The organism is Gordonia marina (genome assembly GCF_052036135.1).
Taxonomy (GTDB): Bacteria; Actinomycetota; Actinomycetes; order Mycobacteriales; family Mycobacteriaceae; genus Gordonia.
The window spans coordinates 115344-170783 of the sequence record NZ_JBPSDN010000008.1 but is presented as its reverse complement, the minus strand read 5'-3'; the positions used below and the strand labels follow the sequence as shown (position 1 = coordinate 170783).

55 protein-coding genes and 1 riboswitch (2 of these 56 running past the window's edge) are annotated in these 55440 nt (G+C 70.1%); of the genes, 15 read left to right on the top strand and 40 right to left on the bottom strand.

Annotated elements, in window-relative coordinates; genetic code table 11:
• The 6 genes from hpt to dacB all read right to left on the bottom strand — a co-directional run.
• Positions 1-23, bottom strand: partial view of a hypoxanthine phosphoribosyltransferase gene (gene hpt / locus ACSEEN_RS07305; RefSeq protein WP_440712786.1) — the beginning only. It extends 556 nt beyond the left edge of the window; 23 of the gene's 579 nt are visible here — the first part of the coding sequence; it begins with the start codon at positions 21-23; its stop codon lies off the left edge, out of view.
• Entirely contained in the window at positions 10-495 is a 486-nt protein-coding gene (locus ACSEEN_RS07300) for a hypothetical protein (RefSeq protein ID WP_440712785.1), read from the bottom strand. Before ACSEEN_RS07300 ends, hpt begins: the two co-directional genes overlap by 14 nt.
• Positions 492-1115 (bottom strand): nucleotidyltransferase domain-containing protein, encoded by a 624-nt coding sequence (locus ACSEEN_RS07295; RefSeq protein WP_440712784.1) that lies wholly within the window; start codon positions 1113-1115, stop codon positions 492-494. The genes ACSEEN_RS07300 and ACSEEN_RS07295 overlap by 4 nt, the downstream gene beginning before the upstream one ends.
• A gap of 114 nt (positions 1116-1229) precedes the next feature.
• The gene (gene tilS / locus ACSEEN_RS07290; RefSeq protein ID WP_440712783.1) at positions 1230-2198 is read right to left on the bottom strand and encodes a tRNA lysidine(34) synthetase TilS; all 969 of its coding nucleotides are present in this window, start codon (positions 2196-2198) and stop codon (positions 1230-1232) included.
• 59 nt (positions 2199-2257) lie between these two features.
• Complete coding sequence (locus ACSEEN_RS07285; protein WP_440712782.1) at positions 2258-3334, bottom strand: zinc-dependent metalloprotease; 1077 nt, start codon at positions 3332-3334, stop codon at positions 2258-2260.
• Positions 3335-3396: 62 nt separating this feature from the next.
• A complete protein-coding gene (dacB, locus tag ACSEEN_RS07280) occupies positions 3397-4779 on the bottom strand; it encodes a D-alanyl-D-alanine carboxypeptidase/D-alanyl-D-alanine endopeptidase (protein WP_298443655.1) in 1383 nt (460 codons plus the stop codon).
• 92 nt (positions 4780-4871) lie between these two features.
• Here dacB and ACSEEN_RS07275 point away from each other — a divergent pair, with 92 nt between their 5' ends.
• The gene (locus ACSEEN_RS07275) at positions 4872-5351 is read left to right on the top strand and encodes an inorganic diphosphatase (RefSeq protein WP_247866163.1); all 480 of its coding nucleotides are present in this window, start codon (positions 4872-4874) and stop codon (positions 5349-5351) included.
• 148 nt (positions 5352-5499) lie between these two features.
• On the opposite strand, the gene ACSEEN_RS07270 is transcribed toward ACSEEN_RS07275, so the two are convergent.
• The 3 genes from ACSEEN_RS07270 to ACSEEN_RS07260 all read right to left on the bottom strand — a co-directional run bounded on the left by ACSEEN_RS07270 (position 5500) and on the right by ACSEEN_RS07260 (position 9229).
• Complete coding sequence (locus ACSEEN_RS07270; RefSeq protein WP_440712781.1) at positions 5500-7236, bottom strand: MDR family MFS transporter; 1737 nt, start codon at positions 7234-7236, stop codon at positions 5500-5502.
• Positions 7233-7709, bottom strand: coding sequence for a MarR family winged helix-turn-helix transcriptional regulator (locus ACSEEN_RS07265; RefSeq protein ID WP_247866161.1), 477 nt, complete (start codon positions 7707-7709; stop codon positions 7233-7235). Before ACSEEN_RS07265 ends, ACSEEN_RS07270 begins: the two co-directional genes overlap by 4 nt.
• Positions 7710-7945: 236 nt before the next feature.
• Positions 7946-9229 carry an aminotransferase class V-fold PLP-dependent enzyme gene (locus ACSEEN_RS07260; RefSeq protein ID WP_440712780.1) on the bottom strand — a complete coding sequence of 428 codons (1284 nt, stop codon included), beginning with the start codon at positions 9227-9229 and terminating at the stop codon, positions 7946-7948.
• A gap of 18 nt (positions 9230-9247) precedes the next feature.
• A riboswitch (SAM riboswitch) is annotated at positions 9248-9363 on the bottom strand.
• A gap of 105 nt (positions 9364-9468) precedes the next feature.
• On the opposite strand from ACSEEN_RS07260, the gene ACSEEN_RS07255 reads away from it, so the two are divergent.
• Entirely contained in the window at positions 9469-10233 is a 765-nt protein-coding gene (locus ACSEEN_RS07255) for a hypothetical protein (protein WP_440712779.1), read from the top strand.
• Complete coding sequence (locus ACSEEN_RS07250; protein ID WP_440712778.1) at positions 10230-11315, top strand: isochorismate synthase; 1086 nt, start codon at positions 10230-10232, stop codon at positions 11313-11315. Before ACSEEN_RS07255 ends, ACSEEN_RS07250 begins: the two co-directional genes overlap by 4 nt.
• A gap of 89 nt (positions 11316-11404) precedes the next feature.
• On the opposite strand, the gene ACSEEN_RS07245 is transcribed toward ACSEEN_RS07250, so the two are convergent.
• From ACSEEN_RS07245 to ACSEEN_RS07230, 4 genes are all read right to left on the bottom strand, one after another.
• On the bottom strand, positions 11405-12298 hold the full coding sequence (locus tag ACSEEN_RS07245) for a DUF559 domain-containing protein (protein WP_440712777.1): 894 nt from the start codon (positions 12296-12298) through the stop codon (positions 11405-11407).
• A gap of 94 nt (positions 12299-12392) precedes the next feature.
• Positions 12393-13634, bottom strand: coding sequence for an O-succinylhomoserine sulfhydrylase (locus ACSEEN_RS07240; RefSeq protein ID WP_440712776.1), 1242 nt, complete (start codon positions 13632-13634; stop codon positions 12393-12395).
• A 13-nt stretch (positions 13635-13647) separates the two neighbouring features.
• Entirely contained in the window at positions 13648-14061 is a 414-nt protein-coding gene (locus ACSEEN_RS07235; protein WP_247866155.1) for a rhodanese-like domain-containing protein, read from the bottom strand.
• Positions 14058-14552 carry an Rv0361 family membrane protein gene (locus ACSEEN_RS07230; RefSeq protein WP_440712775.1) on the bottom strand — a complete coding sequence of 165 codons (495 nt, stop codon included), beginning with the start codon at positions 14550-14552 and terminating at the stop codon, positions 14058-14060. Before ACSEEN_RS07230 ends, ACSEEN_RS07235 begins: the two co-directional genes overlap by 4 nt.
• A 203-nt stretch (positions 14553-14755) precedes the next feature.
• Here ACSEEN_RS07230 and ACSEEN_RS07225 point away from each other — a divergent pair, with 203 nt between their 5' ends.
• Entirely contained in the window at positions 14756-16138 is a 1383-nt protein-coding gene (locus ACSEEN_RS07225; protein ID WP_247866153.1) for an FAD-dependent oxidoreductase, read from the top strand.
• Positions 16139-16481: 343 nt separating this feature from the next.
• Here ACSEEN_RS07225 and ACSEEN_RS07220 read toward each other — a convergent pair whose 3' ends face one another.
• The 5 genes from ACSEEN_RS07220 to ACSEEN_RS07200 form a co-directional block, all read right to left on the bottom strand.
• On the bottom strand, positions 16482-17015 hold the full coding sequence (locus ACSEEN_RS07220; protein ID WP_247866152.1) for a hypothetical protein: 534 nt from the start codon (positions 17013-17015) through the stop codon (positions 16482-16484).
• Between the two features lie 57 nt (positions 17016-17072).
• Entirely contained in the window at positions 17073-17576 is a 504-nt protein-coding gene (locus ACSEEN_RS07215; protein ID WP_247866151.1) for a hypothetical protein, read from the bottom strand.
• A 198-nt stretch (positions 17577-17774) separates the two neighbouring features.
• The gene (gene purT, locus ACSEEN_RS07210; RefSeq protein WP_440712774.1) at positions 17775-19517 is read right to left on the bottom strand and encodes a formate-dependent phosphoribosylglycinamide formyltransferase; all 1743 of its coding nucleotides are present in this window, start codon (positions 19515-19517) and stop codon (positions 17775-17777) included.
• Between the two features lie 9 nt (positions 19518-19526).
• A complete protein-coding gene (locus ACSEEN_RS07205) occupies positions 19527-21110 on the bottom strand; it encodes an adenylate/guanylate cyclase domain-containing protein (protein ID WP_440712773.1) in 1584 nt (527 codons plus the stop codon).
• Between the two features lie 6 nt (positions 21111-21116).
• Entirely contained in the window at positions 21117-22403 is a 1287-nt protein-coding gene (locus ACSEEN_RS07200; RefSeq protein ID WP_371308549.1) for an adenylosuccinate synthase, read from the bottom strand.
• 62 nt (positions 22404-22465) lie between these two features.
• Between ACSEEN_RS07200 and ACSEEN_RS07195 the strand changes: the two genes are divergently transcribed.
• Complete coding sequence (locus tag ACSEEN_RS07195) at positions 22466-23116, top strand: hypothetical protein (protein ID WP_298446437.1); 651 nt, start codon at positions 22466-22468, stop codon at positions 23114-23116.
• A gap of 59 nt (positions 23117-23175) precedes the next feature.
• Positions 23176-23895: a site-2 protease family protein gene (locus tag ACSEEN_RS07190; RefSeq protein ID WP_247867901.1), complete on the top strand. Its 720-nt coding sequence runs from the start codon at positions 23176-23178 to the stop codon at positions 23893-23895.
• 52 nt (positions 23896-23947) lie between these two features.
• On the opposite strand, the gene ACSEEN_RS07185 is transcribed toward ACSEEN_RS07190, so the two are convergent.
• From ACSEEN_RS07185 to ACSEEN_RS07145, 9 genes are all read right to left on the bottom strand, one after another.
• On the bottom strand, positions 23948-25270 hold the full coding sequence (locus ACSEEN_RS07185; RefSeq protein ID WP_440712772.1) for an acyl-CoA dehydrogenase family protein: 1323 nt from the start codon (positions 25268-25270) through the stop codon (positions 23948-23950).
• The gene (locus ACSEEN_RS07180; RefSeq protein ID WP_298445767.1) at positions 25267-26142 is read right to left on the bottom strand and encodes an SDR family oxidoreductase; all 876 of its coding nucleotides are present in this window, start codon (positions 26140-26142) and stop codon (positions 25267-25269) included. Before ACSEEN_RS07180 ends, ACSEEN_RS07185 begins: the two co-directional genes overlap by 4 nt.
• A 388-nt stretch (positions 26143-26530) precedes the next feature.
• A complete protein-coding gene (locus ACSEEN_RS07175) occupies positions 26531-27400 on the bottom strand; it encodes a MaoC/PaaZ C-terminal domain-containing protein (protein WP_440712771.1) in 870 nt (289 codons plus the stop codon).
• Positions 27397-27834 (bottom strand): type II toxin-antitoxin system Rv0910 family toxin, encoded by a 438-nt coding sequence (locus ACSEEN_RS07170; protein WP_298445761.1) that lies wholly within the window; start codon positions 27832-27834, stop codon positions 27397-27399. Before ACSEEN_RS07170 ends, ACSEEN_RS07175 begins: the two co-directional genes overlap by 4 nt.
• Before the next feature lie 55 nt (positions 27835-27889).
• On the bottom strand, positions 27890-29095 hold the full coding sequence (locus ACSEEN_RS07165) for a lipid-transfer protein (RefSeq protein WP_440712770.1): 1206 nt from the start codon (positions 29093-29095) through the stop codon (positions 27890-27892).
• Positions 29096-29183: 88 nt separating this feature from the next.
• The gene (locus ACSEEN_RS07160) at positions 29184-29840 is read right to left on the bottom strand and encodes a TetR/AcrR family transcriptional regulator (RefSeq protein WP_440712769.1); all 657 of its coding nucleotides are present in this window, start codon (positions 29838-29840) and stop codon (positions 29184-29186) included.
• 52 nt (positions 29841-29892) lie between these two features.
• Positions 29893-30843, bottom strand: coding sequence for a cation diffusion facilitator family transporter (locus ACSEEN_RS07155; protein ID WP_440712768.1), 951 nt, complete (start codon positions 30841-30843; stop codon positions 29893-29895).
• A gap of 222 nt (positions 30844-31065) precedes the next feature.
• Positions 31066-32214, bottom strand: a complete 1149-nt coding sequence (locus ACSEEN_RS07150) for an FUSC family protein (protein WP_440712767.1) — start codon at positions 32212-32214, stop codon at positions 31066-31068.
• Positions 32215-32223: 9 nt separating this feature from the next.
• Positions 32224-32655: a DUF3151 domain-containing protein gene (locus ACSEEN_RS07145; protein ID WP_440712766.1), complete on the bottom strand. Its 432-nt coding sequence runs from the start codon at positions 32653-32655 to the stop codon at positions 32224-32226.
• Between the two features lie 124 nt (positions 32656-32779).
• On the opposite strand from ACSEEN_RS07145, the gene ACSEEN_RS07140 reads away from it, so the two are divergent.
• The gene (locus ACSEEN_RS07140) at positions 32780-34000 is read left to right on the top strand and encodes an Rv0361 family membrane protein (protein ID WP_440712765.1); all 1221 of its coding nucleotides are present in this window, start codon (positions 32780-32782) and stop codon (positions 33998-34000) included.
• A gap of 58 nt (positions 34001-34058) precedes the next feature.
• Here ACSEEN_RS07140 and fbaA read toward each other — a convergent pair whose 3' ends face one another.
• A complete protein-coding gene (gene fbaA / locus ACSEEN_RS07135; protein WP_440712764.1) occupies positions 34059-35093 on the bottom strand; it encodes a class II fructose-bisphosphate aldolase in 1035 nt (344 codons plus the stop codon).
• A 167-nt stretch (positions 35094-35260) separates the two neighbouring features.
• Between fbaA and ACSEEN_RS07130 the strand changes: the two genes are divergently transcribed.
• The gene (locus tag ACSEEN_RS07130; RefSeq protein WP_247866142.1) at positions 35261-35989 is read left to right on the top strand and encodes a DedA family protein; all 729 of its coding nucleotides are present in this window, start codon (positions 35261-35263) and stop codon (positions 35987-35989) included.
• 91 nt (positions 35990-36080) lie between these two features.
• On the opposite strand, the gene ACSEEN_RS07125 is transcribed toward ACSEEN_RS07130, so the two are convergent.
• The 3 genes from ACSEEN_RS07125 to ACSEEN_RS07115 are packed head-to-tail and all read right to left on the bottom strand — an operon-like array spanning position 36081 to position 38911.
• On the bottom strand, positions 36081-36935 hold the full coding sequence (locus ACSEEN_RS07125) for an SDR family oxidoreductase (RefSeq protein WP_247866141.1): 855 nt from the start codon (positions 36933-36935) through the stop codon (positions 36081-36083).
• 40 nt (positions 36936-36975) lie between these two features.
• Positions 36976-37737 (bottom strand): SDR family NAD(P)-dependent oxidoreductase, encoded by a 762-nt coding sequence (locus tag ACSEEN_RS07120; RefSeq protein WP_440712763.1) that lies wholly within the window; start codon positions 37735-37737, stop codon positions 36976-36978.
• Positions 37738-37768: 31 nt separating this feature from the next.
• Positions 37769-38911 (bottom strand): acyl-CoA dehydrogenase family protein, encoded by a 1143-nt coding sequence (locus ACSEEN_RS07115; protein WP_247866139.1) that lies wholly within the window; start codon positions 38909-38911, stop codon positions 37769-37771.
• Positions 38912-39009: 98 nt separating this feature from the next.
• Here ACSEEN_RS07115 and ACSEEN_RS07110 point away from each other — a divergent pair, with 98 nt between their 5' ends.
• Together ACSEEN_RS07110 and ACSEEN_RS07105 are read left to right on the top strand one after the other, a co-directional pair.
• Entirely contained in the window at positions 39010-39591 is a 582-nt protein-coding gene (locus ACSEEN_RS07110) for a TetR/AcrR family transcriptional regulator (protein ID WP_440712762.1), read from the top strand.
• A gap of 71 nt (positions 39592-39662) precedes the next feature.
• On the top strand, positions 39663-40007 hold the full coding sequence (locus ACSEEN_RS07105) for an SDR family oxidoreductase (RefSeq protein WP_247866137.1): 345 nt from the start codon (positions 39663-39665) through the stop codon (positions 40005-40007).
• Here the strand turns inward: ACSEEN_RS07105 and ACSEEN_RS07100 are convergent.
• Genes ACSEEN_RS07100 through ACSEEN_RS07090 form a run of 3 tightly spaced genes read right to left on the bottom strand, consistent with a single transcriptional unit; the run spans position 39973 to position 42216 of the window.
• Positions 39973-40665 (bottom strand): TrmH family RNA methyltransferase, encoded by a 693-nt coding sequence (locus ACSEEN_RS07100; RefSeq protein WP_440712761.1) that lies wholly within the window; start codon positions 40663-40665, stop codon positions 39973-39975. The two genes, ACSEEN_RS07105 and ACSEEN_RS07100, sit on opposite strands and share 35 nt — an antisense overlap.
• Positions 40658-41221, bottom strand: a complete 564-nt coding sequence (pyrE, locus tag ACSEEN_RS07095) for an orotate phosphoribosyltransferase (RefSeq protein WP_440712760.1) — start codon at positions 41219-41221, stop codon at positions 40658-40660. The genes ACSEEN_RS07100 and pyrE overlap by 8 nt, the downstream gene beginning before the upstream one ends.
• A 23-nt stretch (positions 41222-41244) precedes the next feature.
• A complete protein-coding gene (locus tag ACSEEN_RS07090; protein ID WP_371308543.1) occupies positions 41245-42216 on the bottom strand; it encodes a TtfA family protein in 972 nt (323 codons plus the stop codon).
• Between the two features lie 80 nt (positions 42217-42296).
• On the opposite strand from ACSEEN_RS07090, the gene ACSEEN_RS07085 reads away from it, so the two are divergent.
• Positions 42297-43496: a M20 family metallopeptidase gene (locus ACSEEN_RS07085; RefSeq protein ID WP_440712759.1), complete on the top strand. Its 1200-nt coding sequence runs from the start codon at positions 42297-42299 to the stop codon at positions 43494-43496.
• Positions 43497-43506: 10 nt separating this feature from the next.
• Here ACSEEN_RS07085 and ACSEEN_RS07080 read toward each other — a convergent pair whose 3' ends face one another.
• Complete coding sequence (locus ACSEEN_RS07080; RefSeq protein WP_247866132.1) at positions 43507-44241, bottom strand: peroxiredoxin; 735 nt, start codon at positions 44239-44241, stop codon at positions 43507-43509.
• A gap of 506 nt (positions 44242-44747) precedes the next feature.
• Here ACSEEN_RS07080 and ACSEEN_RS07075 point away from each other — a divergent pair.
• Positions 44748-45368 (top strand): hypothetical protein, encoded by a 621-nt coding sequence (locus ACSEEN_RS07075; RefSeq protein WP_440712758.1) that lies wholly within the window; start codon positions 44748-44750, stop codon positions 45366-45368.
• Between the two features lie 75 nt (positions 45369-45443).
• On the opposite strand, the gene ACSEEN_RS07070 is transcribed toward ACSEEN_RS07075, so the two are convergent.
• The 4 genes from ACSEEN_RS07070 to ACSEEN_RS07055 are packed head-to-tail and all read right to left on the bottom strand — an operon-like array spanning position 45444 to position 50127.
• Positions 45444-45824, bottom strand: a complete 381-nt coding sequence (locus ACSEEN_RS07070) for a PPOX class F420-dependent oxidoreductase (protein ID WP_247866131.1) — start codon at positions 45822-45824, stop codon at positions 45444-45446.
• A 29-nt stretch (positions 45825-45853) separates the two neighbouring features.
• The gene (locus ACSEEN_RS07065) at positions 45854-46522 is read right to left on the bottom strand and encodes a TetR/AcrR family transcriptional regulator (protein ID WP_440712757.1); all 669 of its coding nucleotides are present in this window, start codon (positions 46520-46522) and stop codon (positions 45854-45856) included.
• Positions 46523-46531: 9 nt separating this feature from the next.
• Positions 46532-48301, bottom strand: coding sequence for an ABC transporter ATP-binding protein (locus tag ACSEEN_RS07060; RefSeq protein WP_440712756.1), 1770 nt, complete (start codon positions 48299-48301; stop codon positions 46532-46534).
• Positions 48298-50127, bottom strand: a complete 1830-nt coding sequence (locus tag ACSEEN_RS07055) for an ABC transporter ATP-binding protein (RefSeq protein ID WP_440712755.1) — start codon at positions 50125-50127, stop codon at positions 48298-48300. Before ACSEEN_RS07055 ends, ACSEEN_RS07060 begins: the two co-directional genes overlap by 4 nt.
• Positions 50128-50311: 184 nt before the next feature.
• Here ACSEEN_RS07055 and ACSEEN_RS07050 point away from each other — a divergent pair, with 184 nt between their 5' ends.
• Both ACSEEN_RS07050 and ACSEEN_RS07045 read left to right on the top strand, forming a co-directional pair.
• Positions 50312-51244: an alpha/beta hydrolase gene (locus ACSEEN_RS07050; protein ID WP_366942198.1), complete on the top strand. Its 933-nt coding sequence runs from the start codon at positions 50312-50314 to the stop codon at positions 51242-51244.
• 88 nt (positions 51245-51332) lie between these two features.
• Positions 51333-51698, top strand: a complete 366-nt coding sequence (locus ACSEEN_RS07045) for a hypothetical protein (protein WP_298444961.1) — start codon at positions 51333-51335, stop codon at positions 51696-51698.
• Positions 51699-51781: 83 nt separating this feature from the next.
• Here ACSEEN_RS07045 and clpB read toward each other — a convergent pair whose 3' ends face one another.
• Positions 51782-54334, bottom strand: coding sequence for an ATP-dependent chaperone ClpB (clpB, locus tag ACSEEN_RS07040; protein ID WP_440712754.1), 2553 nt, complete (start codon positions 54332-54334; stop codon positions 51782-51784).
• Positions 54335-54947: 613 nt separating this feature from the next.
• Between clpB and ACSEEN_RS07035 the strand changes: the two genes are divergently transcribed.
• Positions 54948-55440, top strand: partial view of a TetR/AcrR family transcriptional regulator gene (locus ACSEEN_RS07035; protein WP_298444965.1) — the 5' portion only. It continues 83 nt past the right edge of the window; only the first 493 of its 576 coding nucleotides appear in the window; it begins with the start codon at positions 54948-54950; its stop codon lies beyond the right edge, outside the window.

Here is a 55440-nt window from a genome sequence, read left to right as displayed (position 1 = left end):
GCCACGCGTCTAGCTTTGCACATCCCCGCCGCCCGTCTCCCACCGCCGGTGCGCGCATCTCGCACGTGGCCACGGCAGATCGCGGACCGGCTCAGAGCCTGGCGCGGTCGACCAGTTGGCTGGCGGCCCGCTCCGCCCTGGCCAGTTGCGCTCCGCTGACCGGGGTGTGGCCGTACCCGGCCCGGTCTTCATCCCCAGCAGCGTGTTCAGTGCCCTCGCGGATTCCGGGTCGACGGAGTTCAGCAGACCGACCGCCTCGCCATGGTCCTGCCCCCTGGCGTACTTCCCGAGAGCCGCTGCGCAGATGGCGTCCGCCGCGGCGATTCCCGCATGCACGAATAAGGTCACCGCCGCGTCCGCGACATCGGTGTGCACATCGGCGAGCTCGAGAACGTCTTCCGCGACAGACTGGAATTGTGTCGCTTTGGCGAGCCGGCCCCGGCGCGCGCCATCATCGGCCGGCACCGTCCGGATGCTGTCGATCCTCGGACTCATTCCCCATCCCCCGTCCGCGACATCGCCCGCCGAAGCCACGTGCGGTCGCCGGCGATGTGGATGCCGTCGGCCACGATAGCGCGAAGAAGTTCGCTGGGCCGCACTTCCGAATCCCGAAAGACGAGCGGCCGGACGTCATTGCCGGTCCACCGGCCGGCCTCCGCGGCGAGGTCTTGGACCGCCTCCTCGGCGCTCGCGTCGGCGCTGTCCGGCAACACCACGAGCACGTCGATGTCGCTGTCGGTCCGCATGTCACCCCGCGCGCCGGACCCGAACAGTGCGACGACGAGCGGAGCGGTCGCCCATCCATCGACGCGGCGGGCGAGCCGCGAGACGAGTTCGGACTTCGCATCCGCGATCTGCAAGATCGCGCCGATCAGCAGATGTTCCCGGTTGAGCGCATACGCGTGACCACGTTCGCCGACCACGCGCTCGACCACGGTTCCCTGTTCCACCAGGCGCTGAACCGAATTGCGAATGCCCGGCGACGACCCTCCTTCTGGCACCAGCCGGTGGATCTCGGCGACCGTGTAGTAGTTCTCCGACCGGGCGAGAACGGTGAGCACCTGCGAATCGATGCCGGTCGAGCCGACCGCGGCGAAAGGGTTCTGCAGTCGCATCCTGCCCCTCCCAGAAGTACATGAAGATAGAGCTATCTATAGAAAAGTATAGCTATGAAAACAAAAATTTCATTCAGTGCCGTCGGCTGCCGAGACACGAGCCACCACCTCGACTCACCGGCCGACGGATCCGCAGGTGAGCACACCGGCTCGCCGGGCGATCACCAGACGCGCGGCGGCGTCGCCGCCGACGGCGATCGGGCCCTGGCCGTGCCAGTCGGTGACCAGGGCCTCGACCTGGGCCGTCAGCCGGAACGACGGTGCCGCCGCGCCCGATTCGGTGAGCCACGACCGCAGTGCCCGGGTGCGCAGCGCCGCCGGGGCCGCGGCCAGCGCCGCGACGTCGAGGCCGCCGGGAGTGCGCGCGCGATCGAGCAGGTCGGCGGCGAGCAGGTCGAGGGCCTCGGAGTCCGCGCGCAGCTGCGCCGCCGTCCGGGCCAGGGCCTCGGCGGCGCCGCCGTGCAGGACGTCGTCGAGCAGCGGCAGCACCTCGTGGCGCAGGCGCACCCGGGTGAAGCGCGGGTCGTCGTTGTGCGGGTCGTGCCAGGGGCTCAGGCCCCACTCGGCGCAGGCCCGCCGGGTCTGCGCGCGCCGCACGCGCAGCAGCGGGCGGCCCCACGGTTCGTTCCAGTCGGCCATCCCGGCCAGCGAGCGCGCCCCCGAGCCACGGCCGAGTCCGAGGAGGACGGTCTCGGCCTGGTCATCGAGGGTGTGGCCGAGCAGCACCGGCCGCCCGGCCCGGGCGGCGTCGAGCGCGGCGTACCGCCCACGACGCGCCGCGGCCTCGGGGCCGCCCGGACCGCAGACGTCGATCTTGAGCACCTGTGCCCGCGCGCCGATCGTTCTCGCCGCGTCCGCGGCCTCCGCCGCGATCCGCGCCGACCCGGACTGTAATCCGTGGTCCACCACCAGCGCGGTCACGTCGAGTCCGGCCCGGACGGCCGCGGCGGTCAGCGCCAGGGAGTCCGGCCCGCCGGAGAGCGCGACGCAGACCCTTTCGACAGGCCGGTCCTGAGCATGCGTGGCGGAGCTTGCGACGACACGCGGTCGAAGGGCAAGGGGCGACGGAAAATACCGATGCACGAATCCCCGGACGGCGCCGATCAGCTCCTGCTGGGCGGACGATTTCGGCGGTGGACCCGCTACAGGACCCGTGCGATCCACTTCTCGGGCTCGCCGATCTCGGCCATCGTCGGCATGGTGTCCGGCGAGGTCCACACGGTATTGAAGGCGGCCATCCCGACCTCACCGACCACCGCGTCGACGAACGCCTTGCCGCGGATGTACTGCGCCATCTTGGCGTCCATGCCGATCAGCGCCCGGATGAGCCGCTGAATCGGATTCTGCGGGCGGGTGCGGCGCGCATCGAAGGCCTCGCGAATGGATTCGACGGTCGGCACATGCGCCGGCCCGACGGCGTCCATCACGTGATCGGCGTGCCCTTCGAGGAGGGTGCCGAGCACCATCACGCGCTCGAAGGCGTCGTGCTGTTCCGGGGTCTGGATCAGTTGCATCAGTCCCAGCACGCCCTTCTCCCGGGGACGGCCGCTGCGCAGCGTCTCGGTGATCCGGCCGACCACATCGGTCATCGACTCACCGGCGTCGCCGGTGAGCACGCCGACGTTGTCGCGCATGTATCCGGCCAGCCACGGGTTGGCGGAGAACTGCACGCGGTGGGTCACCTCGTGCAGGCAGACCCAGAGGCGAAAGTCGCTCGGCGAGACGCGCAGCTGACGTTCGACGGCGATGATGTTGGGTACGACCAGCATCAGCACGCCCTCGTCGCCGGTGTCCGGATCGGGCGAGAACGGGTCGTACTGGCCGAGGATCGCGCTGGACAGGAAGGCGAGCAGCCCGGCGGCCTGCGCCCCGGCGAGCTTGCCGGTCAGTCCGCGGCCGGGCTCCTGGTCGCCCAGCATGGCCGGCATCGACGACGCCGCCGCGGCGATCCAGCCCGAGCGGTCGAGGAGGCGAGCGGTCGGGACGCGCAGCCCGTCGGCGAGTCCGGTCACCTCGCGCACCGGCCCTTCCGCGCGGACCGCGGCGTCGGCGAGTTCGGCGCGCGCCTGGTCCATCGTGTAGCGGGTGACGCGCGGCCCGGGCCGGGCCAGTCGGCTGCCCAGCGACGCCGCCAGATCCCAGTCGATGTTGGCCACGCGGGGATCGTCGTCCGCGCCGTCGTCGACGACCGGCCCGTCGTGCGTCTGGGGTGCTGTCACAGCTGCGGTTCTCCTTCGTGTCCGGTCTGGCCGACTCTACCGGCCGCGGCGAGGTGCCCGCCTCAGCTGCGGCAGCCGCAGAGACGCAGCGCACCGGCGAGGCCGTCGAGCGCGGGACGGGCGTCGGCCGGCGAGGTGCCGCCGGACATGAACGCGAAGGCCAGCACGCGGCCGTCGACCGTCTGCACGATTCCGGTCAGCGAGCTGACCCCGGTGAGCGTGCCGGTCTTGGCGCGGACCCAGCCCGCACCCGGATTCTCCCCCGCGGGGAAGCGGTCGGCGAGGGTGCCGCTGCCGCCGGCCACCGGGAAGGTGTCGAGCATGGGCCGCAGTTTCGGATGCGAATCACCGGCCGCCGCGGAGACCAGCTGGTCGAGCAAGCGGGCCGGCACCCGGTCGCCGGTGGACAGCCCCGACGAATCGTGCAGCACCACGCCGGTGACGTCGAAGCCCTTCTCCCGCAGCACCTTCACGACGGCGTCGGCGCCGCCGGCGATCGACACCGGGCCGCCCATGTGCGCCGAGAGCTCGATGCCCAGGGACTCGGCGAGCACGTTGTCGGAGAACCGCATCATGTCGCCCACCCGCGTCGAGAGCGGCGCGGACTTGACCTCGGCCAGCACCTTCGCCGACGACGGCGGGGTCACCTCCTCGATCTGCCCGTGCAGGCCCAGCTGGTCGGCGAGCGCGCGGCCGGCGTCCTGGGCGGGGGTGTCCGACCGCGGGGAGTACTCGTCGGCGGTGTCGGTGCGCGCGCCGTCGAGCATCAGCGAGTCGATGGGCGCGATGTCGCCGCCCTTGATGTCCTCGGTGGACCAGCTGCGCTCCATCGCCGGGCCCTGCACCGAGCTCGGGGCGACGGCCACCGAGGTGATCGCGACCCCCGACTTCTTGAGCTGATCCACCAGGTCGCCGATCGTGGGGCCGTCGGTGTAGAAACCGCCGTCGGGCTGCGCGGTGAGCGTCGGGTCGCCGCCGCCGACCAGGATCACCTGGCCGTCGGCGCCCTCGACCACCTTGGTGGTCAGCCGCGCGTCGTGGTCGAGTTCCTCCAGGACCGCGGCCGCGGTCAGGATCTTGGCGTTCGAGGCCGGGGTCCGCGGCTGGTCGGGCTGCTGCGACCACAGGATCGCACCGGTCAGCGGGTCCGACACCACCCCGGTGAGCTTGCCGAGCGCCGGATCCTTCAGACCGCCGCGCAGCGCCGCCGACACGCCCTGCGGGGTCGGCTCGGGGGCGTTCGCCGAGACGGGCAGGATGCTCGGATCGACGGTCACCGCGGCCGGCTGCGCCGGGGTGCCCGCCGGGACCGCCGCCGGCCGCAGGTAGTACCAGCTGTAGGCGAAGAAGCCACCGGTCGCCAGGATCGCGACGAGGACCAGGGCGAGCACCGTGATCGCCACCGTGCGCCCACGGCGCCGCCCGGGCTTCGTCGTCGACGCCACGTGGTTCCCTCCGGAGTTCTGGTAAGTGTTCCCACCACAGTATCGTTGACGCGATCGACAGCATTTCCCCGAAGACTGAGAGGAGCAGGCGCATGGAGTTCGAGGTCACCATCGAGATCCCCAAGGGCGGCCGCAACAAGTACGAGGTCGACCACGAGACCGGCAAGGTCTACCTGGATCGTTACCTCTACACCCCGATGGGCTACCCGGCCGACTACGGCTACATCGACCACACCCTCGGTGAGGACGGCGACCCGCAGGACGCGATGGTGCTGCTGCCCGAGTCGGTGTTCCCGGGCGTCATCGTCAAGGCCCGCATCGTCGGCATGTACACCATGACCGACGAGGCCGGCGGCGACGACAAGCTGCTCGCGGTGCCGGCCGGCGACCCGCGCTGGGACCACATCCAGGACATCGACGACGTGTCGAAGTTCGAGCTCGACGCCATCGCGCACTTCTTCGAGCACTACAAGGACCTGGAGCCGGGCAAGGAGGTCACCCCGGGTGGCTGGGTCGGCAAGGCCGAAGCCGAGAAGGTCGCCCAGGCCGCGGTCGCCCGCTACGGCGCCTGACGACCGGCGGTCGCCTACCGCGCACGACGACGCCCCGCTTCCCGAATTCTCCGGGAGGCGGGGCGTCGTCGTTGAGCTGGTGTCGCGTGCCCGAAAATTGTCGAATGGTTGCCGGGGCATACCGTCGATGAATTTTCGACACGCGACACTAGGCCTTCGAGGGTTCCGTGTCCGGCTCCGGATCGGGCCCCTCGACCACCTCGCCGTCGCCCGCCTCGGCACCGTCCGGCTCGGCACCGCCGGTCCGCAGTGGCAACTCCGCCCAGGTCACGGTGCCGATGATGGCGAGCAGTGACAGGATCGACACGGCCAGGAACACCCGGTCCATCGACTCGGCGAACCCGTCCTTGATGGGGCGCGCCAGGTCGGCGGGCATCCGTTCGAGGACGGCGGTGTCCTTCATGACGCTCGACGCGCCCGCGGCGTGGCCTGCGCCCTCCTGCGAGGCGGCGATCAGGCCCTTGCCGAAGGCCGCGACCTCGGGATCGTTGCTCTGTGCGGCCTGCGCGACGGCGACCCGGAACTGCGGGTCGTGCGAGGCGGCCTTCATGTGGTCGGCGATGTTCGGCCCCATCGTGGAGAACAGCATGGAGAAGAACACGGCGACGCCCAGGGTGCCGCCGATCTGCCGGAAGAAGGTCGCGGTGCCGGTCGCCATGCCCATGTCGCGCAGCGGCAGCACGTTCTGCATGGCCAGCATCAGCGGCTGCATCAGGTTGCCGAGGCCGAAGCCCAGGAACCCGGCGATCAGCATCACGAGCCACATCGGGGTGTCGGTGCCGATGTAGTGCAGCACGAACGCCGCGACCGTGAGGATCACCGAGCCGATGATCGGATAGATCTTGTAGCGGCCGGTCCGGGAGATCAGCTGGCCGGACACGATCGAGCCGATCATCAGGCCGAGCACCATCGGCAGCATCTGCAGGCCGGCGACCATCGGACTCGACCCGCGCAGCACCTGGAAGTACTGGGGCAGCATCGAGATGCCGCCGAACATCACGGCGCCGACCACCACCGAGACCAGGATGCCCTGCGTGAACACCCGGTTCTTGAAGATCCGGAGCGGGATGATGGCCTCGTCGCCCATGGCGCGTTCGATCAGGATGAAGGCCACCAGGCCCACCGCGCCGATCACGTAACACGCCCACGACCGGCCCGACAGCCAGCCCCAGTCGCGGCCCTGTTCGGCGACGATCAGCAGCGGCGCGACGGTCACCGCGACGGCGACGGCACCCCAGTAGTCGGTGCGGTGGCCGGTCACCTTGTTCTGGTCGTAGTTGAGGACCTTGTAGACCAGCGCCAGCGCGATGATGCCGATCGGCACGTTGACCAGGAACACCCAGCGCCAGCCGGAGACCCCGAGGATCGAATCGGCACCGGCGAACAGGCCGCCGAGCACCGGGCCGAGCACGCTCGACGTGCCGAACACGGCCAGGAAGTAGCCCTGGTACTTGGCGCGTTCACGCGGCGGCACGATGTCGCCGATGGTCGTCAGGGCCAGCGTGAACAGACCGCCGGCACCGATGCCCTGGAACGCGCGATAGGCGGCCAGCTGATACATCGACGTCGCCGACGCGCACAACGCCGAGCCGATGATGAAGATGGTGATGGCCGCCAGGAAGAACGGCTTGCGGCCGTGCAGGTCGGACATCTTGCCGTACAGCGGGGTGACGATGGTCGACGTCACCAGGTAGGCGGTGGTGACCCAGGCCTGCAGGTCGTACCCGTGCAGGTCGTCGGCGATGGTCCGGATGGCCGTCGACACGATCGTCTGGTCGAGCGCGGCGAGGAACATGCCGGCCATCAGGCCGGCGAGGATGGCGAGGATCTGGCGGTGGGTCATCCCCTGCGAGGGGAAATACTCCGCGTCCGCGGTGTCGGTCATGGGGCGCCTTCTGTCGGGGTGGTTGGGCTGATCTCGGCTTCGACCGCGTTCACGAATCGGTCGAGCAGAGTTACGAATCTTTCGAGTTCACCGGGTGCCCACTCGCCGACCAGCGACGCCCCCATCGCGCGCCGGTACTCGACCATCCGGCCGAGGGTGGCCCAGCCCGCCTCGGTCAGCACCAGGCGGTGCGCGCGCCCGTCGATCGGGTCGGCCTCACGCCGGACCAGACCCTCGCCGACGAGATGCGCCACATGGCGGCTCACCGTCGACGGGTCGGACGAGAGGGCCTGTGCCAGCTCACCCGAGCGCAGCGGTCCGTGCTTGAGCATGATGAGCGCGCGATAGGCGGCCGGTTCGGTGGTGCCTCCGGTCGCCTGACTGGCTCTGGTCAGCGCGCGATCGCGCAGCCGGTGATACTTGGCGAGCGCCGCGAAGAGGCGGTCGACGAGTTCGTCGTCGGAGACGGACACCGAAACCCCTTCCTCACGAAACACTTGCGGCCTGCAACTGATTGCAGACCGCAAGTGTGCGCCCGGATCCGGGTGCCGTGCAACTACGGCAATCGGCCCGAAACGGAAGGTTCGCCGATTGGGCCGTGTTGCGAAAGTCCTCTGCGAGGCATTCGGCGAGTCCGATGGGCGGACGACAACGCAGCCGGCCGTTCATCGGGCCGACAAGGCCCGCAAAGGGATTTTCGCAATACGGCCTACGCGCCGGTCAGCTGCGCGAGCGCGGCGAGGAGCCGGTCGACGTCGTCGGACCCGGTGCCCAGCCCGAAGCTGACCCGGACCGCGCCGTCGCCGTGCCCGAGTCGGGTCAGCAGCGGGTGCGCGCAGAACTTCCCGTCGCGCACACCGATGCCGTGGTGGTCGCTGAGGTACTCGGCCACCTCGCGCGCCGCGCGGCCCGCGACGGCGAATCCGGCGATGCCGACCCGGTCCGCGACGACTCCGTTCGGAACGTCGTCCGGGGCCTCGAAGATCCGCAGCGGCGTGATGCCGGGCAGCGCGGCGAGCCCCGCGTCGAGGCGGGACAGCAGGTCGTGCTCGTGGTAGCCGATCAGCTCGAAACCGAGCCCGGTGATCGCCTCCGCGGCGGCCGCGATGGCGACGGCGCCGAGGACGTTCGGGCTGCCCGCCTCGTGACGCGCCGCTCCGGTGTGCCACGTGGTCTCGGTCAGCTCGACGTGCGCGGTGGCACCGCCACCGGCCAGATACGGCTCGGCGGCGTCGAGCCAGTCGGGCCGACCGATCAGCACTCCGGCACCGAACGGCGCGTACACCTTGTGCCCGGAGAACACCAGGTAGTCGACGCCCGAACTGGCCAGCGAGATCGGCCGGTGGGCCACCAGCTGCGCGCCGTCGATCAGGATGCGGGCACCGTGCCGGTGCGCCAGCGCGGTGAGCCGGCGGATCGGCAGCACCTCGCCGGTCACGTTCGACGCCGCGGTGACCGCGAGCAGCGCGGCCGGCGCGCTCGCGAGTTCGGCCTCGAGGGCGTCCAGGGTGGCGTCGAGCGTGGGCCGGGCGACCACCGTGCGGGCGCGCCCGGTCCGCTGCCACGGCAGCAGGTTGGCGTGGTGCTCGATATCGAGGACCACCACCTCGCCGTCCGCCGGGAGCGCGTGGGCGGCCAGGTTGATGGCGTCGGTGGTGTTGCGGGTGAACACGACGGTGTCATCGGCGCGGCCTCCGACGAACCGGCGGACCGTCTCCCGGGCCTGCTCGTAGCGCGCGGTGGTGACCTGCGACAGATGTCCCGCCCCGCGGTGCACGCTCGCGTACTGCCCGAGCGCCTTCGTGACCGCCGCGGCCACGGAGGCCAGAGCGGGCGCGCTGGCGGCGTAGTCGAAGTTGGCGTACCGCACCTCCGCACCGGAGACCGTGGGCACGGTCTCCTCGGCGCCGACCACCTCGGCCAGCGGGGTGACGGCCAATGCGGCGGCCAGTGCATCGTCGGTGCACACGGGGGTTTCCAGGACAGCGGTCATGACGGTGTCTCCTCAGCGAATCCGCGCTTGCCGCGACCGGTCGGCCGGCGGCCGGGTCGTCACCGGGAGCACCCCACTCGCGAGCGGAGGGTTGCCGATCAGCCAGCCCGGGCTTGTCGCTGATACTCGTGACCCGCCGATCACTGTGCCGGTTCACCGGCCACGGCGCGAGGGTTAGATTCACGGCGGATTTAACCGCCTCGTCGTGCCCGATCCGGCCGGTCGGATACCGTACGACCATGACGAACCCGCCCCCACCGGGACAGTTCCCGCCGCCGTCCGGCCAGGATCCGCAGGGCCAGTACCCGCCGCCGCCCCAGCCGGGTCAGGTTCCGCCCGGCCAGTTCCCGCCGCCGGGACAGGTCCCGCCCGCGGGGCAGTTCCCGCCGGGCGCGGTGCCGCCGCCCGGATACGGCGCCCCACAGCCGGCCGGACGTTCGGGCATGTCCACCGGCCTGATCGCCGGGATCGTCGGCGCCGTGGTCGTGATCGCGGTGCTGATCGGCGTCCTGCTCTGGCAGCCGTGGAAGTCCGGCGACGCGGGCAAGACGCAGAGCTTCACGCTCGATGGCGGCGTGAAGGTGAAGGTCGACGTCCCCGGCGGATGGAAGGCCCTGACCATCACCGATGACTCGAGCCTCATCCTGGCGATCCTGCCGTCCGATGAGACCCGCACCGACAACGACTCGCTGGATCAGGCGACCCGCGAGCTGGAGACCGACCCGAACGCGAAGCCGGTGCACGCGGTGGCCGTCCACACCGAGGAGTGCCCGTCGAGCGTGAGCGACCTGGCGGCCGGCACCTGGCGGACCAAGCCGGTCAGCACCGACACCGAGGACAACGCCGCCACCGCGAGCTTCCCGGCCATCCTGCGCGTCGATTCGACGTACTGCCTGGAACTGGTCGGCATCGACGTCGAGCACGGCACCGCGGTGAAGTCGACCACCGGCGTCGACCTCGCCAAGAAGCTGGTCGACAAGAAGCAGATCACCGCCTCCCGGTGACCGGCACGACGAGCTTCGTGCTGTCGCGGCCGTCCGGGACCGTCCGCGGTACCGGCGTCGCCGCCCGGTTCGGTTCGGTGGCAGCGGCACGTTCGGAGCTGGGCGGGGACGCCGCGGTGATCGCGGGACTCCTCGCGTTCGACACCGCGGCCCCGGCCGCGCTGCTCGCCCCGGAGCGGTGGTCGTTCCGGCCGGAGCCGCTGGCCGCCCGGCCCCCGGCCGCCGTCGTTCCCGCGGACTCGTCGCTCACCCCGCCCGGGGTGCACCGCGAGCGGGTCGAGGCGGCGCTGCGGATCATCGGGGCCGGCGGTGCGGAGAAGATCGTGCTGGCCAGAGAGGCCACCCTGCGGTTCGCCGCACCGGTCGATCCGGACGCCCTTACCGCGGCGTTCGCCGACGGCGCCGGGCAGTCGGCGGTCTTCGCCGCGCAGACCGGCGGCGGCGGCTGGCTGATCGGCGCCAGCCCCGAGTTGCTGGTCCGCCGGTCCGGCCGCGTCGTCACCTGCCACCCGCTCGCCGGGTCGGCCGCCCGGCAGCGCGACCCGGATCTCGACGCGGCGGCCGCCGCCTCGCTCGCGGCGTCGGACAAGGATCTGCGCGAGCACGCCTTCGTGGTCGACGACATCGCCGCACGACTCGCTCCACTGTGCGAGGACCTCGACGTCCCGGCCGTCCCGGTGCTGTCCAGCACTCCCGAGATGTGGCATCTGGCGACGCCGATCCGCGGGATTCTGCGCGACGATCCGCCGCGCCGCGACACCGCGACCGCCCTCGACCTCGCCGCCCTGCTCTCCCCCACCCCCGCCGTCTGCGGCACCCCGCGCGCGGCTGCCGCCGCCGCGATCGCCGAGATCGAGGGCCCGCGCGAGTTCTACGGTGGCGCCGTCGGCTGGTGCGACGCCCGCGGTGACGGCGAGTGGCTCGTCTCGATCCGCTGCGTGCAGATCGACCCCGGCCACCGGGTGGCCCGCACCTGGGCGGGCGGCGGCATCGTCGCCGGATCCGACCCGGCCGCCGAGGTCGCCGAGACCGACGCGAAGTTCCGCACCGCCTTCCGCGCCCTCGGCATCGATCCCCGCTGATCGAACGAACCGCCCCGAGCAGCGAGCAGTCTCCACAGCCGCGTTTCCGCGGCACCGAACGGGTAACCACCCCACCATCCACCTCGATCTCAGTGCAGCTCGGCCCGTCGTGTGGCCAGGCTCTCCGCGAGGAGCCTCATCGACTCGTCGACCTCGTAATTCAACTGGTGCCAGGTGTAACTCAGCACGATCCAGCCCGCCTGAACCACGTCGTTTCGCTTCCGGTGGTCGCGCTCGAAGTGCCGCTGCTGCTGGTGGTAGGCCCAGCCGTCGATCTCGACGGCGATTCTCTCCGCCGGCCAGGCGAAGTCGACAGGCCATTTCCCGACCCGGTACTGCGGCTGCCAGCCGGTGATCTCCTCCGCGCGCAGCAGGTCGACGAACAGGCGCTCCGCCGCCGACTCGGTGTCGCCCCCGGCCACCTCGACCAGCCGCCGAGCTTCGGCCATGCCGCGGATCCCGGCGTTGCGTTCCATCGCGGAGGCCAGCTCCGCGACCGTGACCGGATGTTGTTGCAGCGCTCGGTCGATCAGCCGGGCACCGTCCTTCACGACCGAGGCGGCGGACAGCACGGTCATCGGCAGGCTCGTCACCCTCAGCCCGCGGACCGTCTCGACGTCCGTTTCGTGATAGGTCCGGCGAATCGCCTCGACCGCACCGCCGGACCAGCGGTCCGGCCGGGAGGCGTACCCGACCGCGATCGTCAGCGGGTCGGCGAGCTCCGTTTCCAGCCCGCGCCACCAGGCGGCGGTCGTCCGGTCAACGACGCCGCGCAGGGCCGCGACCGCGGCGCGCACCATCGCCGCCTCGGTATAGGCGTGCGAGCACGACCGGAAGACGCCCCGGGCGAGCGACTTCCAGCTTCCCGAGCGGACGCGATACCTGATCTGCTCGCGCGTCAGCCCGCACGCCAGTGCACGCTCGACGGTGATGACGCCATCGTGATCGGCCAGTTCCAGTGCGAGTCGCCCCGTATCCCCCATGTCCATTTAGACGCAGGGGCGCCCGATCCGGTTCCACCGGTCCGCAGACCGTCGCGGATGCGGTCACTATTCCCGCTTCCGCGACGATCTGCGATCAGCCCAGGGCCTGGTCCAGATCGCGGATCAGGTCGTCGGCGTTCTCCAGGCCGACGGAGAGGCGGACCATGCCGTCGGTGAGGCCGATCGCGGCCCGGCCGTCCGGTCCCATCGCGCGGTGGGTGGTGGTCGCGGGGTGCGTGATCAGGCTCTTCGCGTCACCGAGATTGTTGGAGATGTCGATGATCCGGAGTCCGTTGAGCACCTCGAAGGCCCGCTCCTTGCCGGTCTTCCCCTCGACGGAGTTCGGGGAGCGGCCGGCCGAGCTCGGGGAGCGGCCGTCGGCGGCCAGCTCGAAGGTGATCACGGTGCCACCGCCGGCCATCTGCGCCCGCGCCAGCTCGTACTGCGGGTGCGACGGCAGGAACGGATAGATCGTCCGTGCCACCCGCGGATCGGCATCGAGGAACTCGGCGATCTTCAGCGCGCTCGCCACCGACTGGTCCAGGCGCAGCTTCATCGTCTCCAGGCCCTTGAGCATCACCCACGCGTTGAACGGGCTGAGCGCGGGACCGGTGTGCCGCATCAGCTCGCGGACCGGGCCGGAGATGTATTCCTGCGTGCCCATGATCGCTCCGCCCATCACGCGGCCTTGCCCGTCGATGTGCTTGGTGCCCGAGTACACGATCACGTCGGCCCCGAGGTCGAGGCCGCGCTGCAGCAGCGGCGTGGCGAACACGTTGTCGAGCACCACCTGGGCACCGGCGGCGTGCGCCAGTTCGGCGACCTTCCGCACGTCGACCAGCGTCTGCATCGGGTTGGACGGCGTCTCGAAGAACACCGCGGTGGCCGGCGTCGACAGCGCCTCCTCCCACTGCGCCAGGTCCTCACCGTCGACGAAGACGACGTCGACGCCCCACGACGGCAGGATCTCGTTGCAGATCACGAAGCACGACCCGAACAGGCTGCGGGCGGCGACCAGCCGGTCGCCCTTCTTCAGCAGCGCGCCGAGAGCGACGAAGACGGCGGCCATGCCGCTCGCGGTCGCGAACGCCGCCTCGGTTCCCTCGATCTGCCGCAGCCGCTCGGTGAACATCTCGACCGTCGGATTGCCGTAGCGGGTGTAGACGAAGCGTTTGTCCTCGCCGGTGAACGCCCGCTCGGCTGCTTCGGCCGAGTCGAAGACGTAGCCGCTGTTGAGGTACAGCGCCTCGGAGGTCTCGAAGAATCCGGACCTCATCAGGCCGCCGCGAACCGCGATGGTCTCCGGCGACACCCATTCGGGCAGGTCACGGCTCATCGATGCACTCCTTCTACTGTTGCCTCCAGGGCAGGCCCTCGGCGCGCCAGCCGGCCGCCCCGCGGTGGCCCTGCGCGTCGAGCCCGCCCTCGAATCCGTCAAGAATGTTGTACGCCTTCTCGATCCCGGCCGCCGTGGCGGCCTCCGCGGCGCCGATCGAGCGATGCCCGGACCGGCACAGGAAGAGCACCTCGGCGTCGTCGTCGACGCCGGCCTCCCGCAGTGCCTCGACGAACCGAGGATTCGGCGCCATCGACGGGAAACTCACCCACTCGATGAGGACGGCCTGCTTGCCGAGCGCGGAGACGTCGGGCACGCCCACGAAGGCCCATTCGGCGGCGGTGCGGCAGTCCACCAGGACCGCCTCGGGGTGCTGTTCCAGGGCGGCCCAGGCCTCCTGCGGGGTCATGTCACCGGCGTAGCTCACAGCGTGCACACCTTCCAGGCGTTGTTCTCGCGGACGACGGTCAGCGGCGTCGTCTGCTTGTCGTTCGGGGTGTCCTCGCGGTTCCAGTGCACGGTCACCTTCGCGGTGTCACCGGTCACCGCGACGTCCATGGTCGGGATCTGCAACCGGCCCTGCGCGTCGCGAGCCTTGCGGTTCTCGTCCGCGAACTGCTGCTCGGTCGGGAACTCCGGCGAGTTCACCTTGGCCGCGCAATAGGAGTCGCGGAACTGCTGATAGTTCAGCGAGTTGCGGGCGGTGTACGCGTCGTTGACCACGTGCTGCACCTGGGTCGAGTCGTTCAGGCGCCGGTCGGGCGGGCTGCACGCCCAGACGCCCGCCACCACGCCCACCAGGATCAGGACGAAGATCGCCGCGGCCAGGATCGGCCAGGCGCTGCGGTCGGGGTCGTCACTGCCGAACTCCTCGGCGAGGGCCTCCGGATAGTCGTCCGACGGACGCTGGTCACTCATAGTCGGCGATTCTATCGGCCGGGCGGAAGCCCTGGTCGGCCGCGGCCGTGTGGGCGTCGTGGCAGATCGGGGCGGCTACGTCAAGGGTTTCGGGCAGAAGCGGCCGGGTGAGGGGAGCCTCACTGTTCGAATTTTGGCGGCGGCTCACCAGCGCATACCGTGGCAGGAGAACAGATTTGTCCAGCTGAGGAAGCGACTGCGAAATGAGTGAGAACAGCCGCCCGCTGCGCGTAGCGATCGTCGGTGCCGGTCCCGCCGGAATCTACTGCGCCGACGCCCTGATGAAGTCGGAGACCGCCGCGGAGCGCGGGGTCAGTATCGACCTGTACGAGCGCATGCCGGCCCCGTTCGGCCTGATCCGCTACGGCGTCGCCCCCGATCATCCGCGGATCAAGGGCATCATCACCGCCCTGCACAAGGTGCTCGACAAGCCGCAGGTCCGCCTGCTCGGCAACATCGACTACGGCACCGACATCACCCTCGCGGATCTGAAGAAGCACTACGACGCCGTGGTCTTCTCCACCGGCGCCACCGACGACCGCGTCCTGGAGATCCCCGGCGTCGACCTGGACGGCAGCTACGGCGCCGCCGAGTTCGTCGCCTGGTACGACGGCCACCCGGACTTCCCGCGCGAATGGCCGCTGGAGGCCGAGAAGGTCGCCGTGATCGGCGTCGGCAACGTCGCGCTCGACGTGGCCCGCGTGCTCGCCAAGACCGGCGACGAGCTGCTGCCGACCGAGATCCCGGACAACGTCTACCAGGGCCTCAAGGCGAACAAGGCCGTCGAGGTGCACGTCTTCGGACGACGCGGCCCGGCGCAGGCCAAGTTCACCCCCCTGGAGCTCAAGGAACTCGACCACTCGCCGAACATCGAGGTGGTGGTGAACCCCGAGGACATCGAGTACGACGAGGGTTCCGCCGTCGCCCGCCGCACCTCCAAGATCACCGACCAGGTCGCGACGATCATCGAGAACTACGCGATCCACGAGCCCAAGACCGGCGCGATCCACAAGCTCTTCCTGCACTTCTTCGAGAGCCCGGTGGAGATCCTCGGCGAGGACGGGAAGGTCGTGGGCCTGCGCACCGAGCGCACCGAACTCGACGGCACCGGCAACGTCAAGGGCACCGGCCGCACCACCGACTGGGACCTCGGCGCCGTGTACCGCGCCGTCGGCTACCTCTCGGACAACCTGCCGGAGATCCCGTTCGACAGCCAGGCCGGCGTGATCCCGAACGAGGCGGGACGCGTGTTCGACGACGGCCGGCACCTCACCGGCCTGTACACCACCGGCTGGATCAAGCGCGGTCCGGTCGGCCTGATCGGCCACACCAAGGGCGACGCCAACGAGACCGTCGAGTGCCTGGTCGAGGACATGGTGGCGGGCGCGCTCAACGCGCCGGAGGACGCCAGCGAAGAGGGCGTGATCGCGCTCCTCGAGTCGCGCAAGATCCCGTACACCACCTGGGACGGCTGGTACCGCCTGGACGAGTACGAGCGCGGCCTCGGTGCCGCCGAGGGCCGCGAGCGCAAGAAGGTGGTGGAGCGTCACGAGATGCTCGCCGCCTCCGAGCCCGACAAGATCTAGTCGACGACGCCGAAGGACCCCGCCGCACCCGCGGCGGGGTCCTTCCGCATCCTGTCCCGACCGCACTCTGCCCCCGCCCCGGCCCGCCCCCCGCGCTCCCCTTCCCCGGCCCGCCCCGCCCCCGCGCTCCCCTTCCCCGGGGCGGCAGCGCCCGCGACAGTCCCCACGAACGCGACGCCCGCGAGTGCCGCTTCCGTGGCCGACTGCCGCGCACATGTCGCCGGCTGTCGCGGATAGCGGGGCGGCGGTGTGGAGATGCGGCGGGGTAGAGATGCGTCAGGGGCGACGACCCCCCGGTCGCCGCCCCTGCCGTGTGTTCAGCTCAACTGACTCGCGGGCGAGATCAGTTGGCCGGGGTCGTCGGAGCCGGAGCGTTCGGCGGCGCCTGCTGCTGGCGGACATTCATCCAGAAACCGAAGTTGTCCTGGATCTGGAACGCCTCGTTCTCCGCACCGATGGTGTAGCCGGAGATGGACGACGGCCAGCAGCCCGCCCACTTGGTGTTCACCGAGATGTAGGTCTGACCGGGGAGGAGCTGACCCGCCCGGGTGTCCTTCGCGATCACCTTGCCGAAGGAATCCTTCTGGCCCTTCTTCTTGGCGGGCACGGTCTTGGTCGCGCCACCGATCTCGGTGATGGTGACGTTGTTCATCGTCGAGCCGCCGGTGTTCTTCACACCCATCCAGCGCTTCATCTGCCAGAGCGGGTTGGGCTTCCAGTTCGGTCCCCATGCCTGGAAGGTGCAGTCGACACCGCCGAGCATGGTGAGGTTGCCCGGGGTAGCGGCCTGCGCGGGCGCGGTCGCGAAGAGCGAGCCGGCACCGATGGCGCCCGCCGCGGTGACCGCCACAGCGGCTCGTTTCAGGGTCTTCTTCATGATCAAACCTTTCGTCGTTGTTCTACCGTTGCGGAGCCGACGGCCCCGGAATCGTCGCTACCGGCCGGCCTGCGCGGCGAGCATGCCGGGTGCCATGCCCCAGTCGAAGTCGATGTTCATGTTCGACCCGCTGAACACTTCCTGGATATCGTCGCCGATCGCGTAGCCGAGGATCGCGTACGGCGAACCGCAGCCCTCGGTGGTCTGCGCGGCGATCACGGTCTGGCCCTTCTTCAGGGTGCCCGCCGAGGTGACCGCCTCCGTGGACGCGAACACCAGGCCGCCCGCGCCTTCCGGCTTACCGGCGTCGAGCTTGGGGACCGTCGCCTCCGGGCCGGCGACCGAGCCGACGCGAACTCCGGTTGCCGTATCCGGACCGTGGTTGGTCACGGCGACCAGACGCTGGGTATAGGTCTTGCCGTTCAGTTCCTGGCACTTCACGGTGGCGTTCACGCCGAGGTCTCCGGCGGCGTGGGCCTGGCCTGCGGCCAGTAGCGAACCGGCGCCGACGGCAGCGGCGGCCACCGTGACCAGCACCGACCGTGTGATGTTCTTCTTCATTGTCCCCTCCTGATGGGCTGCGGGCAGTCGTGTCCGCCGCGCGGAAACCGCGCGACGACACCCAGCTATCGGGCATACCGGGCGTCCACCAGAGTGACCGCCCTCTTCACCGTTTGTCGCCGGACCAACAGGAAACGTTACGAATCTGTTCAGTTTTCTCACATCGGCGACGCCACGCCGGGCGCGCGCCTGCTCCGTTCAGCGCGACGGCGGAGGCGGAGGCGGGGGTCCCGGCGGACGCGGACCGCGCGGTCCGGCGGGGCCGCGCGGGGGCATGCCGGGCGGTGGCACCTGCGGCGGACGAGACGCCCGCGGCGGCGGCATCGGCGGGCGGGGTGCGCCTGCGGGACCCCCGCCCGGACCGGGCTGCGGGGGCGGCCCGGGCACGACACCCGGCGCGCGACGGGGCGGCGGCCCCGCCGGCGGCGGGCCGCCCGCGGGCGGTTGCGCGCGGTACTGATCGGTCTCGGCGGCGGCACCGTCCGGGGCGGCTTGCGGCGCACCCGATGCGGGGCGGCCCGGTCCGTCCGGGGTGTGGTCTCGAGGGAGATGCTGATCGGCGGCACCTTCGACCATCGTGGAAGCACCCGCACCCGGCCCGGAGACGCCCTCGGCCGGCCCGGAGGCACCCGGCACGACCGGCTCCGGGATCGGATCGTCCGCGCCGAGCGGCACTACGAGCCCGGCGGCGCGGGTGGCGCGGCGGCGCGCCTCGTCGGTGGTCGGCGCGGTCGCGACGGCGACGCCCATCCGGCGTTTGGCGAAGCTCTCCGGTTTGCCGAACAACCGCAGGTCGACCGCCGGATCGGCGAGCGCCTCGGCCACCCCGGCGAAGCGGATCGCGGGTTCGTCGAGCCCGCCGTAGATCACCGCGGAGGCGCCGGGTGAGCGCATCTCGGTGGTCACCGGCAGGCCGAGCACGGCGCGGGCGTGCAACTCGAACTCGCTGAGTCGCTGGGTCGCGAGGGTGACGAGCCCGGTGTCGTGCGGGCGCGGGCTGACCTCGGAGAAGAACACCTCGTCGCCCTTGACGAACAATTCGACGCCGAACACGCCGCGCCCGCTGAACCGGATGTCGGCGGCGGCCATCGCGGTCACGACCCGCGCGGCGATCGACCGCGCCGCCCCGGAGGCGATCTCGCTCATCGGCTGCGGCTGCCAGCTCTCCACGTAGTCGCCGCCGGACTGACGGTGCCCGATCGGCTCGCAGAAGTACGTGGCCAGCTCGCCGGTGGCCGGGTCGATCGCGCGCACCGTCAGCAGCGTGATCTCGTAGTCGAAGTCGATGAACCGTTCGACGATCACCCGCGTGGAGCTGACCCGGCCGCCGGTCATCGCGGTCTCCCACGACGCCGCGACATCGGCCTCGCCGCGCATCACCGACTGCCCCTTGCCCGAGGACGACATCACCGGTTTCACCACGCACGGATAGCCCACCCGGAAGGCCGCGTTCCGCAGCTCCTCCTCCGACTCGGCGAACAGGTACGACGACGTCGGCAGACCCAGCTCCTCGTCGGCCAGGCGGCGGATCCCCTCGCGGTCCAGGGTCAGCGTGACCCCCTTCGCGCTCGGAATCACCTCGGCCAGACCCTCGTTCTCCACGTCGACCAGGGCGGCGGTCGCGATCGCCTCGATCTCCGGAAGCACGTACTGCGGGCGGTGCTTCTCGATCACCGCCCGCACCGCGGCCGGATCGGTCATGTCGATCACCTCGGCGGCGTGCGCCACCTGATGGGCGGGGGCGTCGGCGTACCGGTCCACCGCGATCACCTCGACGCCGAGGCGTTGCAGCGCGATCACGACTTCCTTGCCCAGTTCACCGGAACCGAGCAGCATCACCTTCACCGCGTTCGGCGACAGCGGGGTACCGAAGGCCCGCACGGGGCCGCCCGGTGCGGCGGCGGGCTCGTCGGGGGCGTCAGGAGTGGGGTTCGACGTCATGCCCGCAGTCTACGGTGACTCTCCGGCCTCTCCGCCGGAAGCGATGTTCGGGATCAGCCGCGGAACGAACAGATCCGTCGGCTCGCTGCGGCCCCGCAGCACGACGGCGTCGGTCATCTTCCAGCGTGTCCGCTCGCCCCGTTCGGCGGCCTCGACGACGCGGCGGCTGGCCCACGGCACCCGCGGATCCCGCTTGGCCAGCTCGGAGATGCGGGCGCTCTCGTTCACCGGATCGCCGATCACCGTGTACTCGAAGCGCTGGATGGCCCCGACGTTGCCGGCGACCACCGGGCCGAAGCTGACACCGATCCCGGCCCGCAGGTCCGGTACCTCCACGCGCAGCCGCTCGGCGATCTCGCGGGCGGCCCGCAGCGCGCTGCCGGCCGGGTCGGCGATCGCCTGCGGCGCACCGAAGATGGAGAGCACCGCGTCGCCCTCGAACTTGTTGACCAGCCCGTCGGCGCGTTCGGTCGCTTCGACGATCACCGCGAAGAACTGGTTCAGCAGGTCGACCACCTCGGTGGGCGACCGTTTGGTGGCCAGTTCCGTCGAGCCGATCACGTCGACGAAGACCACCGCGACCGTACGCTCGGCGCCGCCCAGCTCGGGATCGCCGAGCATGGCCGCATCGGCGACGTCACGCCCGACGTGCCTGCTGAACAGGTCGCGCATCCGTTCTTGTTCGCGGAGTCCGGCGACCATGTTGTTGAAGCCGAGCTGGAGTTCACCGAGTTCGGAGGCGTCGTACACCACCAGGTCGGTGCCCGGGGAGACGTCGCCCTCGCGCACTCGCGCCATACCGCGGCGCACGCTCTGAATCGGTCCGGTGACGCTCCACGCGTACAGGATCAGGGACAGCAGACCGACCCCCATCGCGACGGCGACGAGCACGGTCACCGACACGAACATGTTCATCTTCGAGGTATCGGGCGAGAAGGTCCCGAACAGCACCACCAGGAAGATGCCGAGCACCGGGACACCGGTGCCCACCAGCCACGACGACACCGCCCGCGACCGCACCGACGAGCCGCGCCAGCCGAGCCCGGCCTGCAGGATCTTCGCCGACACCGGCCGCAGCATGATGTCGGCCAGCAGGTTGGAGATGGCGACCACCACCAGGGCGCTCATCACCACGATGAGCACGACCTTGGTGATCAGTCCGGTATCGACCAGGCCGTAGAGGACACCGAGCAGCACGGCCGCGCCCACCCACAGGATGAACTGCAGCAGCACCAGCATGCGCCGCGCCCGCAGCGTCCGCTTCACATCGGCCGGGGTGGGGATCTGTTCCCGGATCGACCAGCGCAGGCCGCGCACCATCGTCGCGGTGCCGACCGTGATGCCGACGATCAGCGCCACCCCCGCGTACACGGGAATGGCGATGAAGTTGATCAGCATCAGGTCCCGGCGCAGGAACGACGGTTCCGGGATGCCGACCGCGCCGAGTGCCACCGCGACCACGATCCCGACCAGGTTGGCGAAGACGATCGCCGAGGTCAGCAGGAACTGGATGCGGACCCGCAGCTTGCGGCCGCCCTCATCGGCCGGCCCGAGCAGAATGGACCCGTAGTCCCGGCTCAGCCGCGGTGACAAGGTGGCTCAGACGATTTCGCGGCGCACGATGGTCTGTTCGCGGCCGGGCCCGACACCGATGCACGAGATGAACGCACCCGACAGCTCTTCCAGCCGCAGCACGTAGTTCTGCGCGTTCTGCGGCAGCTCGTCGAAGGTCCGGCAGCCGGAGATGTCCTCCCACCAGCCGGGCATGGTCTCGTAGACCGGGGTGGCGTGGTGGAATCCGGTCTGCGTCATCGGCATGTCGTCGTAGCGCACGCCGTCGACCTCGTAGGCGACGCAGATCGGCACCTCATCGATGCCCGACAGCACGTCGAGCTTGGTGAGGAAGTAGTCGGTGATGCCGTTCACGCGGGTGGCGTAGCGGGCGATGACGGCGTCGAACCAGCCGCACCGGCGCGCTCGGCCGGTGGTGACGCCCACCTCGCCGCCGGTCTTGGCCAGGTACTCGCCCCACTCGTCGAACAGCTCCGTGGGGAACGGCCCGGCGCCGACGCGCGTGGTGTACGCCTTCAGGATGCCGAGCACCGTGGTGATCTTGTTCGGCCCGATGCCCGAGCCGACGGCCGCGCCGCCCGCGGTCGGGTTCGACGACGTCACGTACGGGTAGGTGCCGTGGTCGACGTCGAGCAGCGTGCCCTGGCTGCCCTCCAGGAGGACGGTCTCGCCGCGCTCGAGCGCCTGGTTCAGCAGCAGCCGGGTGTCGGCGATGCGGTGCTTGAAGCCCTCGGCCAGCTCGAGTGTCTCGTCGACCACCTGCTGCGAGTCCAGGCCCTTGCGGTTGTAGATCTTGGTGAGGATCTGATTCTTGATCTCCAGGGCCGCTTCGACCTTCTGGGTCAGGATCTTCTCGTCGAGCACATCGGCCACCCGGACGCCCACGCGGGCGATCTTGTCCTGGTAGCACGGGCCGATGCCGCGGCCGGTGGTGCCGATCTTGCTGTTGCCGAGGAAACGTTCGGTCACCTTGTCGATCGCCACGTGGTACGGCATCAACAGGTGCGCGTCCGCGGAGATCATCAGCCCGGCGGTGTCGACGTCGCGCTCTTCCAGACCACGGAGTTCGGTCAGCAGGACCGACGGATCGACGACGACGCCGTTGCCGATCACGTTGTTCACCCCCGGCGTCAGGATTCCCGACGGGATCAGATGGAGAGCGAAGGTCTCGCCGTTCGGCAGCACGACGGTGTGACCCGCGTTGTTGCCGCCCTGGTAGCGAACGACCCATTGGAGCTTGCCGCCCAGCAGATCCGTCGCCTTACCTTTGCCCTCGTCGCCCCACTGGGCGCCGATAAGCACAATCGCAGCCATGTCAGGTGCTCCTCCTATTCACCGCAACCCTACTGGGTGAACCGCACAGATACCCTATTCACGTGGCATCTCACGCGATCTCCCCACCGCCGCCCGGCGCCGAAGCCGCTGCTCTGTCCCGCGCCGTCGCCGCGGCGATCGCCGATCCGGGCGTCTCGCGGCTGATCGTCACGCCCCCGGCCGACAGCGCCGCGGCCGACCTGTTCCTCTCCCAGGTGGTCGGCGTCCTGATGCGCCACGAGCGGCTCGACGTCGAGGTGGCCTACGTCCCCGCCGCCGCCACCCGGGCCACCCGGGTGTACGGCCTGCCGCACGGCGGGGCCGCGGCGAAGCTCGCCGAATCCGGTGCTGCGCATAGCCTTCCGCTGATCCGCGACGATGCCGCCACCGTGCTGGTCGGCCGGGCACGGCACCTGGGCGCGGCCCCGGATCCGGGCTCCGGGCGGGTGAAGCTGCACGGCGAGACCTATGTCGATTCCGAGCGGCTCTTCGACGGTGATGTCCGCGGCGTGGTCATCGAGCCGCTGACCGAGGCGCCCGGGGTCCGGGCCCGGCTCGACCGACTGATCCCCGGCGGCTGGCTGACCGGGCGCGCCGTGCAGACCGGCGGCACCAACCTGGTCGTCGAACGTGAAGGGGAGCTGTCGCCGCGACCGGTGAAGCGGTCCACCTTCTACCGGCACCACATCGACTGGAAGCTGGTGCGCCCGTGAAAAGTTCACCCGCACTGGCGGCCGCCCGGGCGGTCCGGCCGGGCCCGATCTTCGCGCTGATGGTCGCGGCCGCGGTCGGCGGCGGCGTGCTGCTCTGGCGCAGCGGCAGCGTGAATTCCGGCGCGGCGATCGGCGGCATGTGGCTGCTGATCCTGGCCGGCTGGATGATCTCGCTATGCCTGCACGAGTTCGCGCACGCCTTCCTCGCGTTCGTCTACGGCGACCGGACGACGGAGCTCCGCGGCTACCTGACGCTCGACCCGCGCAAGTACACCCATCCCGGGCTGTCGATCGGCCTACCGCTGCTGATCATCGTGCTCGGCGGGATCGGTTTCCCGGGCGGCGCGGTGTACCTGAACACGTCGGGCATGACGAAGGGCCAGCGCACCCGGATCAGCCTGGCCGGACCGCTGACCAACCTGGTCTGCGGCGTGATCCTGCTGCTGGCGGTGGCGGCGGTGCCGATCACGACCGACAACCTCAATCTGCTGTCCGGGCTGGCCATGCTGGCCTTCCTGCAGATCACCGCGACCGTCCTGAATCTGATCCCGATGCCCGGGTTCGACGGCTACGGCGCCATCGAGCCCTATCTCTCGCCCGAGACCCGGCGCAGCGCGGCGCAGATCGCCCCGTGGGGATTCCTGATCATCTTCGCGCTGCTCTTCATCCCGGCGCTCAACCGGGCGTTCTTCGATCTCATCTACCGGATCATCGAGCTGTTCGGCGTGCCCGGCGGCCTGGTCGGTGAGGCCTGGCGGCTGTTCCTCTTCTGGCGCTAGGGCGACGCGAAACCCCTGCCGCGCACGGCAGGGGTTTCGGTGGCCGCGGGAGTCAGTCGGCGAGCAGTCCCTTGGCGATATGCGTCACCTGGATCTCGTTCGATCCGGCGTAGATCATCAGCGACTTCGCGTCCCGGGCCAGCTGCTCCACCCGGTACTCCGACATGTAGCCGTTGCCGCCGAACAGCTGCACGGCCTCCATGGCGACGTCGGTGGCCGCCTGGGTGGCGTACAGCTTCATCGCCGACGACTCCGCGAGCGTCGGAAGCTTGCCGGCCTGCAACGACTCGATCGCGCTGAACACCATGTTCTGCACGTTCAGCCGTGCGACCTCCATCTGCACCAGCTTCAGCTGGATCAGCTGGAACTGGCCGATGTTCTTGCCCCAGAGCGTGCGCTGCTTGGAGTACTCGACGCAGAGGGCGTGGCAGCGGTTGATGATGCCCAGCGACAGGATCGCGCAGCCGACCCGTTCGATCACGAAACTCTGCCGGGCACTGTCACGGCCGTCACCGCCCTTGTGCTCCTCGGTCTCGCCGAGCAGCCGGTCCGGGGTCAGCACGACGTCGTCGAAGAACAGCTCGCCGGTGGGCGATGAGTGCATGCCCATCTTGCGGAACCGCTTGCCCTGCGTCAGCCCCGCCATGCCGGAGTCCAGCACGAAGGTGAGGACCTTGCGGTCGCGCGGATCCACCGACTTGTCGCCCTCACCTGTCCTGAGCGAAGCCGAAGGGTCGAGCTTGGCGTAGACGACGATGACGTCGGCGTTCGGCCCGTTGGTGATGAAGGTCTTCTGGCCGTTGAGGACGTAGTTCTCCCCGTCGCGCCGAACGTAGGTCTTCATCCCACCGAACGCATCCGAGCCCGAGTCGGGCTCGGTGATCGCCCAGGCGGCGATCTTGTCCAGCGTGACCAGGTCGGGCAGCCACCGTTCCTGCTGCGCCAGGGTGCCGCGGCTCATGATGGTCGCCGCACCCAAGCCGAGGGAGACGCCGACCGAGGCGACGGTGCCGAGGGTGACCCCGGCCAGTTCGGCCAGGATGACCGCCCCCATGGACAGCTGGGCGCCCATCTCGCCGAGACCGCCGGACTTGCGGTCCTTGGTTTCGACGGGCTCGACCGGCGACGACTGCTCAGCCGACGACGACTCAGCGGCGGCCGCCTTCTCGGCCTTCTTGCGCTTGCGGGCGAGGTAACCGTTCAGGGCCTCGGCCGCCATGACGTTCAGCCCGAAGTCGTTCCACAGTTCGCGGGCGATCGGGTACGGCAGCATGTCGCCGTGCTCGAGGTCGTCGATGTGCGGCGTCACCTTGGCGTCGATGAAGTCCCGGACCGCATCCCGCATGATGAGGTCGGTGTCGGACCAGCCGATCATGGGAGCCTCGCGGCGATGTCCGTGATCTGCCACGGGCCCTCGGTCTCGATGGTCTTGACGTCGTGCCAGCCGGCGAGCTCGGAGATCGCCTCGCCCTGCACGGCGAACACCTTGCCGGTGATCGCGCAGTCGTCGGACGCCAGATAGGCGACCAGCGGCGAGATGTTCGCCGGACTGAACGCGTCGAAACCGCCCTCGTCGTCCACGGCGGCGGCCGCCATCATGGCGCCCATGCCGGGCGTCGCCAGGGTCAGCCGGGTCCGGGCGATCGGCGCGATCGCGTTGACCCGGACGCCGTAGCGCTCCAATTCCTCCGCGGCCACCTGGGTGAGCGCCGCGATGCCCGCCTTGGCGGCCCCGTAGTTCGACTGGCCCGCGTTGGGCAGCGTGGTGCCCGATGCGGACGAGGTGTTGACCACCGCCGCCCGCGGCTGGTCGCCCGCCTTGCTCCGGTCCTTCCAGTACGCCGCCGCGTGGCGGAGCACGTTGAAATGACCTTTGAGGTGCACGCCGACCACCGCATCCCACTCGGACTCGGAGAGTCCGGCCAGGAAGCCGTCGCGCAGGATGCCCGCGTTGTTGACGACGATGTCGAGTCCACCGAACTCATCGATCGCCTGCTGGACCAGCGCTTGCGCATCGTTCCAGTCGGCGACGTTGCCGCCGTTGATCACGGCGTCGCCGCCCGCGGCCCTGATCAGTTCCACGGTCTCCGCGGCGGGGGTCTGATCGACGCCCTCGCCGGCGTTGTCGCCGCCGAGATCGTTGACGACGACCTTGGCGCCCTCCTTGGCGAACAGCAGCGCGTGCTCGCGGCCGATGCCGCGGCCCGCGCCGGTGATGACAGCTACCTTGCCGTCCAGAACACCCATGTCGGTGTCACTCCTTCGTTGTTCTCTGTCGTAGTTGTGCTTGGCTTCGACTCGGGCTCGTTCCTCGCCCGGCTCAGCCGGCGGACCGGACGTTCCACCCGCTGTCGGCGGGTCGGACGTTCCACCCGATTCAGTCGGCGGGTCGGACGTTCCACCCGCTGTCGGCGGACCGGACGTTCCACCCGCTGTCGGCGGGTCAGACGTTCCACCCGGCTCAGTCGACGGGTCGGACGTTCCACCCGCCGGCTGAGCCGACAGGCCGAACCTTCCCCCGGCGCGGTCGGCGGACCGGACGTTTCACCCGATTCGGTCGGCGGGCCGGACGTCTCACCCGGCGGGAACACGAGCGGCTCCTCCGAGTCGGTCGGCCCGGCGGGCGGCAGCCGGGTCAGTCGGCGACGACGGCCAGCCCGTCGGTGAGCACCGTCTCGTCGCCGCGCACGGTCTCGAACGCGTACTCGGTGACACCGTCGCCGGCTGTCGTCTTCCAGATCCGGGTCTCCAGGTCGTCGCCCGGCAGGACCATCTTGGAGAAGCGCACCGCGAATCGGCGGAGACGCCGCACGTCCGATCCGGCGACCTGCGTGAGCACCGCCCACGACGCCATCGCCATGGTGCACAGACCGTGCGCGATGATCCCCGGCAGACCCGCGTCCCTGGCGACCTGCTCATCCAGGTGAATGGGCATCGGATCACCCGAGGCCGGCGCGTACCGGAAGGTCTGGTCGTCGTCGACGTGCGCGGTGACCGTTGCCAGCAGCTCACCCGAGCGCACCGCTTCGGTCAGCTTGTGCGCCGGAACGGCCTCGCCGACGGCGTCGCCCGCGTCGACGTTCCGGAAGAACGCCAGCAGGTACTGCTCGTTGACCAGTTCCCCCTCCGCGTCCCGGCATTCGACGTGAATCGAGAGCCGCGCCCCGGTGTCGACGGTGTCGTAGCCGATGGCGCGGGCCCGGGTGGTCAGCACATCGCCGGGCACGATCGGCCGGTGGAACCAGAAGTCCTGCTCCCCGTGCACCACCTTGCCGAAGATCTCGATCGGGGCCACGTCGACCACCGGCGAGAGCATCGCGTCGAAGGCCGGCACGATCGCGAAGACCGGCGGCGCGACCTCGCCGCGCAGATGCGCGCCGATCGGATCGTTGGTGGCCGCCGCGTATTCGGCGATCCGCTCGGCGGTCACCGCGAACTCCTCCGGGTCGGCCCAGGTGTTCAGGCCACCGGCATCGAAGTCGTACGACGTCTTGGCCGGGGTCATGCCGCGGCGGCCAGCTCGTCGAGCTTGGTGAGGCTCTTGTCGATCTGCGAGGTGGCGTCCTTCTCCACGGCCTTGGCCAGCGCGCCCTTGATCAGGGTCCCGGAGAAGTCGCCCGAGATCTGCAGCTCGCTCCCCGCGCCGTCGGCCTTCAGCTCGAAGACGAACTGCACCTTGACCGCCGCCATGCCGGTGCCGCTGAGCACCAGCTTGGTGGGAGCCTCGACATCGTCGACCGTCCACTCGATCTTGTTGGCCATGCCGAGCATCATGATCTTCGCGGTGAGCTTGCTCCCGGCGGCGAGGGTGGCCGGCGGCTCCTCCATCCAGCGCTCGTGGATGGTGAACCAGTCGCCCCAGGTCTGCGGGTCGGAGATGACCTTCCAGACGGCGTCCGGGGAGGCCGACAGCTTCTCGGTGGCTTCGATGTGTCCCATGGTGATTCCTGCTTTCGTTCTCGAATGTCCGGCTCGGGTCGGTTCGGGTGAGCGCTCAGGACGGGCGCTGATAGGCGGTCACGACGGCGGCGCCGCCGAGACCGATGTTGTGCTGCAGAGCGGCGGTCACGCCGTCCACCTGGCGGGCATCGGCGGTACCGCGCAGCTGCCAGGTGAGTTCGCTGCACTGCGCGAGGCCGGTGGCGCCCAGCGGATGCCCCTTGGAGATCAGGCCGCCCGACGGATTGACCACCCAGCGCCCGCCGTAGGTGGTCTCGCCGTTGTCGAGGAGCTTGTGGGCCTCCCCCTCCGGGGCCAGGCCGAGGGCCTCGTAGAGCAGCAGTTCATTGGCCGAGAAGCAGTCGTGCAGTTCGATCACCTGGAAGTCCTCCGGGCCGAGCTGCGCCTGCTCGTAGACCGCCCGCGCGGCCGCGCGGTTCATGTGGTCGCCGATGATGCCCGCACAGGTCTCGTCGAAGGTGTTCGCGAAGTCGGTGACCATCGCCTGGCCGACGATCTCCACCGCCCGGTCGGCGAGGTCGTGCTCGTCCACGAAGCGCTCGGAGGCGAGGATCACCGCGCCCGAGCCGTCCGAGGTCGGTGAGCACTGCAGCTTGGTCAGCGGGTCGTAGATCATCCGCGAATCGAGGATCTCGTCGAGCGTGTACGCGTCCTGGAACTGCGCATACGGATTGTTCACCGAGTGCCGGTGGTTCTTCTCGCCGATCTTGGCGAAGTGCTCCGGGGTGGAGCCGTACTTGCGCATGTGCTCGCGGCCCGCGGCACCGAACATCCACGGCGCGGGCGGAAACAGCACCTCGCTGATCTCGGCGAGCGCGAGGATGTGCTTCTCCATCGGCTGCGCGCGGTCGTCGTAGGTCGCGCCCAGCGAGCCGGGCTGCATCTTCTCGAAGCCGAGCGCCATCGTGCAGTCGGCCAGTCCGCCGCGGATCGCCCGCGCGGCCAGGTACAGCGCGGTGGATCCGGTCGAGCAGTTGTTGTTGACGTTGGCCACCGGGATCCCGGTCATGCCGAGTTCGTACAGCGCCCGCTGCCCCGACGTCGACTCGCCGTAGACGTAGCCGACGTAGGCCTCCTGCACCTCGTCGTAGTCGATCCCCGCGTCCGCGAGCGCCTTGGTCCCGGACTCCCGCGCCATGTCCGGGTAGTCCCAATCACTGCCGTCGTCGTTCTTCCGCCGTCCGGGCTTCTCGAACTTCGTCATGCCCACTCCGACGACGAACACTCTGTTGCCAGCCATATGCCGCACCTCCTGCTCACATACAAACAGTCAAGACTGAATGTATCTAGGGCAGGCGGCGAATGTGATCCAACTCACGGAGCGGGTGTCAGTCGGCGGCGGCGCCGAGCCAGGTGAACATCGCCGGGTCGGCGCCGCGGCGCAGCACGTCGCAGGCGCGATCCCATCGGCGACGGGCCCGGAGCGAGTCCGCGTCGACGAAGGCGGCGATCTTGATGCCACGCAGGGCATCCATGGCGGTGTAGACGAAGTCGGGAAGTCGCCGGTCCACCTCGGCACCCGCAGGCAGCGCGCCGGCCAGGGCCGCGACCACCGACTGGTTCACTATGCGCTCGAAGGTGATCACCTCCGCGCCGAGTTCCGGGTCGCTCCGGCCGGCGACCCACAGCTCGACGGCCGCCGTGAACAGCGGGCCGTCGTGCAGATCCCAGAGCAGGTCGAACATCGCCGACAGCGGATCCGCGGCATCGGCGATCCGCCCCGCCTCCTCGATCGCTTCGGCGGACCGCCGCGCCGCCAGATGCCGGACGGCCGCGCTGACCAGCACCGGACGCGAGCCGAAGTGATGCAGCTGCGCGCCGCGGGTGACGCCCGCGCGCTCGGAGACCCGCGAGGTGGTGGTGCCCGCGTAACCGAATTCGACGAGACAGTCGAGGGTGGCATCCATCAGCTTGGCGCGCGTCGCCGCGCTGCGCTGCTCCTGGGTGCGGCGCTGCGACGCACCGCTACGGCCACCCTTCAACACGCCTGGATATTAGCAATGGCCCCGAATTCACATTCAGAGCTGACTTCAAGTGTCACCACGACAGCCGGTCGCAGCAGCCGGCACCGCCGTCGACCGGGTCCACCTGGACGGTGGCGTGAACCAGACCGTATTCGCCGAGCACCGCGCGAGTGTCGGCGAGGACGCGCGCGTAGTCGTCGTCGGTGCTGCCGACGTGCACCGTCGCGACGTCCATCCCGGTGGTCACCGACCAGACGTGCAAGTCGTGCACGTCGGTGACACCGGGAACATGCGCCAGCTCGTTCCGGAGGGCGTCGAGGTCGACGTGGTCGGGCGCCTGCTGGTTGAGGATCCGCAGGGCATCCCGCGCGAGCCCGATCGCCCGCGGGACCACCCACACCGCGATGCAGACGGCGACCACGACGTCGGCGTACTCCCAGCCGGTCGTCATCATCACCACACCGGCGACCAGCACGCCGACGCTGCCGACGGCGTCGGCGAGGACTTCCAGATACGCCCCGCGCACCGCGATCGAACCCCGCGCGTCGGCCCGCAGCAGCAGCATGACGACGACGTTCACCACCAGCCCGACCAGCGCCACGATCACCAGCGGACGGCCCGGCACCTCCGGCGACGCACCGCCGATCCGGCGGATCGCCTCGTACACCACGAAGATGCCGACGCCGATGAGCAGCGCCGCGTTGACCACGGCGGTGAACACCTCGGCCCGGTACCAGCCGAAGCTCCGGCCGTCGGTGATCCGCCCGTGCCGCGCCAGCAGCAGCGCGGACAAGCCCATCGAGACCGCGACCACGTCGGTCAGCATGTGCCCCGCGTCGGCGATCAGCGCCAGCGAACCGATCGTGATGCCGACGAACAACTCGACGAAGAAGTACCCGCCGATCAGCACCACGGCCAGCACCATCGGCCAGAGCCGCCGCGCCGCCGCATCCCCGGCGGCCAGGTCGGCGGCCGTCGGGCCGTGCGAGTGGCCGGCCTGCGAGTGATCGTGCGCGTTGCTCATGACCTCAATATATGCGCGCTTTCGCATGTGAATCAAGGGCTCTGCGCCGGGCGTCACATCCGGGCTCGAGAACGGCGTTTCGACACCGGCTCGGCTGGCGCCTCGCCGGGCTCAACGGGCGGGCGGCCACCCGCCCCCGACCGCCCCGAGTCGAAACGACCCAGCAGCCCGTTGAGCCGGTCGAGCCCGCAGGGGCGAGACCGAGTCGAAACGACCCCCTCTCTAGGAAAGACGCAACTGCGCGATCGCCGACTCCCGCTTCAGCCCGGTCACCATCAGCATGTCCACCAGCAGCGACCGGAGTTCCACCAGCAGCGCCACCTCGGAGACGTCGCCCTCCCCCTCGGTGATCGCCGTCTGCGCCTCCGCGATCCCCGGCGCCGCTCGCCGGAGGATCGACCGGAGCGCCCGCGCCGCATCGGCCTGGTCTGGAGTGCCCTTGGGCGGGGCCAGCATCATCTGGCGCAGGACCTCGAAACCCTCGGGCAGCGCCGCGATCAGGTCGACGATCTCCGGCTCCACCACCACACCGCGCTGCGTGAGACCCAGCGCACGCCTTGTGCAGACCCGGAAATTGCGCATCGCGTTGTCGATCGGCGCACCGGTGTCCGCGATCCGCCGCAGCCGTGGCCGTTCCGCCCAGTACAGCGGCGAAAGGGTGCCGACCTCCCGGCCGGCCCGCATGTCCGAGTGCATGGCGTCGATCGACGACTGGGTGGCCCGCGCCCGCGCCAGCACCCGCTGGACCGAGTCGGCGTCGACCGTCCGCAGCGCCACGGCGAGATCGCCGGACAGATCACGCAGCGTGGTCAGGACCAGGGCGGCGTCGCGTCGTGCCCGATGCGCCGGATTGAACGGCACCAGCGCGCCGATGAGGAGCGCGACGCCGCCGCCGATCACGGCGTCGAGCATGCGCTCGTAACCCGCGGCGTTTCCGGGCGGCAGAAGCGTCGCGACCAGCACGGCCGACGCCCCCGCCTGATTGGTCACCATCGGGGCGCCGTCGAGCAGGACCGCCGCCATCATCGCCAGGGCGACCACCACCGTGATCTGCCACGGCCCGGAACCGATCAGCGAGATGATCAGGTCGCCGATCACGATGCCGATCAGCACCCCGCCGATCAGCTCGATCGACCGCCGCCACCGTTTGGCCAGCACCAGCCCGAGGGACGCGACCGCCGAGATCGGCGCGAAGAACGGCCGCTGATGGTGCATCAGGTCGTGCGCGATGAACCAGGCGAGCCCGCCGGCGATCGCGCACTGCAGGATCGGGACCAGCGAGAGACCGAGTCGTCGTACCCGCTTCTGCAACCACTCCGGCAGGCGCTCGATCAGTCGCGAGCGCGTCGCCCGGATCCGATCGGTGGTCATGGTCCGGAGCTAGGAGAGGCCGAGCTCGTCGATCGCGGTCGGGTCGCTGTCGTTCAGCAGATCCAGGCAGCGCGCGTATTCGTCCTCTTCGCCGATCAGCTGCGCCGCGCGGGCCAGCGCCCCCACACACCGCAGAAAGCCCTGGTTCTGCTGGTGGCTCCACGGCACCGGGCCGTAGCCCTTCCAGCCGTGCCTGCGCAGCTGGTCCAGCCCGCGGTGGTAGCCGGTGCGGGCGTAGGCGTAAGCGGCGGTCTGGGCCGCGACGTCGTCGTCCGCACCGTTCAGCGCCGCCTCGGCGAGGTACGCCCAGGCGATCGACGCCGACGGGTACTGCGCGGCGACGGCGGCCGGATCGACGCCGTTCAGCAGATCAGACTCGGCGTCGTCGTCTCCGGTCAGGAGCGTCGGCGGGGGTCCCAGCAAGTCTCCGAATGAGGTCACCCCGCCATTCAATCACTCCGCGGCCCCCTCCCGGCCGGAGCCGCGTCACTCATTGTTCGATACCCTTTGGGGCATGGCGCCGCCAGGCCGCCCGACTACCCACGACTCGTAGGACCAGCGCAGCATGCCGACTTCCGATAACGACAACCAGAGCGCCGTCAAGAAGGCGGTCGACGCCTTCCGCGCCCGCCGGGCCGGAGACGACGATGCCACCCCGGCAGCCGTTCCCGAGGGCGACGGCGCGGAGACCTCCGTGGTCCGGATCGAGCCGGGCCAGAGCCCGGGTGGGGGCGGCGACTCCGAGTCGCCGACCAAGGCGTTCGCCATCCCGGTGGTCGAGCAGGCGACCGAGGAGACCACGGTGGTCACCGACGAGCCCGCCGAGGGCTCCGACGTCGAGGACTCCGCCGAGGCCGGTGACGCATCGTCGTTCCCGACCGAGACGGTGGTGACCGTCGCCGGTTCGGGTGACCGTGCGCAGGCTCCGGCCCGCACCGCGGTCGAGGCCGTCGATCCCGATTCGGTGACCCGTCCGGAGATCGTCGAGCACACCGTCGACCTCACCGAGGCGGACGCCGACGTGCAGGCCGAGGATACGCAGGCCGAGGACGCGCCGGCCGCCGACGATACCGAGACCGCGGTGATCGCCGCCCAGGCTCCCGCCGAGGCCGAGGACGACGCCCCCGAGGCCGTCGAGGACTCCACCGAGGGCACCGTGGAGTCCAGCGCCGACGTGACGCCGACCGAGAAGATCGAACTGCCGGCCGCCGCGGTCGCCACCACCGCCGCAGCCGGAGCGGCCGCTGCCGGAGCCGCCGCCGCGGCCGGCGCCCCGGCGAAGCCGGCCGAGCAGCAGGCGTGGTCGAGCACCCCGCATCAGCCGCAAGTGATCCCCGGCGCGCAGCCGCAGGAGCCGAAGAAGCGCCGCGGCCGCCTCATGGCACTGGGCGCCCTGCTGGTCGCGGCGATCATCGCCGTCGCCGCGGTGCTGATCTGGTACTTCATGTTCGACCAGTCGACGCAGAACAAGGTCGCCGACGCCGCCAAGAGCTACCAGAACGCGATGTCCGACGGCGACCTCGAGGCCCTGCGCAACATCACCTGCGGCGAGGAGTACCAGTACTACTCGAAGGTCTCGCCCGAGGAGTTCGCCAAGGCCTTCCAGGCCCAGAAGGCGCAGAACCAGATGATGAAGTTCAAGGACATCACCGGCGTGGCCGTCGACGGCGACACCGCCCGCGTGGGCGTCGACGTCTACAACTCGGGCGACCCCAAGGTCACCACGTCCGCTCAGATCACCCTGCACAAGGTCGACGGCAGCTGGAAGGTCTGCGACCAGCCGTAATCCCCCGGAACACGAAGTGCCCCCGCCGGCCGGCAGGGGCACTTCGTCGTTTCAGGACCTAGCGGCCGATGGTCTTGCCCGCCGACTTGAGGTCGTTGCAGGCCTCGACGACGCGCTCGGCCATGCCGGCCTCCGCCTTCTTGAGGTAGCTGCGCGGGTCGTAGACCTTCTTGTTGCCCACCTCGCCGTCGATCTTGAGGACGCCGTCGTAGTTGGTGAACATGTGGCCGACCACCGGGCGGGTGAAGGCGTACTGGGTGTCGGTGTCGACGTTCATCTTGATCACGCCGTAGCTCAGGGCCTCCTCGATCTCGCTCTTGAGCGAGCCCGAGCCGCCGTGGAACACGAAGTCGAAGACCTTCGCGCCCTCTTCCTTGCCGATGAGCTCCGCGGCGGCCTTCTGGCCGTCGAGCAGGACCGACGGCTGCAGCTTCACGTTGCCCGGCTTGTAGACGCCGTGGACGTTGCCGAAGGTGGCGGCCAGCAGGTAGCGGCCCTTCTCGCCGGTGCCGAGCGCGTTGACGGTCTTCTGGAAGTCCTCGACCGAGGTGTACAGCTTCTCGTTGATCTCGGCCTCGACGCCGTCCTCCTCGCCGCCGACCACACCGATCTCCACCTCGAGGATGATGTTCGCCTTCGAGGTCAGGGCCAGCAGTTCCTGGGCGATCGCCAGGTTCTCGTCGATCGGGACCGCCGAGCCGTCCCACATGTGCGACTGGAACAGCGGGTTCCGTCCCTTGTCGACGCGCTCCTGCGAGATCGCGATCAGCGGGCGGACGTAGGTGTCGAGCTTGTCCTTAGGGCAGTGGTCGGTGTGCAGGGCGACGGTGATGTCGTACTGCTCGGCGACGACGTGCGCGAACTCGGCGAGCGCCACGGCGCCGACCACCATGTCCTTCACACCCAGACCGGAGCCGAACTCCGCGCCGCCGGTGGAGAACTGGATGATGCCGTCGGAGCCGGCGTCGGCGAAGCCCTTCAGCGCGGCGTTGACGGTCTCCGAGGAGGTGCAGTTGATGGCCGGGAAGGCGTAGCCGCCCTCCTTGGCCTTCGCGAGCATCTCGACGTACTTCTCGGGTGTTGCGATGGGCATCAGAGTCCTCCAGCGATTTGGGGCCGCACTCAGGCGTTTTCGGTCCATCACAGTATGCCGGTTGCCGGCGACCGGCGGGTCCCGGCCCGGCCAACCCAGACAACGTCACAGCGCAATGGACGTCCGGTTAGGGAATCTCCAAGGTTTCGCCGGTACTGTGAAGTCCTGTGATCGACGCTTCCCTGGCCAGCGCCACCACGACGATGAACGTCGCCCTGATGCCGAGCTTCATGGACCCCTACACCCTGATCGGGTGGTTCGGGGCCTGGGCGTTCTGGGGACTGCTGCTGGTGGTCCTGATCGAGTCGGGTGTCCTCTTCCCCGTCCTGCCCGGCGATTCACTGCTGTTCGTCGCGGGTCTGATCGCCGCCGGTTCGACCAGCGCGGAGCACGCGAAGGCCGTCGCCGACGCGAACTTCCACCTCTGGCAGCTGTGCGTGTTCGTCCCGGTCGCGGCGATCATCGGCGGCCAGATCGGCTACTGGATCGGCCGCTACGTCGGCACGTCGATGTTCAAGCCGCAGGCGCGCTTCCTCAAGCAGCGCTACCTGGACGAGGCGCACCAGTTCTTCGAGGAGCGCGGCCCGATCACCATCTTCCTGGCGCGCTTCGTGCCGATCGTCCGCACCATCGCGCCGATCGTCGCCGGTGCCGCGAAGATGCGCTGGGCGGTGTTCGCGCTATACAACGTGGTCGGCGCCATCGTCTGGGGTGCGGGCATCGTGCTCCTGGGCTACTGGCTGGGCCAGTTCCAGATCGTGCAGAAGCTGATCGAGCCGATCTTCATCCTGATCGTGCTGGTCTCGGTGCTCCCGATGTTCATCGAGTGGTACCGCCGACGCCGCAACCGCGGCAAGGAGATCCCGGTCGAACTGGATCTGAACGAAGAGGCCTGACCTCCGCCGCCTCGCCTGCTGTTCCGCGGTCGCTCCACGACCACAGAACAGCAGGCCCGCGTCCGGCAGGCCCTCGGCGCACCGGCGCCGGTCAGGCGCGCGACATCCAGAAGTCCAGTTCCAGGCCGTCGATCGGCCCCGGCGTCACCTGGTAGCGCTCGAGATCGGTGACACCCGCGTCGGTCAGCACCTCGTCGTCGATGTAGCAGCGTCCGCTCTCGCCGCCGGCCGGGCGCGACAGGATCAGCATCGCGGCGTCGGCGATGATCTCCGGGGTCCGGCTCGCCGAGACGAGATCCTCGCCCAGGATGTTGCGGACCGCCGCGGTGTCGATGGTGGTGCGCGGCCACAGCGAGTTCACCGCCACCCCGTCCGCCTTCAGTTCCGCGGCCAGTCCGAGCGTGACCAGGGACATCGAGAACTTGGAGATCGTGTAGCCGGTGCCGATCTCGGCGAACCACGCCGGATCCAGCGTGATCGGCGGCGACAGGGTGAGGATGTGCGCGTTGTCGGAGGCCCGCAGATGCGGGATCGACAGCTTGGAGAGCAGAAACGCCCCGCGCGCGTTGATGTCCTGCATCAGGTCGTACTTCTTCATCGGCAGCTCTTCGGTGCGGCTGATGTCGAGCGCACTGGCATTGTTCACCACGATGTCGATGCCGCCGAATCGCTCGACGGTCCGCGCGACCGCGTCAGCCACCTGCTCGTCGTCGCGGACGTCGCCGACGATCGGCAGCGCCTGGCCGCCGGCTTCCTCGATGGCCTTCGCCGCCGTGTACACGGTCCCGGGGAGCTTCGGGTGCGGCTCGGCGGTCTTGGCGAGGAGAGTGATGTTCGCACCGGCACGGGCCGCCTTCAGGGCGATCGCCTCGCCGATGCCGCGGCTGCCGCCGGACATGATCAGGGTGCGTCCGGCGAGCGGACGGGAAGTGTTCTCGGTCGTCATCGTCGACGATCCTTTCGGGTGAGGTGAGTGGAGGCCGGAGTCACTTGGGCGCCATCCGGATGGCGCCGTCGAGCCGGATGGTCTCGCCGTTGAGCATGGCGTTCTCGACGATGTGCATGGCCAGCGCCGCGTATTCGGTGGCGCGGCCGAGCCGGGACGGATGCGGCACCTGCGCACCGAGGGAGCGCTGCGCGTCCTCGGGCAGTCCGGCCAGCATCGGGGTCTCGAAGATGCCCGGCGCGATCGTCATGACGCGGATCTGCTTGGCGGCCAGTTCGCGCGCGATCGGCAGGGTCATCGCGGCGACGCCGCCCTTGGAGGCCGCGTACGCGGGCTGACCGATCTGGCCGTCGAAGGCGGCCACCGAGGCGGTGTTGACGATGACGCCGCGGTCGCCGTCGACCGGCTCGTTCCCCACCATCTGCTCGGCGGCCAGCCGGATCACGTTGAACGTGCCGACCAGGTTGATCTTCACGACACGCTCGAAGACGTCCAGCGGCAGCGGCCCGCCGCGGCCCAGGACCTTGCCCGGCGTCGCGACACCGGCACAGTTCACCACGGTGCGCAGCGGCCCGAGATCGGTGGCGGCGGCGACGGCCGCGGCGATGTCGTCCGGCGAGGTCACGTCGCCCGGGACGAAGACCGCACGGTCGCCGAGATCGGCGGCGGCCGCCGCACCGGCCGACGACGGCAGGTCGACGAGCACCACGGCGGCACCCCGCTCGTGCAGGGCGCGCGCGGTGGCGTTGCCGAGGCCGGACGCGGCGCCGGTCACGAGCGCGACGGAGTCGGACAGATTCATGGATTCTCCTTTGGCGGAATCGGGGGGGTGCTCAGTTCGCGGCCAGGCCGCGGGCGATCACGAGTCGCTGGATCTGGTTGGTGCCCTCGAAGATCTGGGTGATCTTGGCTTCGCGCATGAAGCGCTCGACGCGGAAGTCGCGGGTGTAGCCGTTGCCGCCGAACACCTGCACCGCATCGGTGGTCACCTTCATCGCGGTGTCGGTGGCCACCAGCTTGGCGACGGAGGCCTGGCGCGAGTACGGCAGCCCGCGGTCGCGCCGGCGCGCGGCGTCGAGATAGGTGGCGCGCGCGGAGTCGACGGCGGCGGCCATGTCGGCCAGCAGGAAGCCGAGGCCCTGGTGGTTGATGATCGCGGTCCCGAAGGTCTCCCGCTCCTTGGCGTAGGCGACGGCCGCGTCCAGGGCGGCCTGCGCGATGCCGGTGGCCACCGCCGCGATACCGAGGCGCCCGGAGTCGAGCGCGCTGAAGGCGATCTGCAGGCCCTGCCCCTCGGCGCCGATCCGGCGGTCGGCGGTCACCAGGGCGTCGTCGTATGTGGCGGAGGCGGTGGGGACCGCGGTGAGGCCCATCTTCTCCTCCGGCTTGCCGAAGCTCAGACCGTCGAGGCTGCCCGGGACCAGGAAGCACGAGATGCCCTTGGATCCCTCGCCGGTGCGGGCGAAGAGGTTGTAGAAGTCGGCGAGGCCGCCGTGGGTGATCCACGCCTTGGTCCCGCGGATCCGGTAGCCGTCGTCGGTCGGGGTGGCCCGGCATTTGAGGGCCGCGGCGTCCGATCCGGCATCCGGCTCGGACAGGCTGTAGGCGCCGATGGTCGCGCCGCCGAGCATCTCCGGCAGCCAGCGTTCCTGCTGCTCCGGCGTGCCGAAGGCGGCCATCGGGAAACACGCGAGGCTGTGCACGCTCACCGCCACGCCGACCGCCGCCCACCGCGCGGCGATCTCCTCGAGCACCTGCAGGTACACCTCGTACGGCTGTCCGCCGCCGCCCCACTCCTCCGGGTACGGCAGGCTCAGCAGTCCGGCCTCGCCGAGCGTCGCGAAGACGCCCTCGGGATAGGTCTCGTTCTTCTCGCAGTCGTCGACGATCGGATCGAGGGTCTTGTCCGCGATCTCGCGGGTGAGCGCGATGAGGTCGTGGGCCTCGTCGGTGGGCAGCAGGCGATCGACCGGCATGACATCTCCTTGTGGCGACGCTGAACAGTACTGAATTACTCAGGACAGTACTGGGCAGCCACTAGTACCGCAAGGGGTCCGCCAGTATCATTTCCGGTATGAGCAGGCCCACGCCCGAGTTCGCCACCCGCCGACGCTCGGAACTGTTCGACGGCATCGTCGACCTCTTCCTCAGCGAGGGGTTCGCGCATCTCACGCTCGACGAGATCGCCGCGCGGCTGCGCTGCTCCAAGTCGACGCTGTACACCCTCGCCGGCAGCAAGGAGCAGCTGGTCCGGGCCGCCACCGTTCACTTCTTCCGGCGCGCGACGGACGAGATCGCGGAGAGCGTCCGGGACATCACCGGCGCCCGGGAACAGATCACCGGCTTCCTCGACGCCGTCGGCGCGGCTCTCGCACCCGCGTCCGACCGGTTCATGGCCGACCTCGACGCCTTCCCGCCGGCCCGCGACGTGTACCAGCAGAACACCGAGATGGCCGCGACTCGCGTCCAGCAGATGATCGACGCCGGCGTCGCGGCCGGGGAGTTCCGGCCGGTGCACGCCGCCTTCGCCGCCGACCTGGCGGCCACGATGATCGCCCGCATCCAGCAGGGCGGCGTGCGGGCGAGCACCGGTCTCGACGATGCCAGCGCCTATCACGAGCTGGCCGCGATCCTCACCGGCGGCATCAGCAAGTAGCGGAGCCGGCTGACAGCCGATTCACAGCGCCGCCCGAGCCGACCCCGAGCCCGGCACGCGAGGCTGAACGCATGATGACACCGATCCAGCACCCGCAGTTCGCCCTCCCGACCGTGCAGGTGGTGGTGCTCGACGACCCCGCCGCGCACGACTACGCACGACGCCTCGCCGCGACCGGCGCGCGCTTCGGGGTGATCGGGGCGCGGTCGGTGGACGTGGTCCCCTATCTGACCGGCGCCACCGGCAACGTCGTCGCCCTGATCGCCGACGCCGACGATCCGGCCCAGCTGGCCGATGCGGTCTCCCGGGTGGAGGACCGCCTGCAGGCCCTCGCGGCGGTGGTCCGCCACCGCCGCGACCCGCTGCTGACCGACGGGTTCGCTACCAGGCCGCACCGAGATCCGCGTGCCGCGTGATCCACGCGTGCATGACGATCCCGGCGGCCACCCCCGCGTTGATACTGCGGGTGGACCCGAACTGCGCGATCGACACGGTCATAGCGGCGGCCCCGCTCGCCTCCTCGGTCACCCCGGGCCCCTCCTGACCGAACAGCAGCAGCGCGTTCTCCGGGAGCTCGGTCTCCTCCAGCCGCACCGACCCGGGTGTGTTGTCGACGGCCACCACGACGAGCCCGTTCCCGGCCGCCCAGGCCGTCAGATCGTCGATCGTCGCGTGGTGGTGGATGTGCTGGTAGCGGTCGGTCACCATGGCGCCGCGGCGGTTCCAGCGTCGTCGTCCGACGATGTGCACGCCGGCCGCGAGGAAGGCGTTCGCCGTGCGCACGACCGTCCCGATGTTGGCGTCGTGGCCCCAGTTCTCGATCGCCACGTGGAAGCGGTGCCGTTTGGTGTCGAGGTCGGCGACGATCGCCTCCCGCGTCCAGTACCGGTACGCGTCGACGACGTTGCGGCGGTCTCCGGCGTCGAGCAGTTCGGGGTCGTAGCGGGGGTCGTCGGGTAGCGGCGCACCGCGTTCGGTGAGCCACGGACCGACGCCGACCGGCTCACCCAGGCCGCTGTGCCATTCGGTGGGACCGGGCTCGGCGCCCTGCTCGGGACCCGAGGGCTCAGGCAAGGCCGAGGTCGGCCAGCCCGAGCAGCGAGCGGTAGCCGACCTCCTGCGCGCGGATCACGTCGTCGGCACCGGTGTCCCGATCGACGACGGTCGCGACGCCCACCACGATCGCGCCGGCGGCGCGGGCGGCCTCGACGGCCTTGGCCGGCGACGCCCCCGTGGTCGAGGTGTCCTCCACGATCAGCACCCGGCGGCCGGTGATGTCCGGTCCCTCGATCTGCCGCTGCATGCCGTGCTCCTTGGCCGCCTTGCGGACCACGAAGGCGTCGATCGGACGGCCCGCCGCATGCATGATCGACGTCGCGACCGGGTCGGCGCCCAGCGTCAGGCCGCCCACGGCGTCGTAGTCCCAGTCGGCGGTCAGCTCACGCATCAGCGCGCCGATCAGCCGGGACGCCTCGTGCTGCAGCGTCGCCCGGCGCAGGTCGACGTAGTAGTCGGCCTCCTTACCGGAGGAAAGCGTCACGCGGCCGTGCACCACGCTGAGTTCGGTGACCAGTTCGGCCAGTCGTGCGCGGGCCGTCGCGTCGAGTGCGGGCGTGTCGGAGGCAGCCATCGTCGTGGGGGTTCCTAAGTGGTTCAGTCGAGGTCGCGCGGGCCGCTCAGCGGCGGCAGATCCGGCGGGTCGAGGCGGTCGCGGTCCGGGCGCGCGAAGGGCGCCGGGCGCGGCGGCCGGGACGCCGGGTACTCGGCGCGGCCGTCGTCGTCCGCCGGAGCGGCCATCGGCCGCGGGCCACCCGGCACCGGGATACCGGGCTGGCTCGGCGGCCGGGGCGCCTGGCGCGGGGCCGGCCGGTAGGCCTGGGGCGCGGCGAACTCGTCGGAGTCCGGGCGACGGCGTTCGCGGCGGGCCTTGTCGCGCAGCGACTCGGTCTTCTTGTCCGCGAGCTCTTCCCGGATCGGGCCGTGCGGGTCGCGCGGGTCGGGCGCGTCCTGCGGGTCGATCGCCGGCGGCAGCACGCGCAGCAGATCGGCGAACCGCCGCACCGTGTCGAGGGCGACGTCGAGCTGCTCGCCGTCGGTGGTCAGCGGCATCGAGCCCAGCGCCCAGTTGCCCTCGTTCCACAGGATTTCGAGGTAGGCGGGCGCGTTGGTGGCGAGCGCGACCATCCGCCGATCGCAGACCCGGCGGGCGGCGTCGAGGTTGCTCGCGAACATCACGCGCGAGCCCATCGCACCGAGCAGGTCGACGTCTTCCTCCGCGGGAGCGAGGACGTCCTCGTAGCGCAGGTCGACGGTCACCGACGACGCGGCCGGGCGGCGGACGGCGACGACGGTGGCGGTCTCCTCGAGATCGAAGACCACCGCCTCGGCACCCTCGTAGACGCCGTAGGCGACGTCGCGCACCTGGACGTGCTCGGGCACGTCCATGGCGGCGCGGTGGAAGGCGGTCCGCAGCTTGCTGTCGGACTCACGGAACGCGAAGGAGTGCGTTTCGCCCCACACGGCGCGCTGGTGATGCACGTGCTCGGACCGGCTCCGGTCCAGCCACAGCAGGACACCGGCGCCGATGAGCGCGAGGGCCGCAATCACGAAATAGACGATGGTCATCGGGCATAGCCTACTATCGAACGCTCACCCACCGGAGGACGACACTGGCCTTGGGCCAGGCAGAGAAGGGATACGCGAGGATGCACGCAGGGTCCGCCACCGCGGTCGACCGCCTCGCCGAGTCCGTCGACGACCGCCTCATCGAGGCTCTGACCTGCGCCTTGGTCGAGACTCCCAGCGTCAATCCGGGCGGCACCGAGCAGGCCGCGGCGCAGGTCCTGGCGACCGCCTGCCGCGATCTCGGATTCTCCGTGACCCTCGACGAGGTGTCCCCCGGCCGCCCGAACGTGCTGGCGGCGACCGGCGAGGCCACCGGCCCGGGTCTGCTGCTCCTCGGCCACACCGACGTGGTGCCGCCGGGGCCCGGCTGGACCTGCGATCCGTTCACCGTGCGCCGCGACGGCGACCTGCTCATCGGGCGCGGCGCCGCCGACATGAAGGGCGGCCTGGCGGCAGCCGTGGCCGCGATGGCCGCGCTGTCCCGGGCCGGCGAGTTCGGCATCGCGCTGTCCGGCCCGATCACCCTCGCCGCGACGGTCGACGAGGAGGAACTCAACAGCGGCAGCCGCCACCTGATCGGCCGCCCGCTCCCCGAGTTCGCCGGCTGCATCGTCGCCGAACCGACCGGGCTCGCGGTGGTCCGGGGTTGCCGCGGGGCGTCGTATCTGGACATCGCGATCACCGGGCGCGCCGCGCATTCGGGGCGCCCGTCCGACGGCGTGAGCGCGATCGCCGCGGCCGCCGCCGTCATCGGCCTGCTCGACGACGACCAGGCGGCGCTCGCCGCCGCGCCCGACCCGCTGCTCGGATACGGCACCTGGAACGTCGGCCTGATCCGCGGCGGCCAGGGCATCGCGGTGGTCGCACCCGACTGCTACCTCGGCGTCGACCGGCGCCTGATGCCCGGCGAGACGGTCGAGGCGGTCGCGCAGCGGCTGCGCACCGCGATCGCCGGGTCCGGCATCACCGGCGACGGCGCCGTCGTCGAGGTGCGGCCGACCATGGAACTGCCCGGATTCACCACGCCCGCCGATCATCCGCTGGTGCACGCCGTCGCCCAGGCGGTCCGCGACTGCGGGGCGCCGACGTCGATCGGCGGCTGGTCCGCGGCGTGCGACGGCGGCTACATCAGCAGTGCGCTGGGGGTGCCGACCGTCGTGATGGGACCCGGCGACATCGGCGGACAGGCCCACCAGCCCGACGAGTCGGTGCCGCTGTCGGAGGTGGTGACCGCCGCCCGCGCCTACGTGCGGGCGGCCGTCACTCTGCTCGGCACCTGAAACAGGCCGGTCAGCCCTTCCGGATGGCCTTCTCGACGTCGGCCGCCGGCAGTTCCTTGGTGCAGAAGAACCAGTCCTGGCAGTCCATCGGCCCGTCGTCGCCGGTCATCCGGTCCTTCGCGGTCCCGCACGACCCGGCGGTCGGCACGATCACCGGATCGCCGGGACGCCAGTCGGCCGGAGTCGCGACGTTGAAGGCGTCGGCGGTCTGCAGGCCCTTGATCACGCGGAGCAGTTCGTCGAAGTTCCGGCCCAGGCTCAGCGGGTAGTAGACGATGGTGCGGATCACGCCCTCGGGGTCGATCACGAAGACCGCGCGGACGGCCTTGGTGGAGTCCTCGCCGGGCATGATCATCCCGTACTTGCGGGCCACGTCCATGGTGATGTCCTCGATGAGCGGGAAGGTCACCTCCATGTCCTTGTGGCCGTTGTATTCGATCTTCTCGCGGATGGTGCGCAGCCATGCGATGTGGCTGTACAGACCGTCGACGGACAGTCCGACGAGCGCGGTGTTGTACTTCGCGAACTCGTCCATCATCGAGGCGAAGGTGATGAACTCCGAGGTGCAGACCGGCGTGAAGTCGGCGGGGTGGGAGAAGAAGATGACCCACTTCCCCCGGTAGTCCGCCGGGAAGTCGATCTCGCCCTGCGTGGTGACCGCCGTGAATTCCGGGGCCTTGTCGCCGATGCGGGGCATGGCGGCCGCGGCGGCGTCGTTCCGGTCGGTGGTGAGCTGTTCGGTCATGGTGTTTCCCGTCTGTCAGACCCGCTGTCCGGGTTCTTCTCTGGACAGACTCCAGATTATTAGATACCCCATGGGGTATCTAAGGAATGCGATCCCGCTCACTCCGAAGTGGGGACGAAAGTCCCGGACCGGTCGTGCGGATGACGCCAGACGTCGCGGATATTGTCGGCTGTCGACAGACGTCGCGGATCCTGGCGGATCTCTCCCGGACTCCGCGACAGATTCCGGCGGCGGCAAGATCCGCGACGGATCACGCCCGAGCGCCGTCCCGGGACAGCGGACCGGTCGGGACTCGGCGGCGACACGGGACACTCACCACGTTCGCGTCCCGGCTCAGCCGGCGCACCCGGACTGCGACGTGTGAACGGTCGTCGCGCCTGGTCAGCCAAGCCCTCTGTCACCACTTGAGGGGACAGGCGATTGTCCGCCTAGCAGGCCCCTCGTCTACCCTATGGGCGATATTGGCGATTCCGGCCGATACACACGAACGAAAGGGGTTCGCGCACATGCGGGCTACCACAGTGCTCACCGGCGGAGCCGTCGCCGCCGTCCTCATGGCAGGCGTCACCGCCTGTTCCAGCAGCGACGACGGCGGTTCGGGGTCCGGCTCGGCGGCGCAGACCACCGCCTCGGTCACCGTCCCCGCCGACGTCACGCTCACCCAGCCGGGAACCACGCTGAAGATCGGCGAGACCGCCTGGGTCCCCGCCGATGTCTACACGCTGAACTCGGCGCCCATCGGCATCACCGTCACCGGGATCGTCGCCGGCAACGCCGACGATGTGAATGCGGCTGCCGACGGCAAGGTGGAGGCGAGCGGCGAGGTGGTCTACGTCCAGTTCACCGTGACCAACGCCTCGGACACTCCGCTGCCCGAGGGGAAGCCCGCGGGCGGCCTGAACCTCGTCGGACCGGACAAGAAGAACATCACGCCGAAGTACGTGGTGCCGGGCACCAAGAACTGCGACGGTAAAGCAGAGACACCGGCCGGCATCGGCAAGGGCCAGTCGTTCACCTCGTGCCTGGTGGTGCGCGGCGGCAGCGAGTTCCTCGGCGCCGGATTCAGCTCGGGCAACGAGCCCTACGCGCCGACCTACCAGGGCAACCCGATCATCTGGAAGAAGTAGGCCGGGGAGCACCCGCCTGGCCGGGCCCCGCTCCGCTTTCGGCGGAGCGGGGCCCGATCGCTGCGCGGGGTGCCCTCAGACGACGTCGCGCACGCGGATGCCGACCGTGCCCGACGATCCCCGGCGGAGGCGCGAGCCCAGGATGGTCAGTTTCCCGAGGAGGCCGTACTTGCGCTCGATGGCGCGGGCCGCGACGGTGCCGTCGATGATCTCGCCGACCCCGGCCACGACCGGCCCGGACGTCTTCGATCCCCGCGCATCGCAGGCCTGAACCAGCACGTTGTTGTTGCGGCGCAGCCGCTTGACCTTCCACGAGTCGGCGACGGTCCACAGCAGCAGGTCGCCCGAGTCCGGTGCGGCCCACAGCGGCGACGCCACCGCGGTGCCGTCCTTCTTGTAGGTCGTGACCATGACGTACTTGGCGCGGGCGACCTCGGCGACCGAAGGAATGCTCATATCCGCCAGGGTAGCGATCGCGGCGCGGATCAGAGTTCCGGCCAGTGCCGTTCCAGACCGGCGAGGATGAACGCGATCTTGGTGTCGAGGGCGCCGCGGCCGGTCCACCACTCCTGCGGCGGAATGGCGACGTCGCGCTCGCCGATCGCTTCCCGCATCCGGTCGATGCCGCGCACGCCGGCGTCGTCGGTCGCCCGCATCGATTCGATGCCGAGGTGCGAGGCGAAGACGGTGTCGCCGATGAAGTCGAGAGCGAACCGCACCTGCCCGGGGGTGCAGCCCTGCGCGGTCAGGACGGCCGAGTAGGCGGTGAGAACGTCGTCGACTCTGGTCATGGCCGGCGGGAACGAGTAGACGAGGCGACTGAGCCCGGGGAAGTCCTCGCAGACCCGCCAGCATTCGTCGGCCCAGAGCTGCAGGGTGTCGCGCCACGGCGAGCCGTCCGCCGGTACCGCGAGGGTCGCGGCGGCGGCATCGAGGCAGGCCACGACCAGATCGTCGCGCGAGGGGAACAGCCGGTAGATGGCCGGGGTCACGACGCCGATACGCCGGGCGACGGCGGCGAGGGTGAAGCGGTCGACGCCCTCGGCGACGGCGGCGGCCACCACGTCGTCGGCGGTGAACGCCGGTTTCCGGCCCACCCGCCGGCCGCCGAGGACGCCGCCGCCCGACGGCGTCCCCTCCGGCGATCCATGCACGGGACCAGATTAGTCCGGGCGCGTCCCCGACTCGGCGAGCTGCCAGCCCTGCGCGCTGCGCAGCCGGTGCCAGAACCGGGCGTAGGTGCCGCCGGCGGCGATCAGTTCGTCGTGCGTGCCCTGCGCCTGGACGCGGCCGTCGTCGTCGAGCGCGACGATGCGGTCGGCGGCCGCGATCGTGTCGAGGCGGTGCGCGATGATCAGGACCGTCGCCTGCTTCCGCAACTCCTCGACGGCGGCGACGACGTTGGCCTCGTTCTCCACGTCGAGCGCCGAGGTCGCCTCGTCGAGCAGCACGATCGGCGCGCGCTTGAGCAGCGCCCGCGCGATGGCGACGCGCTGGCGTTCGCCGCCGGACAGTGCGCGCCCGCCCTCCCCGACCCGGCTCGCCCAGCCGTCGGGCAGCCGGTCGGCGATCTCGGTGACGCCGGCCAGCCGCCCCGCTTCCCGGGTCTCCGCGTCGGTCGCCCCGTCCCGGCCGACGGCGATGTTCGCTTCGAGGGAGTCGTCGAACAGGTAGACGTCCTGGAACACCAGCGACAGCTGGCCCATCAGCTGCTCACCGGTCTGCTCGCCGACCGGCACGCCGCCGACCCGCACCCGGCCGGCGTCGGCGTCGTAGAACCGGCTGATCAGGCGCGCGACGGTGGTCTTGCCGCTGCCCGACGGCCCGACGAGGGCCACCATGGATCCGGCGGGGACGCTGAGCGAGACGTCGCGGAGCACCGGCTCGTCGCCGTACCCGAACCGCACCCCGTCGAGTTCGACGGTCCCGGGCGCGGTGAGCGGCGCGGGTTCCGCCGGTTCGGGCAGCGGCTCCGCGGTGAGGACCTCGTCGATCGCGTCGAGCAGGGGCCTGCGCGACTCCAGGCTCATCGCGCTCGAGGTGATGGTCGAGAGGGTCGCCGTGAAGCGCAGCGCCAGACCGATGAACGCCAGCGCCGGAATCGGCTCCAGCGTCCCGGACACCGCGAACGAGCCGGTGAGGGTGATCAGCACGACGATCACGCCCTGGGTCACCATGCCGCTCAGGATCAGGCCGGCGGTCTCGATCCACAGCGCCTTGACGCGGGCGCGGTAGGTGCCCGCCATGGCGTCGTCGAGCGGGGCGAAGTGCTCGCTGCGGCCGCACGACCGGAGTGCGCCCTGGCATTGCGCGAACTCGACGATCCGGTCGGCCAGGTCCACTTCCTCCGGTTCGTAGATCGCGCCGCCACGCCGCATGAACCAGGTGGAGGCGAGGGTGATCGCCACGAACACCGGCGCGGACACGGTCAGCACCAGGCCGAGCAGCGGATTCCAGAACCAGGCGGCGACCACGATGACCACCGCCGAGGTGATCCGCGAGATCAGCGGGCCGATCATGTGCGCGAAGATCTCGCCGGCCATCATCAACTCGGACGACACCATGCGTGACAACCGCCCCGCCAGGGGCCGGGCGAACCAGCCGAGCGGCTGTTTGGACACCTGGTCGCCGACCAGCCGGTGGATGCTGTGGAGGAAGTCGAGGGCGACGCCGTAGGTTCGCTGTTCTTGCAGGTAGATGAGGCCGAAGTCGGCCACCGCAAGCACCGCGAGGACGATCAGCCAGCCGCCGATCCGCAGTCCCCATACGGGATCTCCGGAGGCCAGCGAACTGATCGCGGGCAACAGGGCCGCCAGCGCGAGACCTTCGACCAGGCCGCTGGCCGCGGCGGCCAGTAGTGCGGGCCGCAGGTCCTGCGGCCGGGAGATCATGCGCTTCATGCGCGGGATCACGTCGATCAGCGGAAGGTTCATCGGTTCTCTCCCCGGTCGGCGGGCAGCTGGGCGGTCGCCGATTCCCACAGGCGGGCGTACGACGGCTGGTTCAGCAGTTGGTCATGGGTGCCGGCCGCGACCACGCGGCCGCGGTCGAGCAGCACGATCTGGTCGACGCCGGCGATCACCTCCGGCCGGTGCGCGATGAGCAGCACCGTCTTGCCGCGAACCAGCTCCGACAGGGCCTCCTGGATCTGATGCTGCGATTCCGGATCGGTCAGGGCGGTCGCCTCATCGAGGATCAGCACGGGGGCGTCGACCAGGATCGCCCGGGCGATCGCGAGACGCTGCGCCTGCCCGCCCGACAGCCCGGTGCCGGCGCCGTAGACGGTGTCGAAGCCGTCGGGCAGCGCCTCGATCTCGTCGAGGATCCGGGCCGCGCGGGCCGCTTCCCGGATCTGCTCGTCGGTGGCCCCGGGGCGGCCGAGGGCGATGTTGTCGCGCAACGAAATGGCCGGGAGCTGCGGGTCTTGCAGGACGAAGCCGACGTGCGCGTACAGGTCGTCGATCTCGGCGACCGGCACCGAGCCGAGGCGGATCTGACCGGAGCGCGGATCGTCGAACCTGGCCAGCAGGGTCGCGGCGGTCGACTTCCCGGAACCCGACGGGCCGATCAGCGCGGTGATGGTGCCCTCGCGCAGCGTGAACGACACGTCGTCCAGGGCCGGCCCGCCGTCGCCCGACTCCCGGTAGGAGTAGCTGACGTGGTCGAACTCGACGTCGTGCCCGCGCGGCTCGGCGCGGCGGCCGTCGTCCGGCAGCACCGGGGTGTCGAGCAGATCGGTGAGCCGTCGTGCCGAGGCACCGGCCATCTGCGACGACCACATGGAGTTCATCAGCACCTCGATCCCGTACGGGACCAGCAGGGCGATGAGCGACGTCGCGAGCACGTCGGCGGCCGTGACGTCGCCGCGATGAACCAGCCAGGCGCCACCGCCGAGATTGATCAGCAGGACCAGCGGTACCGCCAGGAGCGACATCCCCAGCGCGCTGACGCGCAGCAGCGGCTTGACCCACTCGTAGTAGAAGACCTGGAATTCGCCGGCCGCGTCCTGATAGTTGCGGTGCGCGCGACCCACCCGGCCGAATGCCTTCACCACCGCGATGCCGGTGACGAACTCGACCATCCGCGCGGACACCACGCTCAGTTTCTTGTCCATCTCGACGGTCTTCTCGGCCATGCCGCGCATGCCGAGCGCCATCGAGGCCGCGTAGAGCGGGACCGTCGCGATGGCGAGCAGCCCCAGGCGCCAGTCGACGACGAAGGCGTAGATCATCAGCGCGAGCGGCATCACGACGGCCTGCGTGCCGTCGACCGGCTGGTGGGCGATCAGATGGTGGATGGTGCCGATGTCGTCCTGCAGCGCCTTGCGCACGCGCCCGGAGTTGGTGTCGGTGAACCAGTTGAGCGGGGCCTTGGCGAAGCGCTGGACCAGCCGCTGCCGGATGAGATGCCCCAGCCGGAGGTCGGCGAAATGCGTCACGCCGAGCGCGATGAAGTAGATCACCAGGCGCAGGGAGAAGGTGATGACGAGGATGCGGATCCACCGGTTCACATCGCCGCGGTCGACGGCGGTGTTCGACGCCGCGGCGTCGAGCAGGACGTCGCCGATGTGCACGAGCGCGATGTACGGCACCACCGCCAGCACTCCGGAGACCACCGCCATGAGGCGGCCGATGGTCAGCGGTATCGCGACCGGCCGCATGAGGTCTTTGAGCGCCCGCGCATCCGCGCGCTGCCGGGTTTTGGGGTCGTCGGGTATCTGGTCCGGGACCTCGGCCTCGGGCGCCACCGTCGTCGTCACCGCATCTCCTCGCGTTAGTTAGGATTGCCATACTTAATTATGAATCATATTCACAATAGGGTCGACGACGCTTCCGGACAAGGACGAGGGCACGCATGACTCCGGGAGGCCCTGCCTGGGAACGATCCTTCCCAGGCAGGATCTCGCCCAGGTGCGAATGCCGATCCGCGGCCACGATGGAGTCATGACTCAGATCAAGCACCTCACTTTCCGCAACCACGACATGTACTGGGACATCGCCGCCGACCTGTACCTTCCGGACGGCTTCGACGAGTCCAAGACCTATCCGGCCGTCATCACCGCGCACCCGATCGGCAGTTGCAAGGAGCAGACCTCGGGCAACGTCTTCGCCACCCGCCTCGCCGAGGAGGGCTTCGTGGCGATCGCGTTCGACGCGAGCTTCCAGGGCGCCAGTGGCGGCGAGCCCCGCCTGCTGGAAGATCCGACGCAGCGCGTCGAGGACTTCCGCCGCGTCACCGACTACCTGGTGACCCTCCCCTACGTCGACGCCGAGCGGATCGGCGCGCTGGGCGTCTGCGGCGGTGGCGGCTACGTCCTGAACGCCGGGCAGACCGAGAAGCGGATCAAGGCCGTCGTCGGTGTGACCCCGGTGAACTACGGCCGCATGGTGCGCGACAACTCCGCGGCGGCCGGCGGGCCGGTCGAGCTGCTGCGGCAGGTCGCCGCGCAGCGCACCGCCGAGGTGACCGGCGCCGAGCACGCCACCCAGGTGCTGCTCGCACCGTCCGCCGAGGCGGCCCGGCAGGTCGGCGACATCGACGTCATCGAGGCCTTCGACTACTACTGCACCCCGCGCGGCGAGGCCGAGCACGGCAAGGCCACCTTCGACATCGCCCACGGCGCCGCCGCGGTCGGCTGGGATGCGTTCCACCTCGCCGACGTGCTGTTCGATCAGCCGGTCCGCGTGTTCGTCGGCGACAAGAAGGGCGCATTCGGCGCGTACGACGACGGCCACACCTTCATCGAGAAGGCCGCCTCGACGGACAAGAAGATCACCGTCCTGCCGGGCGTCTCCCACTACGACCTGTACGACCAGCCGCAGGGCGCCGGCGCGGCGCTGGACGAGATCGTCCCGTTCTTCCGCGACGTCCTCTGACCCGGGTGTCCGGGAACTTGGACATGTGACAGCGGTCACCGTGCCGGAGACTTTCGATAGCTCCCAACGCCCGACGAAAGGCACCGACATGACCGCATTCACCCCGGACGACGCCACCCGCGCGCTCGGTGAAGCCTGGCCGAAAGCCCTGAACAGTCTCGACTCGTTCTTCGGACTCTGCGCCCCGGACTGCCAGGTGTGGCACAGCAACGACGACATCTGGGTCTCGGTGGAGACGGCGATCCAGAATGTGCACCGCCGCACCGCGGAACTCCCGGACTTCCAGCCGCGCGGCGTCACGTACACCGAGAAGGGCTTCTTCAACGAGTGCTACGTGGAGGTGGAGCTGATGGGCAACCCGATGAAGATCCACCTGATCCAGCTCGTCGACGTGGAGAACGGCAAGGCCGTGCGCGTCAAGGAGTACGTCGGACCCGAGATGCCCGTCGAATAGGACCGCTCCGGGATTTCGGCCCCACGACGACGAGGTCCCCGCTCCGTACGGAGCGGGGACCTCGTGTCGTTCGGCGACCTCGATCAGCCGATGGTCAGCGCGTCGGCGCTCGGGTCGACGTCGACGTGGACCACGTCGCCGTCGCGGATGTCGCCGGCCAGCAGCGCCTTGGCGAGCTTGTCGCCGATGGCCTGCTGGATCAGCCGGCGCAGCGGGCGCGCACCGTAAAGCGGGTCGTAGCCGCGCGCACCCAGCCATTCCTTGGCCTCGGTGCTGACATCGAGCGTCAGGCGGCGCTGCGCCAGCCGACTCGCCAGACCCTTCAGCTGGATGTCGACGATCGACACCAGTTGTTCGGGGCTCAGCGCCTCGAAGATCAGGATGTCGTCGAGCCGGTTGATGAACTCCGGCTTGAACCGGGCCCGCACCGCGGCCATCACCTGCTCGCGGTCCCCGCCGGCGCCCAGATTGGACGTCAGGATGAGGATCGTGTTGCGGAAGTCCACCGTGCGGCCCTGACCGTCGGTCAGCCGGCCCTCGTCGAGCACCTGAAGCAGCACGTCGAAGACGTCCGGGTGGGCCTTCTCGACCTCGTCGAACAGCACCACCGAGTACGGGCGGCGGCGCACGGCCTCGGTCAGCTGACCACCCTGGTCGTAGCCGACGTAGCCGGGAGGCGCGCCGACGAGGCGGGCGACGCTGTGCTTCTCGCCGTACTCGCTCATGTCGATCCGGATCATGGCGTGCTCGTCGTCGAACAGGAACTCGGCGAGCGACTTGGCCAGCTCGGTCTTACCCGTGCCGGTCGGGCCGAGGAACATGAACGAGCCGAGCGGCCGGTTCGGGTCGGCGACGCCGGCCCGAGCGCGGCGCACCGCGTCGGAAACCGCCGCGATCGCCTCTTCCTGGCCGATCACGCGCTGACCGATGTGCGCCTCCATACGGAGCAGCTTCTCGGTCTCGCCCTCGAGCATCTTGCCCGCGGGCACGCCGGTCCACGCCGACACCACCTCGGCGACGTCGTCGGGCCCGACCTCCTCCTGCAACATCACGTCCTGGTCGGGATCGGTGCCGGTCTTCTCGATCGCGGCCTCCAGATCCTTCTCCAGGGCCGGGATCTTGCCGTAGCGGAGCTCGGCCGCCTTACCCAGATCACCGTCGCGCTCGGCCCGGTCGGCCTCACCGCGCAGGTTCTCCAGCTCTTCCTTCACGTCGCGCACCGCGTTGATGACGTTCTTCTCGGACTGCCACCGTGCGGTCAGCTCGTTGAGCTTCTCGCGGTCGTCGGCGAGCTCCTTGCGAAGCTTCTCCAGCCGGTCCTTCGACGCGGCGTCGGTCTCCTTCTCCAGCGCGAGCTCTTCGACCTCGAGGCGCCGCACGACGCGCTCGATCTCGTCGATCTCGATCGGCCGGGAGTCGATCTCCATGCGGAGGCGCGACGCGGCCTCATCGACCAGGTCGATCGCCTTGTCCGGCAGGAACCGGGAGGTGATGTAGCGGTCGGAGAGCGTCGCGGCCGCGACCAGCGCGGAGTCGGTGATGCGCACACCGTGGTGCACCTCGTACCGCTCCTTGAGGCCGCGCAGGATGCCGATGGTGTCCTCGACCGAGGGCTCGCCGACGTACACCTGCTGGAAGCGGCGTTCCAGGGCCGCGTCCTTCTCGATGTACTGGCGGTACTCCTCGAGCGTGGTGGCACCGACCAGGCGCAGCTCACCGCGGGCGAGCATCGGCTTGATCATGTTGCCGGCGTCCATCGCCGAGTCGCCGGTCGCGCCGGCGCCGACGATGGTGTGCAGCTCGTCGATGAAGGTGATGATCTGGCCGTCGGAGGCCTTGATCTCGTCGAGCACGGCCTTGAGCCGCTCCTCGAACTCACCGCGGTACTTGGCACCGGCGACCATCGACCCCAGGTCCAGGGAGATGACGGTCTTGTCGCGCAGCGACTCGGGCACGTCGCCCTCGACCACGCGCTGCGCCAGCCCCTCGACGATCGCCGTCTTGCCGACGCCGGGTTCGCCGATGAGGACCGGGTTGTTCTTGGTGCGGCGGCTCAGCACCTGCACCACGCGCCGGATCTCGCTGTCGCGGCCGATCACCGGATCGAGCTCGCCGTTGCGGGCCCGCTTGGTGAGGTCGGTGGAGTACTTCTCCAGCGACTGGTAGGTGTCCTCCGGGTTCTCGCTGGTCACCCGGGCCGTACCGCGCACCGCCTGGAAGGCGTCGCGCAGTGCCTGCGGGCCGGCGCCGGCGTTCTGCAGCAGCTTGGCGGCGTCCGAATCGCCCGTCGCGAGGCCCACCATCAGGTGCTCGGTCGAGACGTACTCGTCGTTCAGCTCGGTCGCGAGATTCTGCGCAGCGGTGATCGCCGCGATCGACTCCCGGCTCAGTTGCGGCTGTGCGCTGGTGCTGGAGACGACCGGCGCCCGGCCGACCAGGCCCTTCGCCTCGGCCAGGGTCTGCTTGGGGTCCACGCCGACCGCCTTGAGCAGCGGCGTGGCGATACCGTCGGCCTGCTCCAGCAGGGCGACGAGGATGTGGGCGGGCCGGACGTCGGGATTCCCCGCGGCGGCCGCATCTTGGACGGCAGCCTGCAGAGCAGCCTGCGTCTTGGTGGTCGGAGTGAAGCTGTCCACTAGCTACGCCTTTCGTGTCGTACTCGCCGGGAACGAACCCCGGCGTCAAGTCTATGAGGCTCACTGCGGCCTCTCACCGGGTTCAACCAACCCAGAGTTGAGTCTGTTCCGCTTAAGTCTTGGAATGGTTGTGATCTGTGTCATGACTTCCGGGCGGCGCGGCGCGGACCGCGGCCCCTCGGCGACATCCTGTCCCGACCGTGACGTATCCGGCCGCCTCGACGACGTCCCGGGACACATCCACCGAGGTCGCGAGATCGAGACGGGATTCGTACGTCACGGTCGGGTCAGCCGGCGCCCTTCCCCGATGTGCCGGATGCACCCCCGCTTCGGTGAGGCGAGGCCCGACAGGAATCGGCGTCAGCGTCGGGCGCGTCAGCGTTCGCGACACCTGCCACGGGCCCGCGACAGCCACTCGGGGAAGCGACAGTCGCGGGAGTCGCGTTCCCCACGGGTGTCGCGCCGCGGGGTCGGGTGTCGCGGATGCCGGGCGGAAGCGGGGAGCCCGGGCGGGAGCGGGGAGCCCGGCGGCGCATCGCGCGCCCGTGCGTTGACAGCACGGAGCACACCTGCGATCGTCGACTAGACAGACCTACCTACCTAGTGAGCGATCGTGACCCCACCGGCCCGACTCCCCGCACGACGGCGACTTCTCGACGCCGCGGCGCGCGGCTTCTACGACGACGGCATCGCGAGCACCGGGATCGACACGATCATCGCGCGGGCGGGTGTCGCCAAGATGAGCCTCTACAACAACTTCTCGTCGAAGGCCGAGCTGGTCGCGGCCTACCTGGAGGAGCGCCACGAGGAATGGCTGCGCCTCTACGACGCTCGCCTCGCCGCCGCCCGGACCCCGCGCGAGCGCGTACTCGCCGTCTTCGACGCCTACCTCGATCACGCGTCGATGGCCTACGACCACGGATTCCGGGGCTGCGGCCTGCTCAACGCCGCCGCCGAACTGCCCGCGAGCAGCCCCGGCCGGGCCGCCGTCCGGGCCCACAAGGAGCACGTCGAACATCTCCTGAACCGCCACCTCGACGGCCTCGTCGGCGAGAGCCGCGCGGGCGAACTCGCCGAACACCTCTCCTTCCTTCTGGAGGGCTCGA

What these genes read in the sequence shown, in the direction of transcription:
- ACSEEN_RS07275 (WP_247866163.1), top strand. Translation starts at nt 4,872, where the DNA reads ATGGAGTTCGAGGTCACCATCGAGATCCCCAAGGGCGGCCGCAACAAG.
- ACSEEN_RS07155 (WP_440712768.1), bottom strand. Translation starts at nt 30,843, where the DNA reads ATGAGCAACGCGCACGATCACTCGCAGGCCGGCCACTCGCACGGCCCG.
- ACSEEN_RS07215 (WP_247866151.1), bottom strand. Translation starts at nt 17,576, where the DNA reads ATGAAGAAGAACATCACACGGTCGGTGCTGGTCACGGTGGCCGCCGCT.
- ACSEEN_RS07190 (WP_247867901.1), top strand. Translation starts at nt 23,176, where the DNA reads ATGGTCGCGGCCGCGGTCGGCGGCGGCGTGCTGCTCTGGCGCAGCGGC.
- ACSEEN_RS07170 (WP_298445761.1), bottom strand. Translation starts at nt 27,834, where the DNA reads ATGGGACACATCGAAGCCACCGAGAAGCTGTCGGCCTCCCCGGACGCC.
- ACSEEN_RS07270 (WP_440712781.1), bottom strand. Translation starts at nt 7,236, where the DNA reads ATGACCGACACCGCGGACGCGGAGTATTTCCCCTCGCAGGGGATGACC.
- ACSEEN_RS07090 (WP_371308543.1), bottom strand. Translation starts at nt 42,216, where the DNA reads ATGACCATCGTCTATTTCGTGATTGCGGCCCTCGCGCTCATCGGCGCC.
- ACSEEN_RS07045 (WP_298444961.1), top strand. Translation starts at nt 51,333, where the DNA reads ATGACCGCATTCACCCCGGACGACGCCACCCGCGCGCTCGGTGAAGCC.
- ACSEEN_RS07125 (WP_247866141.1), bottom strand. Translation starts at nt 36,935, where the DNA reads ATGACGACCGAGAACACTTCCCGTCCGCTCGCCGGACGCACCCTGATC.
- ACSEEN_RS07300 (WP_440712785.1), bottom strand. Translation starts at nt 495, where the DNA reads ATGAGTCCGAGGATCGACAGCATCCGGACGGTGCCGGCCGATGATGGC.
- pyrE (WP_440712760.1), bottom strand. Translation starts at nt 41,221, where the DNA reads ATGGCTGCCTCCGACACGCCCGCACTCGACGCGACGGCCCGCGCACGA.
- ACSEEN_RS07060 (WP_440712756.1), bottom strand. Translation starts at nt 48,301, where the DNA reads ATGAACCTTCCGCTGATCGACGTGATCCCGCGCATGAAGCGCATGATC.
- ACSEEN_RS07075 (WP_440712758.1), top strand. Translation starts at nt 44,748, where the DNA reads ATGCGGGCTACCACAGTGCTCACCGGCGGAGCCGTCGCCGCCGTCCTC.
- ACSEEN_RS07080 (WP_247866132.1), bottom strand. Translation starts at nt 44,241, where the DNA reads ATGACCGAACAGCTCACCACCGACCGGAACGACGCCGCCGCGGCCGCC.
- ACSEEN_RS07140 (WP_440712765.1), top strand. Translation starts at nt 32,780, where the DNA reads ATGCCGACTTCCGATAACGACAACCAGAGCGCCGTCAAGAAGGCGGTC.
- ACSEEN_RS07070 (WP_247866131.1), bottom strand. Translation starts at nt 45,824, where the DNA reads ATGAGCATTCCTTCGGTCGCCGAGGTCGCCCGCGCCAAGTACGTCATG.
- ACSEEN_RS07120 (WP_440712763.1), bottom strand. Translation starts at nt 37,737, where the DNA reads ATGAATCTGTCCGACTCCGTCGCGCTCGTGACCGGCGCCGCGTCCGGC.
- ACSEEN_RS07110 (WP_440712762.1), top strand. Translation starts at nt 39,010, where the DNA reads ATGAGCAGGCCCACGCCCGAGTTCGCCACCCGCCGACGCTCGGAACTG.
- ACSEEN_RS07165 (WP_440712770.1), bottom strand. Translation starts at nt 29,095, where the DNA reads ATGGCTGGCAACAGAGTGTTCGTCGTCGGAGTGGGCATGACGAAGTTC.
- ACSEEN_RS07175 (WP_440712771.1), bottom strand. Translation starts at nt 27,400, where the DNA reads ATGACCCCGGCCAAGACGTCGTACGACTTCGATGCCGGTGGCCTGAAC.
- ACSEEN_RS07150 (WP_440712767.1), bottom strand. Translation starts at nt 32,214, where the DNA reads ATGACCACCGATCGGATCCGGGCGACGCGCTCGCGACTGATCGAGCGC.
- ACSEEN_RS07115 (WP_247866139.1), bottom strand. Translation starts at nt 38,911, where the DNA reads ATGCCGGTCGATCGCCTGCTGCCCACCGACGAGGCCCACGACCTCATC.
- ACSEEN_RS07105 (WP_247866137.1), top strand. Translation starts at nt 39,663, where the DNA reads ATGATGACACCGATCCAGCACCCGCAGTTCGCCCTCCCGACCGTGCAG.
- ACSEEN_RS07245 (WP_440712777.1), bottom strand. Translation starts at nt 12,298, where the DNA reads ATGGGGGATACGGGGCGACTCGCACTGGAACTGGCCGATCACGATGGC.
- ACSEEN_RS07220 (WP_247866152.1), bottom strand. Translation starts at nt 17,015, where the DNA reads ATGAAGAAGACCCTGAAACGAGCCGCTGTGGCGGTCACCGCGGCGGGC.
- ACSEEN_RS07180 (WP_298445767.1), bottom strand. Translation starts at nt 26,142, where the DNA reads ATGGGTGTTCTGGACGGCAAGGTAGCTGTCATCACCGGCGCGGGCCGC.
- ACSEEN_RS07085 (WP_440712759.1), top strand. Translation starts at nt 42,297, where the DNA reads ATGCACGCAGGGTCCGCCACCGCGGTCGACCGCCTCGCCGAGTCCGTC.
- ACSEEN_RS07260 (WP_440712780.1), bottom strand. Translation starts at nt 9,229, where the DNA reads ATGACCGCTGTCCTGGAAACCCCCGTGTGCACCGACGATGCACTGGCC.
- ACSEEN_RS07230 (WP_440712775.1), bottom strand. Translation starts at nt 14,552, where the DNA reads ATGAGTGACCAGCGTCCGTCGGACGACTATCCGGAGGCCCTCGCCGAG.
- ACSEEN_RS07200 (WP_371308549.1), bottom strand. Translation starts at nt 22,403, where the DNA reads ATGGCTGCGATTGTGCTTATCGGCGCCCAGTGGGGCGACGAGGGCAAA.
- ACSEEN_RS07240 (WP_440712776.1), bottom strand. Translation starts at nt 13,634, where the DNA reads ATGAGCCGTGACCTGCCCGAATGGGTGTCGCCGGAGACCATCGCGGTT.
- ACSEEN_RS07185 (WP_440712772.1), bottom strand. Translation starts at nt 25,270, where the DNA reads ATGATCGGCTGGTCCGACACCGACCTCATCATGCGGGATGCGGTCCGG.
- purT (WP_440712774.1), bottom strand. Translation starts at nt 19,517, where the DNA reads ATGACGTCGAACCCCACTCCTGACGCCCCCGACGAGCCCGCCGCCGCA.
- ACSEEN_RS07255 (WP_440712779.1), top strand. Translation starts at nt 9,469, where the DNA reads ATGACGAACCCGCCCCCACCGGGACAGTTCCCGCCGCCGTCCGGCCAG.
- ACSEEN_RS07050 (WP_366942198.1), top strand. Translation starts at nt 50,312, where the DNA reads ATGACTCAGATCAAGCACCTCACTTTCCGCAACCACGACATGTACTGG.
- ACSEEN_RS07295 (WP_440712784.1), bottom strand. Translation starts at nt 1,115, where the DNA reads ATGCGACTGCAGAACCCTTTCGCCGCGGTCGGCTCGACCGGCATCGAT.
- ACSEEN_RS07225 (WP_247866153.1), top strand. Translation starts at nt 14,756, where the DNA reads ATGAGTGAGAACAGCCGCCCGCTGCGCGTAGCGATCGTCGGTGCCGGT.
- fbaA (WP_440712764.1), bottom strand. Translation starts at nt 35,093, where the DNA reads ATGCCCATCGCAACACCCGAGAAGTACGTCGAGATGCTCGCGAAGGCC.